This is a genomic window from Actinobacillus genomosp. 2 (assembly GCF_029773605.1).
In the GTDB taxonomy this organism is placed as follows: domain Bacteria; phylum Pseudomonadota; class Gammaproteobacteria; order Enterobacterales; family Pasteurellaceae; genus Actinobacillus.
The window spans coordinates 1267574-1323850 of record NZ_CP103807.1; the positions used below are offsets into that span (position 1 = coordinate 1267574).

The window sequence follows — 56277 nt, forward strand, 5'->3', positions numbered from 1 at the left end:
CTGTACGAGCAAGACGTAAACGTTATTTTAATGCGGAAAAAATTACCACTAAGAAAAAGTCGATTGATTTAGAATACGCTAGCTGGTTACGTTTGTCCAAATATGCCAAAGAGAAAGAAATGACGCTTTCAGAAGCGATTAATTATTTAATGGACGAGTTGGAAAATCAGCAAATCTATCACGAGCAAATGGCGAAGATGAAATCTAGCCTGAAAGACTTATTAAAATAAGCGGCCGAATTTCGCGAAAAAGCTACCAAAATGCCCTTGTATATCACTTACAAGGGCATTTTCCTTTAAGAATTATTGTACGAAACCAACCAATTTATACACTTCTTCAAGTGTTTTTCTCGCACGTACCCGAGCTTTTTCGGCTCCTTCACGGAAGATTTTCTCGAGTAATGCTTCATCTTGACGGAAGTGTTTATAACGTGCTTGAAGATCTGTTAGAAGTGCTGAAACTTGTTCCGCTACTTCGGTTTTTAAATGACCGTACATTTTCCCTTCAAATTCCGCTTCTAATTCGGCAATGGTTTTACCGCTGACCGCAGACAGAATATCTAATAAGTTTGATACGCCGGCTTTATTTTCACGGTCGTAACGCACCACAGGTGGCTCATCGCCATCTGTCATTGCACGTTTGATTTTCTTCGCGACCGCTTTCGGATCTTCTAATAAACCGATAACGTTATTACGGTTATCATCTGATTTCGACATTTTTTTGGTCGGTTCAAGCAATGACATTACTCTTGCACCGGCTTTACCGATAAACACTTCCGGCACTTGGAAAACCGGCTCCAGAACATTACCTTCCGCATCTTTTTTGCCATATAAGGCATTAAAACGGTTGGCAATATCACGGGTAATTTCTAAGTGTTGTTTTTGGTCATCGCCAACCGGCACTTGATTCGCTTGATAAAGTAAAATATCCGCCGCCATTAATACTGGGTAAGTAAATAAGCCGACGTTTACGTTTTCTTCATAACGTGCCGATTTATCTTTAAATTGGGTCATTCGGCTCATTTCACCGAAGTAAGTGTAGCAATTTAACACCCACGCTAATTGAGTATGCTCCGGCACGTGTGATTGGATAAAAATCGTGCTTTTATTCGGATCGATACCACAAGCTAAATAAAGTGCTAACACATCTAAAGAGGCTTTGCGTAACGCCGCTGGATCTTGACGCACAGTAATAGCGTGCAAATCAACGATACAGAAAAGGCAATCATAATCGTCTTGCATTTTCACCCAGTTACGCAGTGCGCCTAAATAGTTCCCAATCGTTAATTCACCCGATGGTTGCACACCACTAAATACAATAGGTTTGGTCATTTTTTATAATCTCTTGTTAAATTAGAAACGAATGGACTTATCTTAGCCTTTATTGCCATTCGATAAAAGCACAAGCGGTCAAATTCCATAAATTTTTTGCAAAAAGTTAAGGGAATTTGACCGCTTGTTATGAGCAGAATTAGCTGACAAACTTCAACACATCAGCAAATTCACCGGTAACAAAAGTTGGTTTTGATTGCTCGATTGGTACGTTGTAGTTATAACCGTAAGTTAAACCGACCACATCACAACCGGCGGCCTTGGCGGCAATCACGTCATTTTCTGAATCACCGACAAATAACATTTCGCTGGGTTGAATAGCAAACTTTTCACAGATATGCAACATCGGATCCGGATGTGGTTTGATTTTTGGTAACGATTGTCCACCTAAATATTCGCTGAATAATTCAAAAATTCCGAATGCACTTAAGACCGGTTCTACTAATTTAGTTGGCTTATTGGTAATCACCACTAATGTATAACCTTGTGCTTTTAAGGTTTCTAAAGTTTGTTTTACATTTGGGTAAAGTACACTTTCTTCACAAATATAAGTCGCATAATATTTATCGAAACTGGTACGTAATTGGACTAATTTTTGAGCATCAAACACTTGCCCGGTATAGGAAATCGCATTTTGGAAGAAAATATCCGCCCCTTTGCCAATCCAAGTTAAGACTTTTTCTTGCGTTGTTGTTGGTAATCCGTGTTCGACGAACATCGAATTAGCCACCAAAGTCAAATCCGGTAGGGTATTTACTAATGTACCGTCAAGATCGAAACCGATTACTTTATATTTTGCAGTCATAATTTTTCCTTATCTAAATTCAGTTACCACTAATTTTAGCAAATAAAAAAACCGTAACAATTGGAAGGTTACGGCTTTTTATATTCTTATGAGTGTTTTGCTGCATAATTTAGCCAGAACACAAATGCTAAGGCAACTAACGTAAATATAGCTAAGGCGATAGTTAAATTCATACTTTTTTCCCCTTAAATGATTTCTTACGACAAATTCTGCCACCTAGTAAAAATAGATAGGTAGCGCATAGTAGCAATACAACAATATTGATTAAACGAAAGTCTAGCCCTTCTTTGCTATATAAGATGACCGGCAACGCCAATAATGCGACTTTCGCAATATCATCACACATTTTTCCCCAAGATTCAAACGACTCTCTTTCGACCGGTTGTTGAAATAGATTCCACATATCAGCTCCTTTTTTTGAAGCGTAGCCTACAAAATCTCGCTGTGGATTCAACTGCTATTTTGTGTATTTTCGATCACGATCGCAAAATTTAGGCAACAAAAAAGCGGTTGAATTTCATCGGAAATTTGCAAAATTTCCACCAAATCCAACCGCTTGTCGTTATGCTTTTTTACGGGAGTATGCCCAAATCATAATCACTAACCCGCCGATAATCATTGGTAATGATAATAATTGGCCTCGGGTAATTAAATCATTTACAGTGTTAACATTCGGGTCGATATCACGTACATATTCAACTAAGAAGCGGAACACTCCGTAACCAATTAAGAACAAGCCGGCGACTGAACCTGCCGGACGAGGCTTTTTGATAAACCAATTAAGGATAAAGAACAATACTACGCCTTCTAAGAAAAACTCATAGAGCTGTGAAGGGTGACGAGGTAAATAGCCACCGCTTGGGAATAATACTGCCCAAGGCACATCGGTGACACGTCCCCAAAGTTCATCATTGATAAAGTTGCCGATACGTCCCATACCAAGCCCGAATGGAATTAGCGGTGCGATAAAATCTGATGTTTGCCAAAAGCTGCGTTTTTGACGAAAGGAAACCCAAATCATTGCCACAATCACACCGATTAAACCACCGTGGAATGACATTCCGCCTTCCCAAATACGGAATAAGAACATTGGATCTTGTAACAAGCGGTCGAAATTATAGAAAAACACGTCGCCGATACGTCCGCCTAATACCACGCCCCAGAAACAGGTATAGATAAGTTGATCCACTTGTTCGGTTGTCCAAACCCCGTTGGAATTTTTTGCTCGACGCATACCTAGCCAATAAGCGAAACCAAAGCCAATTAAATACATCAAACCGTACCAACGCAAGGCGATAGGACCGATACTAAAAATTATCGGATCAATTTGTGGAAATTGAATAAATTGTTCGTTCATAGTGTTCCTTTAAAAAAATTCCCCTCTGAGTGAGGGGAGTAAAACTAAAAGTAAATTATTTTAAAAACATATTAATCGCAATCACGACCAGCAGGACAGCAAAGGCTTTTTTCAAGGTAGCGACCGGCAACACATTTGCTGCATTTGCCCCTAATTTAGACGTAAAGTAAGACGTTAAGGTAATACCGAATAATGCCGGTAAATAAACATAACCGAGTGAATAATCCGGCATTTCAACATGCCAACCGCTTGTGATAAAGCTAATCGTACCGGATAACCCTAAAAATGCCCCACAAAATGATGATGTACCGATAGCCCGTTTCATTTCAACCCCTCGGCTATTGAGAAACGGTACAATGAAAGCACCACCAGCAATCCCCGCCATACTGGATAAAGCACCGATTACACCACCGGCAACAATGGTAGATTGCGTGGTAAGCGGTTTAATTTCAGGCGTTTTTTTCAACGAAAATAACATTCTTGCCGCTAAATACACCACCATGACCGCAAAGATTTTTGACATCAATTTCGCATCTAAGTTGCTTACCACTAAACCGGCAAGGAAAACAGAAGCCATCAAAGCAGGAATAAAATATTTACTTACTTGAACATCTACATTGCCCAATTTATGATGACGTTGTGCCGATGAAAAGGCTGTGACCACAATCGTTGAGAACGATGTACCCAAAGCTGCCGCCATTAGATTTTCCGGTGTTACACCTGCCATTGGGAATAAATAAACCAAACTTGGTACGATAATTAAACCGCCACCAATACCGAATAAGCCGGCTAAAAAGCCAACAACCGTACCTAGTACAAGACAACTCAAAAATACTTCTATCATTGTGATTTCCCTTTTTGTTGCTGATTATTCCACGCACGGTAAGGCTTGCGAAATTCGCGTTTTTGATAGTCACGTTTTTGAAAATCTCGTTTTTCCGTACGTTCTATACGCGGTTTTTCAACCGTTTCTACTTTTTTCGATTCGTTTAATAACACAGCGGCAAATTCTTTCATCACTTTGCGATAAACATCACGTTTAAATGAAACCACCTGACGCACCGGATACCAAAAACTGACCCAACGCCAACCGTCGAACTCCGGACTTTTAGTTGTTTTTAAATCAATCGTATTTTCATCACTGAGAAGTTGGAGCAAAAACCAACGTTGTTTTTGCCCGATACATACTGGCTGAGAACCATCACTACGTACTAAACGTTTCGGTAATTTATATTTCAGCCAATATTTAGACGCCCATAATAATCGCACATCTTTTTTGGTTAAGCCGACTTCTTCATAAAGCTCACGGTACATTGCCGTTTCAATGTTTTCGCCCTCGTTAATTCCGCCTTGCGGAAATTGCCAAGAGTTTTGTCCACACCGTTTTGCCCACAAAACTTGCCCTGCTTTATTGCAAATGACGATACCAACATTTGGGCGGTAGCCATCGAAATCAATCACTGAACCACCTTATTTAGGTAAGAGAAAATAAATGAGATTGTTTCACACTTTACGCCTTTGAACAACCTTTAAAGCCAATTTTGTAGATAACTCTGTGGATAAGTTGTAAACTCACTTGATTTATACTGCATATAACTAAGCTAACTCTTTGTTTTTATTTATAAGAATCTCGATCCTAACCCCCCATAAAAATGATCCTTTTTAATTCAAACAGGATCTTTTTATATACTGCTTTCTATACTTTATATGGATAACTTTCCAGATATTCTCTATTTAGGTATTCTTATTCACATCGCATCTAGTTTTATCCCCATCATTTGTGGATAAATTTGTGATAGTTTTGGATAATGAACGTGAATAACTCTACCTAGAAAATCAATATTAAGAATTTTCTCATATAAAACAATAAGTTATCTTATAAGAAAACGCTGTGTAAAATCCTCACATCTTACTGGTTACTTTTTAACCTAAAAAATAAGGCAGATCTCAATGATCTGCCTATTGCAAAAAACGATACAAATATTACCGTTTGTTCAAACTATTTTTTACTAGTTTGATACACTTTCATTGCTTCCGGTAATAAACGTTGTAAATTCTCTTGGCGATCTTCGTTTGAAGGGTGAGTCGAGAAAATTGAGCTACCTGAACTACCAGCAGCTTTACTCATTTTTACCCATACGTTTGGTGCTGCTGATGGGTTATAACCGGACTGTGCCATTAACATCAATCCGATTTCATCCGCTTCAGTTTCCTGACTACGAGAGAACGGTTTATTTAAACCCAAATCTGCTACCGTACCGACTAAATCCACGCCACCGATATTCGTTTGAATACCTTGTGATTGTAAGGCGATAGAACCTACCTGTGCCGCAATACCTGTGACTGCATTAAAAGTACGGTCAGATTTACCGTGTTCTAATAAAGCGTGTGCCATTTCATGTCCCATTACGGTCGCGATTTCATTATCATTTAAATTCAGCTTATCGACTAGCCCGGTATAGAATGCCATTTTACCGCCCGGCATTGCCCAAGCATTCAGTTCATCTGATTTTAATACGGTAATTTCCCATTGGAATGGAATACCTGTCGTATTTGATCTTTCCGCATACGGCTTCATTTTATTAAATACGGTATGAATACGGCGAGCTGTGGCTGAACTTGTATCTACCACCTTCTCAGCCTGAGCTTGGCTTTTTACTTGAGCATAACTTTGTGCTGCTTCTTGATTAATACTTTGTGTGCTGACACAAGCTGCGATCGCTGAACCTAAAAAGACAGCCGCTCCGATCTTTTTGACTAATTTCATTTTATTCCCCTATAAAATAAATGGCTTATTTATACCCCATAGAAAAAATGCCAAGCACTTTGATGAGTGTTTGGCATTTTGTTCAAAAACAAAAACTATTTTTTAGCACGTTCGAATGATTCTAAGATTTCTTGACGAGCTTCGTTTACATCGCCCCAACCTTCAACTTTCACCCATTTACCTGCTTCTAATGCTTTGTAACTTTCGAAGAAATGTTGAATTTGTGCTTTTAATAAAGCCGGTAAATCATTCACATCTTTAATGTGATCATATTCTTTGCTTAATTTAGTGTGCGGAACCGCAACAACTTTCGCATCACCACCAGCTTCATCAGTCATTTTTAACACGCCAACCGGACGACAACGAATCACAGAACCCGGTTGTAATGGATATGGAGTCGGTACTAATACGTCAACTGGGTCACCGTCAGATGATAATGTGTGATTTACATAACCGTAATTCGCCGGATAGAACATTGCAGTTGACATAAAACGGTCAACGAATAATGTGCCGGTTTCTTTATCCACTTCATATTTGATTGGATCTGAGTTTGCCGGAATTTCGATTACTACATAAATATCGTCTGGTAATTCTTTACCAGCTGGTACGTTTTCTAAGCCCATTTTAGTTTCCTTCTGTTGTAGAGGTAAAAAAACAATGCGATTATAGCGTATCTCATTTTAAATTTGTACATCTATGACAAAATCTCAAGGCTTTCAGTTTAAACAATTTTTTATTGCTCACGATAAATGTGCCATGAAAGTGAATACAGACGGCATCTTACTCGGGGCAATCGCTGATATTCAGCACAAACAGCAAATTCTTGATATGGGTTGTGGAACAGGCTTAATCGCAATTATGTTGGCACAACGCACAGCAGAAAATACGCAAATCACCGCATTGGAATTAGAACCTAACGCTTATCAACAAGCGGTCGAAAATTGCCAAAATTCTGTATTTTCCGACCGCTTACAAGTTTACCAAGGCGATGTGCTAACCTATGACTTTCAGCAAAAATTTGATCTTATTGTGTCGAATCCGCCTTATTTCACCGACAGTTTAGCCACACGCACCCATGAACGAGATTTAGCACGTTCCGCCACACAAAGTCACTTAGATTGGTTATTACAAGCGAAAAACTGGCTATCGGAAAAGGGGGAGATCACATTTATTTTACCATTCGAAGTGGCGGAAAAATTGCGAGAACAGAGCCAAACAAGCGGTCTGTTTTGTACAAAAATTTACCATGTTATTACGAAACAGGGACAATCGCCAAAACGGGCAATCATTAGTTTTTCGCTACATCAGCAATCGATTGATAAGCAGGAATTGGTTATTTATACTGTCGAGAACCAGTATACTGAAGCGTTTAGACAACTCACTCAGGCATTTTATCTCAATATGTGACCCACAAAAAAACCGACCAAACGGTCGGCTTTTTTATCCGCAAAATCTATATATTATTCTTCTAATTCGGCTAAATCCAACTGCTCAGGCGAAAGAATGATACCGGTTAAATCCGCATAGACATAATCTTCGGGGAAGAAGGTCACACCACCAAAATTGACCGGTGTATCAACCTCACCAATTTCCGTATCCTCAGCACCGACAGGAATCGGCGCTAAGGCGTGAATCCCAATCTCTAATGTTTCTAAAATATCTAATTGGCGAACAGCACCGTATACAATAATACCTTCCCAACCGTTATCAACTGCGAGTTGAGCTAATTCCGCATCAATTAACGCACGGCGTACCGCACCGCCACCATCAACCAGTAACACTCTGCCTTGACCGTCTTCTTCCAATACACTGGCAATTAACCCATTGCTTTCAAAACATTTCACCGTGGTAATTTTGCCACAAAAAGCAGATACTCCGCCAAAGCTTGAAAAGATTGGTTCAACCACATCAACTTGATCAGAATACATATCACAAAGAGCTGAGGTATCAATACGCATAAACTGTTCCTTTTTATAAGAGATTTTCTTGTTGGAAAGTATAAACCTAACCATACGATTTGCAAAATTTTTGCCAAAAATGCCCGCTTATTTTGCGAAACGGTTCACATTTTTCAACATATAACCAAAATGCGTGAGATATAACCTCAGATTCTTTCTCTAAATCTTATCGCTCTGTTACATTTCAAACATCTTTCAACAACATTTATTTTACATTATGCACAATAGAGATCTTTACCCACACGAAATCCTACAGGATGTGATTGATAAAAGTTTTGCCAAGTCGCAAAGCAGTTTAAAAATGCTTGCCATTTTAAGTTTCCTTGGTGGCGGTTATGTCAGCTTCGGCTATATTGCTTACCTTAAAGTAGTTAGCGGTATTCCACCTGAATGGAGCGGCTTAGCGAATTTATTGGGTGCTGCGGTTTTCCCAATTTGTTTAATTTGTATTTTGATTGGCGGTGGTGAACTGGCTACCGGTAATATGATGCTGATGGCACTCGGTAAATTCAGTAAAAAAGTCAGCTTACCGAAATTAGTTCGCAACTGGGTGATTGTGAGTTTAGGTAACTTAGTTGGTGCAGTTTCGATGGCATATTTCCTCGGGCATTATGTCGGCTTGGCGGAAGGTGTGTCAGCAGCGAAAACTATTGCAATTGCCGAAGCGAAAGTACATATGGATTTCGGACGAGCATTTATCTCGGCGATAGCTTGTAACTGGATGGTTTGTATGGGCATTTGGTTCTATTTCGGTGCAAAACAAACTTCCGGACGTATTTTAGCCATGTGGTTCCTGGTAATGACCTTCGTCTTAATCGGTTTACAACATTTCGTGGCAAATATGTTTATTATTCCGGCGGGTATTTGGGCAGGTGCTAACGTTACTTGGGGACAATTCTTCTTTAATATGATTCCGGTATTCTTAGGTAATGTAACCGGCGGTGCGGCATTTGTCGGTGCATCTTACCTGTTTGCCTACAAACATTTATTAAAAGACGACTATTCAATCTAAACTAATTTCAAGCGGTTATTTTTCTGCAAAGTTTTGCAAAAAAATGACCGCTTATTTTCTTATTAATGATCACATCATAAATTACGTCACTTCTTCCCTAAAATTGCTTGTATTCAATTAACAAAAAACGCTACGATCCCCTTCATAAAACTTATAAATCATGGAATATAAAATGAATCTGGATAAATACTATCTAAAAATGGAAGAACATTTTCTGTATGTGCCGTACTACAATCATCATCGCCGTATTCGTGTACTGCTCCCCAAAGATTATCATAAAGAAAATTGGCAAACTTATCCGGTGCTATATATGCACGACGGACAAAATGTGTTTTACAGTAAAGAATCCTATTCAGGCTATTCGTGGAAAATTATTCCGACCATTAAAAGTCACCAAGAGTTTCCCAAACTGATTATTGTTGGAATTGATAATGCGACGGTCCACCGTTTAGATGAATATGCTCCTTGGCGTACCGATGTCGGACATACGCCTGAAGCACGTAACGCTGGTGGTATGGGAGTGGAATATGGGCAATGGGTGGTCAATACAGTCAAACCGTTTATTGATACACACTATCGTACCAAGTCACAACGTGAACATACGTTATTAGCCGGCAGTTCAATGGGCGGTATTATTACCGCTTATATGGGGGCGGCTTATCCAGATACATTTGGACATTTAGGCGTGTTTTCTTCTGCATCTTGGTTTAGCGAATCTGCATTTTTAGATTTTGTCCACCGTCATCCGCTTAATAAAGCAAATAAAGTCTTTATTCAGGTAGGTACAAATGAAGGTGATGATATGGATGCACAATATATTTCTAATATGAATCAGGCTTATATCAACAGTTCACTGTATTATTATCAAGCCTTAATTCGTACCGGACACCCGTTGGATAATATTCGTTTGAAAATTATGGCAAATGAAACGCACCACGAAGTCCATTGGGCAAATCACTTTGTAGAGTTTTTAAGTTTTTCTCTGATGGGGAAATAAGCTGATAAGCGGTCAAATTTATTGTTTTTTTAGCAAAATAAGGCGGAGTCATCAGATCACAGATTCCGCCTTATTTTATATGCTAATCATTACACGCTTTGTTTACCAAAACGATTACCTATCAAAAAGGCTAATAAGCCAATCACTAAAGACGGCACAATCGCATGGAAGCTAAAAATGCTGATTTTAAAACTAGTGAAAATCACATAACTGATTAAACCCGCCAACATTGAACTAATTGCACCTGCCGCATTCGCCTTTTTCCAGTAAAGTCCCAACACGATCACCCACAAGAACGTCGCTTCTAAACCACCGAGTGAAAGTAAGTTCAACCAAATTAACATATCCGGTGGATTTAACGCCGCAAACACTAATAACACCGCAAAAGTGAGTATAGTCATGGTTGAGAAGAGTTTTAATTTAGCTTCGTTATCGACTGCCTCCGGCTTCACCGCTAAATATAAATCTTTGATTAAAGTAGAAGATGATTGAATTAATAACGAATCAATTGACGACATAATCGCCGCCATCGGTGCGGCTAAGAAAATACCAGCAACTAATGGCGGTAGCACTTGAATCATTAGAGTTGGAATTACCTGATCCGGAATTTTTAAATCAGGAATGACTGCTCGTCCAAGCACACCGGCAAGGTGCATACCGAACATCAGCAACGATACCACTAATGTGCCGATAACAAGGGCTTTATGTAAAGACGCACTATCTTTATATGCCATACTGCGTACTGCAAGCTGCGGTAAGCCGATTAAACCGAAACAGACCAATACCCAAAATGAAGTCATAAAGGTAAAGTCTAACGGACGTTCGTCAATGCCGTACGGCTGGATGAGTTGTGGGTTAATCGTTTCTAAGGTATTTACCGCATTTTCAATACCGCCTGTGGCATAAATCACCCCACCGAGCAATAAGAAAGTACCGACTAACATCACTAAGCCTTGAATGGTATCGGTCAACACCACCGCTCGAAAACCGCCGATAAAGGTATAAATACCAACCGTAACCGCAAAAATAATCACCGCCGTTTGATACGGCACACCTAAGGTGGTTTCCAATAAACGACCAGCACCGATAAACTGTACCGTCATCATCGCAAAAAACGAAAGCAGCAGGGCAAAGCCGGAAATCCAAACCACAAATTTATTTTGATAGCGAGCAAGCAATAAATCATTGATAGTTACTGCATTATATTTACGAGCGAGTAACGCAAATTTTTTACCTAATGCCCCTAATGCTAGTAATACCGCCGGCACTTGGATCATCGCAAGCAATACCCAACCTAACCCGTATTTATAAGCCGCCCCTGGACCGCCGATAAACGAACTTGCCCCAACATAAGTTGCAGCAGTTGTCATTGCCAACACAAAACCGGACATTGAGCGGCTGCCTACATAATACTCCGATAAAAAGCTACCGCCTTGACGTTTACGATAAGCATAAAATGCCACACCAAAAACAAAGCATAAATAAGCAATTAACGGCAATAACATCTCTTTATTCATTGCTTTGTTCCTTATCTAGATCAATATCTTGATAAACTTTTTTGACCACCCAATGCACAATCGCAGTAAATCCAAGTGGCAGTGCGATGCAAGCCAGTTCAAACCAAATTGGAAAGCCGAAAATGCCTCTTCCTACCGGTGAAAAATAGGCAAAGACAATCCAACCAATTAAATAAAGCAAGGCCAGCCAAACTGCCCAGCGAGCTTCTCTTACAAGTTGTTGATACTGCATAATGTTCCTTTTATATTTTCCCTTATACGATAAAGATTACTCACCCTATCGCGATAAGGATAGATTATATTACCTATCTCTGTGATTAACACAAAAATTCTGTTTGTTTTCAAGCCCAAATTAACGCAAAATTCATTTATCCTGATCAATATATAAATGAGCTTTATTATGACTTCAAATAAAATCGGCGTCTTGCTTGCTAATCTTGGTACGCCTGACGAACCAACGCCACCTGCAGTTAAACGCTATTTAAAACAATTTTTAAGTGACCCTCGAGTCATTGATTTACCCAAATTCAAATGGCAATTCATTTTAAATTATATGATCTTACCGAAAAGATCGCCTAAAGTTGCCAAACTTTATCGTGAAATTTGGACGGAACAAGGTTCACCGTTATTATCTATCTCTCGTCAACAACAACAAGCGTTACAAAGCTATTTTGATCAACAAAATCAAAATATCTTAGTGGAGCTTGGAATGAGCTACGGCAATCCAAGCATTGAAAGTGCGACAGACCGCTTAATTAAAGCTGGCGTAAGCAAAATCATTGTGCTACCGCTTTATCCGCAATACAGCAGTACGACAACTGCATCTGTATTAGATGCGTTTGCTCGAGGTTTAACTCAACAGCGTAATATTGTTCCGTTTGAATTTATCCATAGCTATCACAATTATCCGCTTTATATCCAAGCATTAGCGAATACTATCCAGTTAGCTGAAGATGAAAAATTACTGTTCTCATTCCACGGTATTCCGAAACGTTACCAAACAGAGGGCGATTTTTATCCGGAACATTGCCAACAAACTGCACAATTAGTCGCAGATAAATTATCGCTTACCGATGAACAATGGTTAGTCACTTATCAATCTCGTTTTGGCGATGAAGAATGGTTACAGCCTTATACGGATGAAACCTTGGAAAAATTACCAAGCCAAGGCGTTAAAAAAATTGCGGTTATTTGTGCCGGTTTCTCAGCGGATTGTTTAGAAACCTTAGAAGAAATCGCTGAGGAAAATAAAGAAAACTTCCTCAACGCTGGCGGACAATCTTATCGTTACATTCCGGCACTCAATGCCAATACCGATCACATCAACGCATTAGCGAAGTTGATTGAGGCTAAAATCTAAAAATAAGCGGTCTAATTTTTCGATTTTTTTACCTTTTTAAAGCGTAAAAATACCCGAAAATATGGCCGCTTATCTTTTCCTAGATAACATTTCATTTTTGTGAAATCCATCACAGTAAACTTTGATTATCTATACTATATTCCTCTCGCCTATCATAACTAGATTAAGGAGAGAATATGAGTAATGAAGTCAATACGAAGAAATTGATCGTTGGAACAATTTCATTGCTATGTGCCATTATTTTCTTTGGCGGTTTTGCTAAAGATTTATGGGGAGGGATCTTTGATTACAGTAAACTGACCGGACAATTTCCCGAATGGCTAAAAACATCAGGTGGTACAAGTGCCAAAGGCGGTTTTATTTTCGCTTTAACCTTAGTACCTAGCGTAATGTTAGCTCTTGGTTTTGTCGCGATTTTCGAGCATTTTGGTGCATTGTTAGCCGCTTCTAAATGGCTTAGTCCAATTTTAAAACCGTTGATAGGTATTCCGGGTGTTTGTTCCATTTCTTTAATTGCCAGTACGCAAAGTACCGATGCCGGTAGTTCCACTACTCGCCTCCTACGCAACGAAAATCAAATCAGTCATAAAGAATTACTGATTTTTGCCGCATTCCAATTTAGTGCCGGTGCGTTCTTAACCAATTTCCTCTCGTCTTTCGCCCCGTTATTATTAATTACCGATAAAGCCGGTAGTGTTGCACCGATTTCTATTGCAATGTGCTTAGGCATTATTTTCCTGTTTAAAATATTCGGGGCAAATCTAATGCGTCTGTATGTAAAAAAATTCGTTAAAGATGATGAGGTGGGTGTATGAATAACAGCAACGACAACAAATTAGTCACCGATGTATTTATCGAAGGGGCAAGAAAAGGGTGGAATATTGCGATAACTAGTACCATTCCGAACGTATTAATGGCATTTGTCATTATTTATGTACTCAACGCATCAGGATTACTAAAACTGCTTGGTGAATATATCGGATTTATTATGGCTCCGCTCGGATTACCAGGCGAATCAATCGCAGTATTTTTAGCAGCATTCCTAAGCTGGGGCGGTGCCGCCGGTGTGTTAGTTGCCTTAGTGCAAGAAGGTACATTAAACGCACAGCATATCGCTATCTTATTACCGGGTATGGCGTTGGTCGGTTCAACCGTTCAATATATGGGACGCGTATTGGGCGTATTAGGTGTTCCTGGTAAGCACTATCTTGCTTTATTCGGCATCTGTATTATCAATGCCTATCTAGCCATGTTATTAATGAGATTTATCGTCTAATCAGGAGTAAATTATTATGCAAAATAGTCAGTTAGATAATTTTCTTTATGAGTTAAAAACGATTACGGATATTGAAAGCCCCGCATCTCATCTTAGCGGTGTAAATCAAGTTGCTGACTGGTTTATTCAAAAAGCAGAAAAACTTGGACTTTTTCACAAAAAGCTCCCGATGAATAGTGATAAAGTTGCCGATTGTTTACTCATTAGCAATAATCCTGATGCGGAACAATTCGATATTTTGTTTATCGCTCATATGGATACGGTTTTTCCGGTCGGTACAACAAACGATGTACCGTTTACCAATGACGGAGAAAGAATTAATGCTTTGGGCGTTATTGATGACAAATCCGGTGCATTGCTGAGTTTTTATGTTTTACAGGAACTTGATTTAACTAAATATAATATTGCGGTTTACCTAAATTCTCACGAAGAGATCGGATCTACCTATGCCAAAGACAGTATTCGTGAATATGCTCGTAAAGCCAAATATTGTTTTGTTATGGAGCCAGCTCGAGAAGACGGCTCAATGGTGGCAACCAGAAAAGGAGTAATTACTTATAAAATTGATTTCCATGGTGTTGCCGCACATGCGGGCAATAATCCGGAAAGAGGTCGCTCTGCATTAGTCGAGGCTGCGAATTTTATTGTCGAATTTTCAAAATTAAACGACTTTGAAGTCGGACATACCTTTAACTGCGTCATCAATAACGGAGGCAGTGCGCATAACGTTATTGCGGATTTTGCCTCCTTAACGATTGAAATGCGCTACCGTTTACCGTCTTCCGTTGAATATTTCGAGCGACATTTAAAACGAGTACTGGATAATCCTTTTGTGGCCGGAGTAACCGCAACTAAGGTATTAGTGAACAGCGAAGCACCTATGATTGATGAAGTAAACTTGCCAAAAGTGAAACAGATCTTTGACGAAGTAGGTAAACAGCTTCAATATCCAATCAAATGGGTCGATGCAGGCGGCTTAAGTGACGGCAATATTGCAGCAGCATCAGGTTGTTTAACGATTGATGGCTTAGGACCAACAGGTGGTAATATGCATGCAAAAACCGAATATTTAGAAGTCAATTCGATTGTTCCTAAATGTAATTTGGTCGTTGCCGTAATTAAACGTTTATTTGATGCTCATTAATCAATAAGAAATCGGCCTACAAATTCCTATTTTTGTAGGCTGATACTTTTATCCATTCCCCGTACGCTTACAACAACAATCATTCAGGTGATCATCAACCAATCCCATTGATTGCATAAAAGCGTAACAAGTGGTTTCGCCGACAAATACAAAACCTTTCTTTTTTAATACCTTCGACATTGTGGCTGAAATAGCTGTTTTTGCCGGTACAACGGATAAATCTGGCACATTATTAATTTGTGGCTGACCACCTACAAATGCCCAAATAAATTGACTAAAATCCTCTCCGTTTGCTTGCATAGCAAGATAAGCCTTAGCATTTTTCACAATCGCTTCCAATTTGGCTCGGTGGCGAATTAAACCGGTATTTTGCATAAGTTGGTCAATATCTGACTCTGTCATTTGTGCTATACGCTCCGGATCAAACTGGAAAAATGCTTGGCGATAAGCCTCACGCTTTTTCAAAACTGTAATCCAAGAAAGTCCTGCTTGTTGCCCTTCCAAACACAGTTGCTCAAATAACTTACGGCGGTCAAACTCAGGTTTTCCCCATTCTTGATCATGATAATTGAGATAAATCTCGCTATCGTCCACCCAGTTACAACGTTTTGTCATAATAATTTTCCTTAAAATGATGAAAAAAGACCGCTTGTTCTTCTTAGTGACAAGCGGTCTGTTTTTAACTAAATCTTACAATTATTTTTTTGGTAAATAACGAACTGGGTCAATTGATTTACCTTTATAACGAATTTCAAAGTGAAGTTTGTTACTATTGGTACCGGTACTTCCCATTTTCGCAATCGTTTCACCTGCGCTAACGTTATCTTGCTCATCAACCTTGATACTATCGTTATGTGCATAAGCACTCAAAAAGTCATCATTATGTTTAATGATAATCAAGTTACCGTAGCCTTCTAAAGCATTACCAGCATAAACGACTTTCCCTGCTGCTGCAGCTTTTACGTCTTGACCTTTAGAACCTGCAATATCAATACCTTTGTTTCCGCCTTCCGCAGCAGAGAAACCGGATACGACGCGACCAGCTGTCGGCCATTGCCATTTAATATTCGAAGCTGGTGCAGCCACAGTATTCGATCGGGAAGAAGTTGGTGAATCTGCTGTAGTCGCACGTACTGCAGGTGCTGTTGCAGCAGTAGTTGCCACAACGCCTGTCGCTGCACTTGCTGCAGCAGTATTTCCTACCGAAGCACGAATACCATTATTCGCAACAGGCACAGAAGCATCCCCCATACCAGCTTTCACCGGACCGGTAATATTACCGTCAGAAGCATAAGTTGTACCATTTGCTCCTTGTTGATAAGTAATTTGCGGTTCAACCGGTACTGTCACCTTTTCTTCAACCGTTACCGTTTCAGTTGCTGATTTACCGGTTTTTAGTTTTTGCCCTACAGTTAATTGATAAGGCTCACTCATATTATTTAATGAAGCAATCTCTTTAACATCTTTACCGATAATATAAGCGATTAAGAACATTGTATCGCCTTTACGTACCGTATAAGTCGAACCGTCATAGAAGCCTTTTTGAATCTGGCTGTATACCAGGGCATTATTCGCATCACGCGGAATCTCAAAGTTCTGATTTACCTTTTTCTCTACAGTTTTGGTTTTTTTCACCACTTTGGTCGTTGTTTGCGGTTGACTTGGCTGTTCCGTAATGACCGGATTGGTTACAACAGGTTGAGAAGCTACCGGTGTAGCAATCGGTGCTGATCCCATTGAGCTTGGCATAGATACCGGTTGAATATCAGATTGCCAACCATAAGTTGTCGGTGCTGTACCTGAAACAGGCTGCATTACGCCCGGACTTAATTCTGTACTATCAGTCGCACTCACAACCGGTGCCGGAGCATTTGAACTACACGCCGTTAAAATTAACGCAGCTAAAGGTAATAAAAGAAACGATTTCTTCATTTTGTCATTTGTCCTTTTAAAAATAAGTTACTTAGTCATTGATGACGGCATCGGTGCAGATTCTACTTCAGAAGGCCAACTATAACTACCTTCTGCTGCACCGGATCCGGATACCGGCTGCATCATACCCGGTGCTAATTGTGAATCATCAATTACCGTTGCTTGATTCGAACTACACGCGGTTAAACTAAGTAATAAAGCAGTTAAACATAATACTTTTTTCATTTCACTTTCCTAAATCTATAAACGAATAAAACGACAGCCGCCATTCACGCCTGTCGTTCAATAAATAATAAAATTAGCAGATTATCTCACACGCAATACCTGACCAACTTGTAGTTTAGTCGTGGTACTAATATTATTTAATGCTGCAATTTGTGCCGGTGTTTGACCGGTTAAGTAAGAAATTAAATACATTGTATCGCTTTTTCCTACTGTATAACTACTCTCAGTATAACAACCTTTGGTAATTTGTGCATACATTGGTGCCCCGGTAGCATCTCTTACTACTTGGCAATTACCTACTGTTTCCGATTGAGCATTATAACTTGGTGAGGTTGGTTGCGTACTATAAGAAGTTGGATTTCTGTAAGTACTTTGCCCCATTGTTTGGGTTGGTGCAGAAGACATAGATGTAGGCATATCCACCGACTGAATTGCTTCGGAAGATTGCCAACTCGGAACTGCCGGTGCAGATGAAATACCATTAGAATTAACATCAGCCACCTCAGCACCTTCAGATGAAGAAGACGAACAAGCAGATAATACCAGTGAAGCTGAAACCACTAATGGGAATAAAAGAAATGATTTTTTCATTTTAATATCCTTTATTTAAATAATTGATATGCGATATAAGCTAAGACTGCCAAGGCAATCGTTCCCCAACCAATTAACTCAATAGAACGACGAATTTTTTCCGCATATTTTTCTCCGCCCCACGCTGAAAGTTTTGCAACCAAAGCAAAACGAGCAAAGCGAGAAATGGCTGCGGTAATCACAAATGGGAAAAATGCCATTTGCATTACACCGGCACAGATTGTAAACACTTTATATGGAATTGGCGAGAAACCGGCTAAAAAAACTACCGCAACGCCCCATGTTTCAAACCAAGCCTTTGCTTTATCAAAGTTAGCTTGCATTCCCCAATCGGCAATTAATCCTTGCACCCACTCAAATGCGTATAAACCGATAAAGTAACCAATAATACCGCCAAGTACAGAAGCAATCGTAGTATAAATCGCATAACGCATCGCATTTTGCGGTTTACTCATCGACATCGGGATCAACATCACATCTGGCGGAATTGGGAAGAAAATCGCCTCAATAAAACTCACAAAACTAAGCCAAAAGCCGGCGAAGCGGTGCTTTGACCATTCCATGGTTTTATCATAAATCGGACCGAATAATTTCATTAAAAAATATCCTTTAATGTTTGAATAGAATAATGTGCTGTCATATCCGCTTGAATCGGGGTAATCGAAACATAATCATTTGCCAAAGCATAGAAATCCGTTCCTTCACTCGCATCAACCGGTACACCGTTTGCTCCGAGCCAATAAATGGTCGAACCACGAGGATCTTCTCGCTTTACAATTTCTGCCGCCGGCGAACGATTTCCTAAACGAGTTACCATCACACCTTTTACTTGTTCATAAGGTAAATCCGGTACATTAATATTTAAAATCTGACGTGCAGGTAAAATACCTTTTTGTACTTTCGGTAATAAATCCAATACGACTTGTGCTGCCGTTTCAAAATGATTATTACCGAATAAATGACCTTCGGATTTTTTACCAACTAATGAAACTGCCAAACTCGGAAAAGGTAAATGACGGCCTTCTAACGCTGCGGCAACGGTTCCTGAATAAACGACATCATCACCTAAATTCGCACCGTGGTTAATGCCTGAAACGACTAAATCAAATGGCTGTTCAAAAAAACCGTTTAAGGCTAAGTGTACACAATCCGCCGGCGTGCCGGCAATGACCGTATAATTAAATTCATCAATCTGATGCACTCGAATCGGATCCATTAAAGTTAAGCAACTGGATGCAGCACTACGATTTCTATCCGGCGCAATTACTGTAACCGAATGTCCAACCTCACGTAGCACACGAGCTAATGTTTGAATCCCTTCTGCGTGATAACCGTCATCATTACTGATTAAAATATTCATTATTCTTGTTCCGTTAATTGAATTAATTCACGCACCAACGCAGTTGCATAACTACCTGAATCTAAAAAGAATTTAAGGCGTAATCCTTCAGACTCAAATTGCCATAAAAAGTTTTGCGGTTTACATAACATTGCACGACGAGCATTTGCCATTCGTTCTTTTTTCATCAAATCAAGCAACACAGTATGACGTTCAACGATCATTTTTTCCACTTCACAAGCGGTCAATTCTTGTGATTTTTCACCAATTAACGGTGCAGTTAATAACACATCGCCTGAATCTAAACGCTGTTGTGTTGCCACGATTTCATTTTCATCTACCAGAAAAAAGCTGTTAGAACCGGCTAATTGCAAATAGTCGCCGACTAAAACCGTCTGAGTTAAACCATCTGCAATACGTTGTGAAACCACTAAATTAAACACTTCACTACGTGCAGCCGATAGATAAAAGCTACGTTTTTTACGATCTTTAACGCTAATTTCGCCATTTGCCCAACGCAATGCCTGAGTCAAATTATGACCGTCACGTCCAAAACGTTGTTCGGTAAAATAATTCGGGAATCCGACCGCTTGTAACTGGCTTAAACGTTGCTTTAGTTCATCCGATTCACTTACATCACGTAATAACAATTCAAAATGATTACCGGCTAAACTGCCAACTCGAATCTTACGGTTATGGCGAGTGACTTCTAAAATCTCTACGCCTTCACATTCAAATTGTGAAAAATCGGGTGTTTCTTTACCGGCTAAATGCAAACAAAACCACTGTTCGGTCACCGCGTGGCGATCTTTAAGCCCGGCATAACTCATATTTTTTGCCGAAATACCGACAAACTTCGCTAACTGTTCACCGACAAATAAGGTATTCGCATTGGTTTTACGGATTTTTACCGCAACAAATTCGCCTTCACCACTGAGCGGATAACCAAGTTCTTCTCGCACGATAAAATCAGCAAATTCCGCTTTTAATCTGCCCGCTTGCTGTGGCTGTCCTAAGAGATAATTTAATTGCATTACACGCCCTTTTTAAAGACAAACAAATATTACAACTTGTTGCCATTCTCTTTTCAAAAAGAATTATTTTATCAGTTATCACTCACTTTTAAACCTAGATATTTCAGTTTTCATTCGGAAAAATATAAATATTTAGCCCTCACTCCAGATTATTGATATAAATCGTAATTCTTTCAGAAAAGAATCAAATTCTTTAGCAAAATTTGATATAGTTCATACCGCTTATATTTTTATATTCAAACTCAATAGGAGAAATAAAATGGCACGTCGTCCACTTGTAATGGGTAACTGGAAATTAAACGGTAGTAAAACGTTTACCAAAGAATTAGTTGCAGGCTTAAAAGCGGAATTAGCGGATGTTAAAGGTTGTGATGTTGCAATCGCTCCACCAGTAATGTACTTAGCGGAAGCTGAAGCAGCATTAGCAGGTCAATCAGTAATCGCATTAGGCGCACAAAACGTAGATGTTAATGTACAAGGTGCATTTACCGGTGACATTTCGACTGAAATGTTAAAAGACTTCGGTGCAAAATATATCATTATCGGTCACTCTGAACGCCGTACTTACCACAAAGAAAGTGATGAATTTGTAGCGAAAAAATTCGGTGCATTAAAAGCAGCAGGTTTAGTACCTGTATTATGTATCGGTGAAACCGAAGCAGAAAACGAAGCGGGCCAAACAGAAGCGGTATGTGCAAGACAAATTGATGCAGTAATTAATGCGTTAGGTGTTGAAGCGTTTAACGGTGCAGTAATCGCATACGAACCAATTTGGGCTATCGGTACTGGTAAATCGGCAACTCCGGCACAAGCTCAAGCAGTTCACGCATTTATCCGTGGTCACATCGCAGCGAAATCACAAGCGGTTGCAGATCAAGTGATCATCCAATACGGTGGTTCTGTAAACGATGCGAATGCAGCGGAATTATTCACTCAGCCGGATATCGACGGTGCATTAGTCGGTGGTGCGTCATTAAAAGCACCGGCATTTGCAGTTATCGTAAAAGCAGCAGAAAAAGCGAAAGCGTAATTCATTCATAGATAAACAAAGCGGTCGAACTTGTAAAAAACTTTGCAAATTCGACCGCTTTTTTATGCTTCATTTTGCATCGCCATAAAGGCTAGCCCTCTACGCTCGGCAATACGATGTTTATTTCGCCAAATTTGGAAAATACGGCGTGATTTATTATTACTAAGTAATTTTCTTGGTTTTTTAACTTTACGTCTCATAAGCTATCCTTCAAACTAGAATCAGAGTCTTTTATCTCATTTGGCTGAGTGGGTTCAGCTACTTCTGGTAATTGATTTTGCTGATCTTCTATACGTTGATGATTAATGATACTGCTATAGTAGCGACGAATATTCTCAACATATTGAAACGCCTCAAATCCTCTCGCATATCCATATTTTAAGTTACTATAATGACGTTTTTCTGCAAGAAGCGGTAGATTTTTCTTTACATCCAGCCAATTATCCGGATTACCGCCAAGCTGTTTAGTCAAACGTCTTACATCAAGTAAATGTCCTAGTCCCATATTATATGCGGCTAATCCATACCAAATTCTATCTTCTTTCGGCACAGTTTCTGGCACTTGAGACATGAGCAAATGCAAGTATTCCGCTCCGGCACGAATACTTTGCTCAGCATTGGTTCTATCCGTCACCTTCATACGATCCGCCGTATCTCTGGTTAACATCATCATTCCCCGAACCCCAGTCGGAGAGGTTGCATTCGGATCCCAATGTGACTCTTGGTAAGCAATTGCAGCTAACATCTGCCACTCTAATTCACCACGATATTTCTCAAACAACGCTTGATACTTAGGTAATACCGATTTAATGGCACTTAAATAACTTTGAATATCTACATAATCAAAATGTACCAAATGATTAAAATATTTTTCCTCTATACGAGAAATTAATCCGGTTTCATTGGCATTATCCATAAAGTCCAATACTGCCGCTTGCAGTTCGCTGTAAGAACTGTTTGGTAAATACCATAGCACCGGCATTTCATCGGTAAGGTCAAAACCAACTGCAATATTTGGACGAATATGCTGTGCAGCAGAAATATCAACCGAAACCGCCACCGTATAAGGAATTTTTCCTTCTGCAACTTGTAACAACAGTTCTTCTTGTGTGAATTGGTCAGTAATTTGCCAGTTTAAATTCGGATTTTCTTCTTTTAAATGCTGTAAAATAGGTAATACGGCAGAACCGGCTGGGACTACTAAGCTATCTTTTAATTCTGATAATTTATAGGGACGATTTTCCCCTTTTTTATATACCACTTGCCAAGATGCCGAATAATATGATGCCCCGATCTGGAATTGTTCGCCCATTTCCGGTTGATACAGCATTCCAGCCGTTACTAAATCAACTTTATTCTCTTTTAACGCATTAAATAATCGCTCACTATTATCAAAAGTTTTAATAGCAAGATTAACACCTAAATAATCAGCAAAGGCTTTAGACAGCTCATATTCAATACCAGCAGCACCATCTGGCCCAACAAAATATGATAAAGGATGATTTATCATACCAACTGTAATCACTTTTTTCTGCTGAATCTGGCTATAACGATTTTCTTCTGCTTGCATTAATTGTTGCCATGGGAAAACCATATCCCATGCCCAAAGCAAAAGAGTGATACCGGCAATTAATCTGACAAATAGTCCTTTCAATAGGAAATCCTCAATATACAATTATGGATATAAGTCTAGCGGAATTTATTCGATTACGGAATAACCTACGCAGAGATTTATTTTGGCTGAATAATATGAAAAATAATTAAGAGAAATGTTGTTAATAAATAAAAGAATGATTGAATTTTAAATGGGATATAAAAGAATATTTTTGAAATGGCGCACCCGAGAGGATTCGAACCTCTGACCGCTCGGTTCGTAGCCGAGTACTCTATCCAGCTGAGCTACGGGTGCGTTGTATTTTGAATGGTGAGTTATTTAATTTATCAGCGACCATTTTAATTTGAATAGAGTAAAAATTAAAATGGCGCACCCGAGAGGATTCGAACCTCTGACCGCTCGGTTCGTAGCCGAGTACTCTATCCAGCTGAGCTACGGGTGCGTGATAAAGTAAATGGCGGTGAGAGAGGGATTCGAACCCTCGATAGAGCTTTTGAACCCTATACTCCCTTAGCAGGGGAGCGCCTTCAGCCTGCTCGGCCATCTCACCACTCACTGTGTCTGTGCGGTGCATATTACTAGAATAAAAAAATATGTCAAACGCTTTTTCTTAAAAATCTGAAAAAATCAGGCATTTGTCTATGGAATAAACAGAATGGCTGATTTTTGCAATTCTTATGAATAAATCTCAAACATATCATATAGTTAGCCGATATTTGCTGAATATTATTCGGTTTATGCCCTTAGCAACCGAATAAAAAATAAAGCGGTCATTTTTGCTGACTATTTTGCAATAGTTTGTTCAAAAATGACCGCTTACCTATTTTAAAAACTAAGCAACTTTTTTCGCAATGCTGACTCGATAACGTTTATCAAACATACAGAGTAAGCCACCGAATACCATAAACAATCCGCCAATCCAAATCCAACGGATAAACGGTTTATAGTACAAACGAATACCCCACGAGCCGTCTTCTAATTTTTCGCCTAACGCAGCATAAAGGTCACGGCTGAAGCCCCAATCAATCGCAGCTTCCGTCATTCCCATTTTACTCACATTATAGAAACGTTTTTCCGCATTTAAGGTCGCTTCATACTTTCCTTGGCGAGAAATTTCAATTTCAGCCGTACCGCCTTGGTAATTCGCCCCATCGGTAATTTTAATACCTTTAAAGGTAAAATCATAACCTTGTAGCTGAACCTGATCCCCGACATTCATACGAACATTTTTTTCTACGCTATAGTTTTGGCTAAATGCGATACCGAAAACGGTCATTGCTACCCCAACGTGAGCTAATACCATTCCCCAGTGTGAACGAGAAAGTTTAAACACCCCTGATAGGAACGAATGGCGATGAGTTGCACGCTGATGTAATTCATATAAGCTCAGAATCACAATAAGTGCTGCCATCATTACACCTAATACAGATGTCACCGTAATGCGATCATGCAAGACATAAGGTAAAGCAAAGCCTAATACTACCATCATTGATAAAGCAATTAATACCGGTGTTCTGATTGCAGATATTTGATCTCTACGCCATTTCACTAATGGACCTATCCCTAAAATAAATGAAAACGGTACCATTAAAATCAGGAACATCTGATCAAAGAACGGTGCGCCAATAGAGATCGTCCCTAAACCGATTTGCTTATGGACTAAAGGCAATAACGTACCTAAAAATACCACAGATAAAAACGCCATCAACATAATGTTGTTAATTAACAACATTGATTCTCTCGAATAACGCTCGTAATTATCTAAACTCTTAATTTTCGAACCTTGGAAAGCATACAACAACAATGAGCCACCGATAACCAACACTAAATAAGCCAGAATATATAAGCCACGGGTCGGATCAGACGCAAATGCGTGTACTGAAACCAAAATGCCCGAACGTACCAAGAAAGTCCCTAATAAGCAAAGTGAGAAAGCTAAAATCGCTAATAATACTGTCCACGCTTTAAATGTACCGCGTTTTTCCGTTACCGCTAAAGAATGAATCAATGCCGTTCCAGCAAGCCATGGCATTAATGAAGCATTTTCAACCGGATCCCAAAACCACCAGCCGCCCCAGCCTAATTCATAATATGCCCACCACGAGCCTAATACGATACCGAGTGTTAAGAAGACCCAAGCCGCCATTGTCCAAGGACGTGACCAACGGGCCCAAGCCGTATCTAATCGTCCGGTCATCAATGATGCAATCGCAAATGCAAAAGCAACTGAGAATCCGACATATCCCATATACAATAACGGCGGGTGGAAAATCAAACCGACATCTTGCAACATTGGATTTAATTCTCGTCCATCAGCTGGGAAATCAGGGAAAGTACGATTGAACGGATTTGAGCTAAAAATAAGGAAAATTAAAAAACCGATACTGATTAATCCCATAACACTCAGCACGCGAGCAACCGCCTCTTCCGGCATTTGACGTGATAATGCCGCAACTGCTACAGACCAAAGCGAAAGCAACCAAACCCACAATAACATCGAGCCTTCATGTGAGCCCCAAACTGCCGATAAACGGTATTGAATCGGTAAAGTCGAGTTGGAGTTATTTACCACATACTGTACGCTGAAATCATTAACTGCAAATAAATAAAATAGTGAGCCAAATGAAATTGTTAAGGCTAAAAACATCGCCCATGTCATTGGGCGAGCTAATGCCATCAGCGTACTATTATGTTTTTGCGCACCAACAAGCGGTAAAATTGCCAAGAAAATTGACAAACCGAGGGCAAGTGCTAACGCATAATTGCCTAATTCTGCAACCATTATTTTGATTCCCCTTGTAAGGTTTTCAATGTTTTCTCAATTTCGGCTTTATCACGCTCAGAAGGGCCTTTTAAATCCGATTCTGAAACACCCATCTTATTGTGTTTCTGTTTTAACTTATCGCCTAATTCCGGTGGCATATAATTTTCATCGTGTTTTGCTAACACTTCCGTTGCTCTTAAACGAGTTGGCTCAATCAACACACCTTGTGCCACAATACCTTGCCCTTCACGGAATAAGTCAGGTAAGATACCTTCATATTCAACCGTAATTGACGGTCCTACATCATTTACATCAAACTCAACTTTTAAGGTCTTTTCATCACGTTTTACCGTATCTTCAACCACCATACCACCAACACGGATACGTTGACCGACTTCCGGTTTTTGCTCCGGATCATCATTCTTACCATTTACAATTTCCGATGGCGTATAAAATAAGTCGATATTTTGGCTTAACGCATAGAGTGTTAAACCGGCAGCTACTGCCATACCGAATAGGATTGAAACCACCACTTTCAATCGAGATTTACGTCTTGGATTCATAGTAATCACCTTTCAAAAATGCCAAATATGCATTAAAAATTTAAATTAAAAGACTGTGTGTAGAATAACAAAAAATAAAAAAACTTTCGCCTATTAGTTCAAATACGCCGACATAAGTTTTGCGTTTTCTCAAACACTCTACCTCTAAAGAAGTAAGCGGTCTGATTTTAACAAAATTTTGTTATCATCAGACCGCTTATATTTCTTAAGCATTTAATTGATAGAATAGCAGTCATTTTTTCTCTCTAATTTTCAAGAAATCTGAAAAAACAACCGCTAATTCTCAATTATTTTTATTTAACTGTGCTTCACGAGCCAACTCTTTCTTAGCATTTTGCAAAATTTGTTTTTGCTCTCGGAGAGAAAGCCAAATTAATCCAGCCATTGCTAAGAATGAAATACCATAAGAAAGCCACACATAAAAACCATATTTATCCATCGCTAAAAATTCAGCGAATGAATTAAACTGAAACGTTAATGTCATTGTTTACTCCTATTTTACGTGATTGCTGACTAATGCTTTTACCCACGGACGTTTACGCTCATCATTTAATAAAGCGATGCGATAACGCCAAATACTGAACCACGCCGTAAAAATTAAACTACCAAAAATGGCTAATAATAACGGGATTAACATTTCTACCGCCATTGACGGTTTGTCTAATTTAGTAATTGTTGCCCCTTGATGTAAGGTATTCCACCACTCTACCGAGAAGTGAATAATCGGCAAGTTAATCACACCGACAACAGATAATACTCCGGCAGCTTTCGCACCGGTTTGTTTATCTTGGAATGCAGAGTAAAGCGCCATTACACCAATATAAAGAAAGAAAAGGACTAACGCTGAGGTTAAGCGAGCATCCCATACCCACCAAGTTCCCCACATCGGCTTACCCCAAATCGCACCGGTTGCCAACGAAATAAAGGCAAAAACCAATCCGATTGGTGCCATTGAAATCATTGCCAAATTGGCTTGGCGAATCTGCCACACTAATGCGACTAATGCCGCTACCGCCATTGAGCCGTATACACCCATCGACCAAATTGCTGCCGGCACGTGAATAAAGATAATACGGTAACTCTCACCTTGTTGGTAATCCTTAGGTGCAAACCCGAGTCCCCAAACAAAGGCTACTGTTAACATAATAAAACTTAACCAACCTAATGCAGGTTGAATTTTCCCAAGTAATCGGTATTGTGTTTCCGATTTAGCATAGGGATGAAGCCACTTCCACATAACATCTCCAAATTACAAAAAACTAAAAAATTTAACCGCTTTATTGAAGGCTGATTCTCAACGCCCCTGCAATTGCAAAAGGGGAAAACGTCAGAGTTAACGCTAAAATCGCCCCAATGATTGCTAATTGACCGCTGTATCCCATATTTAACGTTGCTGCTTCCAATACGGCAGCAGCAAAAATCAATACCGGCAGAAATAAAGGTAAAATAAGCAAACTTAATAATGTTCCACCTTTACGCAAACCGACGGTCAAGGCGACACCGATTGCACCTAAACAGCTCAGAATTGGTGTACCGAGTAATAAAGTTAAGACTAACGCCCACCAAACTTGTGTTTCTAAAGACAGTAAAATTGCCGCAATGGGTGAGAGTAAAATTAAAGGTAATCCGGTTAAAAGCCAATGAGCAATGACCTTAGCAAGAGCCACTTGCGGTAAACCGACCGGCAGTAACATTAGCTGCTCTAGGGAACCATCTAAATAATCATCACGAAATAATCGTTCAAATGAAAGCAATGCCGAAAGCAATGCCGCAACCCACGCCACACCGGTGCAATTTTTCCCAATAATTCCGGATTCGGACCCATTAATAAGGGAAATAGAGTAATAACAATCAAAAAAAACCATAACGGATTTAGAATTTCCGCCGGTTTTCTAAAAGCGATAGTTAATTCACGCTGAATAATAGTCAACAAAATCATAGTTTAAATTGATCCAAAGATAAGATTCTCACCCGATCACTTTCAGCCGCTTGGTGGCTAGTAAAAATAACCATTCCACCATGCTCACAATGTTGCTCAATATGAGCAATCAAATCCGCGACACCTTTCTTATCTATCGCCGTAAAAGGCTCATCTAAAATCCAAAGTTTTTGTTTAGTCAGCCATAATTTTGCCAAAGCGACACGGCGTTGCTGACCAGCAGAAAGATGAGAACAAGCTAAATCTTCACGTCCAATTAGTCCTACCTTATCCAACGCATTCCATAGCGAGTCGTCATCTAACGGAAGCCCTTGAATTTTCTGATAAAAACGTAAATTTTCCCAAGGCGAAAGTTCAGGTTTCACACCAGCGTGATGAGCAAGATAAAATAGCTCGGCATAATATTCATCACGTTGTTTTTGAATCGGCACGTTATTCCACAAGACCTCACCTTCAGCCGGTACTGCAAGTCCAGCTAAAATACGTAATAAACTGGTTTTACCTATCCCATTATGCCCTTCAATCTGTACCCATTCCCCAACACTAACAGAAAAATCACAATGCTCGAATAAACGATTCTCGCCTCGTTCACAAGCCAAATTGGAAATAGTCAGTAAATTGCTATGTATCATAACGATGAATAAGAAAGAAAAGATAGGCAGAGTTTAACATAAGAGCGGAATTTAACGTAGTTATATCATTACTACTTTAGAGGTAATAAGCGGTCGAATTTCAGCATTTTTTTGCAAAAATTGATAGGAATCAAACAGCTTTACAAACTGAGAATTTCTTTCACAAAAGGGACGGTTAATTTGCGTTGAGCCTGCAGAGAAGCACGATCTAAACGGTCTAACTCGGTAGATAATGTCTGTAAATCTCGATCTAAACGTTTAAGTAGAAAATTCGCCACCTCATCGGAAAGATCCATACCTTTTTGGTAAGCCCTACGTTGTAAAATCGTGCGTTTTTGTTCATCATTCAAATCATACAAATGATATACCTCGCCCCACGTTAGACGAGAACGAAGATCCGGCAAAGAGACCTTTAGCTGATTCGGAGGACAATCCGCACTAATCAGCAACAATGTTTTATGCCCGTTACCAAATAAACTTTGTTGCTCACGGATTAAATTAAAAAGGTCAAAGATAGCAAGTTCCCATTCCTCATTACCTACAATCGCCTGAATGTCATCTAAACAAATCACATCCAATTGATTTGCATTATCCAACACCATTGGCGAAAAATACTGAGATTTTTCTAAAGGAATATAGCTTGAAGTTTGTTGATTGAGCAGATAATGATTACTAACCGCTTTTAAAAGATGGCTTTTACCGCTACTCTTCCCACCCCAAATATAGAAAAAAGGCTGCTGCACATCGATAAAATTTTGACGTAACGAATCCAACAGCACCAAACTGTTTTCCGCATAAAAATTCTCAAAGGTTTCATCATCAACTTGATGAATCGGTAACGAAAGTTGTAATGACATTCTGCTCACACAAAAATAAAAACCAAACAAGGATAGCGGAAAAGGGAAGAGAGGGCAATAAGGCGTGATGAAAAGAAAAACTGTGATTCATTTGATCACAGTTTATTATTTCTACTGGTTTTAAATTTCTAACTACGTTTTATTTCTTAGATAAATACTCATTAAGCAGTTTGCTTTGTTCAATAAATGCGTAGATCTGCATTAATATGTACTCCTCACTTAAACCGCCCAAAGTATAGAATCTATGGCTCAAAATTACGTCTCCATTCTTGGATATAGCTGTACCCAAATGAGTCTTCGCATTCCATTCATTGATATCTGGAAGAGATTTATTCCTATAGATAGCCGCAAAGTAAATCCTTGTATCAGTTAGTATCATATAAAAATACCGGTCAGATAGATCAATCCTAAACATATTAGGTTCTACTTTTTCCGCTAAATATCCATTCTCTCTAAGAAGAACAGAAATTTCATCTATAGTATAACTGTCTTTTACCTGAACTGTTCGAGGATTAGCCGCTATTTCAGCATAACTAGATATAGGAAATAGAAAGCCAAATAACATTGTTCCCATCAATATTCCATTCATTATTGATTTAGATAATGTTTTCATAAACTTACACCTCTTTTGGTAGTTCTTTAAAACTCGTAATATTGAAAGAAATTTGTTTTTTAAAGCGTAATTGTAATAAACGCAAAATATATTCTTCCGCTAAAATACGAGCAATTTCTTCATTTCTTGCATCAACAAAATGGTAAGAGCGATCAGCATCTTGGCATTCATAATGTGTATTCAATAACAAAAGTTTTCATCAAATAAAATCTCCTATAAGTTGTTTAGCATTGATATTTAGTTTATTCCTACAAGGAATAAACTAATCTGATCACAATTTTGACTATATTTTATTCATTGATACTTATTAAGTATGACTGAAATACAACAAAGCCCTAGCATTTCTGCTAGGGCTTATCTTTATTCTCTCAACACATTCATTTATGGCTTTTATGTATTGATTAGTTTCTCTTTTCCAATTTTCCTTTATCTCAAATAGCAAAAACCCCAGAGCTATCACTAACTCTGGGGTTCCTTTACCTCTTCTTCGCTTTCGCGCTAAATTCAATCTGGCGATGCCCTACTCTCACATGGGGAAACCCCACACTACCATCGGCGTTACTGCGTTTTACTTCTGAGTTCGGAATGGAATCAGGTAGAGCCACAGCACTCTGGTCGCCAGAATATTCTGTTGATGACCTTTATCTTCTTTATTTGTCTTTCTCTTCGTTCTTTATCTGCTTTTTATTCGCACTTTAAATTCGAAACAAGCTGTTTACTGATTTTTTCATCTTCTTTAGTTTTTAGTCTTTTCTAGCTTTTCACTTCGCTCTACGCCCAAAAACACTTGAGCGTTGTATAGTTAAGCCTCTCGGGCAATTAGTATGTGTTAGCTCAACGTATCACTACGCTTACACACCACACCTATCTACGTCGTAGTCTCCAACAACCCTTACAGTCTTATAGACTGGGAGAACTCATCTTAAGGCAAGTTTCGTGCTTAGATGCTTTCAGCACTTATCTCTTCCGCATGTAGCTACCCAGCAGTGCCTCTGGCGAGACAACTGGAACACCAGTGATGCGTCCACTCCGGTCCTCTCGTACTAGGAGCAGCCCCTCTCAATTCTCCAACGCCCACGGCAGATAGGGACCGAACTGTCTCACGACGTTCTAAACCCAGCTCGCGTACCACTTTAAATGGCGAACAGCCATACCCTTGGGACCTACTTCAGCCCCAGGATGTGATGAGCCGACATCGAGGTGCCAAACACCGCCGTCGATATGAACTCTTGGGCGGTATCAGCCTGTTATCCCCGGAGTACCTTTTATCCGTTGAGCGATGGCCCTTCCATTCAGAACCACCGGATCACTATGACCTGCTTTCGCACCTGCTCGACTTGTCTGTCTCGCAGTTAAGCTTGCTTATACCATTGCACTAACCTCACGATGTCCGACCGTGATTAGCAAACCTTCGTGCTCCTCCGTTACTCTTTGGGAGGAGACCGCCCCAGTCAAACTACCCACCAGACACTGTCCGAGACCGCGTTCCGCAATCTTCGTTAGAACATCAAACGTTAAAGGGTGGTATTTCAAGGACGCCTCCACAATCACTGGCGTGACTGCTTCAAAGGCTCCCACCTATCCTACACATCAAAATTCAATGTTCAGTGTCAAGCTATAGTAAAGGTTCACGGGGTCTTTCCGTCTAGCCGCGGGTACACCGCATCTTCACGGCGATTTCAATTTCACTGAGTCTCGGGTGGAGACAGCCTGGCCATCATTATGCCATTCGTGCAGGTCGGAACTTACCCGACAAGGAATTTCGCTACCTTAGGACCGTTATAGTTACGGCCGCCGTTTACTGGGGCTTCGATCAGGAGCTTCTCTTTCGATAACACCATCAATTAACCTTCCAGCACCGGGCAGGCATCACACCCTATACGTCCACTTTCGTGTTTGCAGAGTGCTGTGTTTTTAATAAACAGTTGCAGCCAGCTGGTATCTTCGACCGGTTCAACCTTCAGCGGTAAACGCTTACAATCTACGCCGGCGCACCTTCTCCCGAAGTTACGGTGCTATTTTGCCTAGTTCCTTCACCCGAGTTCTCTCAAGCGCCTGAGTATTCTCTACCTGACCACCTGTGTCGGTTTATAGTACGGTTTAGTATAACCTGAAGCTTAGTGGCTTTTCCTGGAAGCGTGGTATCGGTAACTTCATCTCCGTAGAGACTCGTCATCACTTCTCGGTGTTAACAGAATTCCGGATTTGCCTAAAATTCCCACCTACCGGCTTAAACAGACATCCAACAGTCTGATTACCTAACCTTCTCCGTCCCCACATCGCAATTATACCAAGTACGGGAATATTAACCCGTTTCCCATCGACTACGCTTTTCAGCCTCGCCTTAGGGGCCGACTCACCCTGCCCCGATTAACGTTGGACAGGAACCCTTGGTCTTCCGGCGAACGAGTTTTTCACTCGTTTTATCGTTACTTATGTCAGCATTCGCACTTCTGATACGTCCACCAAACTTCTCAATTCAGCTTCATCCGCTTACAGAACGCTCCCCTACCCAACAATGTTTCCATTGATGCCGCAGCTTCGGTGACTAGTTTTAGCCCCGTTACATCTTCCGCGCAGGCCGACTCGACTAGTGAGCTATTACGCTTTCTTTAAATGATGGCTGCTTCTAAGCCAACATCCTAGCTGTCTAAGCCTTCCCACTTCGTTTCCCACTTAACTAGTACTTTGGGACCTTAGCTGGCGGTCTGGGTTGTTTCCCTCTCCACGATGGACGTTAGCACCCACCGTGTGTCTCCTGAGTATCACTCTTCGGTATTCGCAGTTTGCATCGGGTTGGTAATCCGGGATGGACCCCTAGCCGAAACAGTGCTCTACCCCCGAAGGTGTCCGCTCAAGGCTCTACCTAAATAGATTTCGGGGAGAACCAGCTATCTCCCGGTTTGATTGGCCTTTCACCCCCAGCCACAAGTCATCCGCTAATTTTTCAACATTAGTCGGTTCGGTCCTCCAATTAGTGTTACCCAATCTTCAACCTGCCCATGGCTAGATCACCGGGTTTCGGGTCTATACCTTGCAACTAAACGCCCAGTTAAGACTCGGTTTCCCTTCGGCTCCCTTATTCAGTTAACCTCGCTACAAAATATAAGTCGCTGACCCATTATACAAAAGGTACGCAGTCACCCCATAAAGAGGCTCCCACTGCTTGTACGTACACGGTTTCAGGTTCTATTTCACTCCCCTCACTGGGGTTCTTTTCGCCTTTCCTTCACAGTACTGGTTCACTATCGGTCAATCAGGAGTATTTAGCCTTGGAGGATGGTCCCCCCATCTTCAAACAGGATTTCTCGTGTCCCGCCCTACTTATCTCAAACTTAGTACCACAACCTATTCTTCGAATACGGGACTATCACCCTGTGTCGTTGAGCTTCCCAGCTCATTCTTCTGAATTGATTGCTATCGTTTGAAGGCTCCTCCGCTTTCGCTCGCCGCTACTCACAGAATCTCGGTTGATTTCTTTTCCTCGGGGTACTTAGATGTTTCAGTTCTCCCGGTTTGCCTTATTAAGCTATGTATTCACTTAATAATAGTAGATTCTTCATCTACTGGGTTTCCCCATTCGGATATCTTGGATTAAACGCTTCTTATCAACTCATCCAAGCTTTTCGCAGATTAGCACGTCCTTCTTCGCCTCTGATTGCCAAGGCATCCACCGTGTACGCTTAGTCACTTAACTATACAACCTCAAATGTTTTCAAAACTTATTTAAATTCATTCAATGCGTATTTTATTCAACTAAACACTTGACTGCTTTTGTTCAGTCAAGATTTTTTAACTACTCAGACTTTCTTTCGAAAATCTCTCAGTTTTTCAGCTTGTTTCCAATTTTTTAAAGAACAATTTAGACAACAAAAGTCATCTTTAAATGGCGTCCCCACGGGGATTCGAACCCCGGTTACCGCCGTGAAAGGGCGATGTCCTAGGCCTCTAGACGATGGGGACAGCATTTAAAGATGCTTTCCACTTTGCCATTCAAGAGCCGTAAATTCTATTCAATCTACAACTACTTGTCAATATCTATCAAACAATCTGTGTGAACACTTGCAGTCGCTCAATTCTTGGTAAGGAGGTGATCCAACCGCAGGTTCCCCTACGGTTACCTTGTTACGACTTCACCCCAGTCATGAATCATACCGTGGTAAACGCCCCCCTTGCGGTTAAGCTATCTACTTCTGGTACAACCCACTCCCATGGTGTGACGGGCGGTGTGTACAAGGCCCGGGAACGTATTCACCGCAACATTCTGATTTGCGATTACTAGCGATTCCGACTTCATGGAGTCGAGTTGCAGACTCCAATCCGGACTTAGACGTACTTTGTGAGATTTGCTCCATGTCGCCATATTGCTTCCCTCTGTATACGCCATTGTAGCACGTGTGTAGCCCTACTCGTAAGGGCCATGATGACTTGACGTCATCCCCACCTTCCTCCAGTTTATCACTGGCAGTCTCCTTTGAGTTCCCGGCCGAACCGCTGGCAACAAAGGATAAGGGTTGCGCTCGTTGCGGGACTTAACCCAACATTTCACAACACGAGCTGACGACAGCCATGCAGCACCTGTCTCAGAGCTCCCGAAGGCACTCCCGTATCTCTACAGGATTCTCTGGATGTCAAGAGTAGGTAAGGTTCTTCGCGTTGCATCGAATTAAACCACATGCTCCACCGCTTGTGCGGGCCCCCGTCAATTCATTTGAGTTTTAACCTTGCGGCCGTACTCCCCAGGCGGTCGATTTATCACGTTAGCTTCGGGCACCAAACTTATAGTCCAATCCCCAAATCGACAGCGTTTACAGCGTGGACTACCAGGGTATCTAATCCTGTTTGCTCCCCACGCTTTCGCACATGAGCGTCAGTACATTCCCAAGGGGCTGCCTTCGCCTTCGGTATTCCTCCACATCTCTACGCATTTCACCGCTACACGTGGAATTCTACCCCTCCCTAAAGTACTCTAGTTGACCAGTATGAAATGCAATTCCCAGGTTAAGCCCGGGCTTTCACATCTCACTTAATCAACCGCCTGCGTGCCCTTTACGCCCAGTTATTCCGATTAACGCTCGCACCCTCCGTATTACCGCGGCTGCTGGCACGGAGTTAGCCGGTGCTTCTTCTGTAGTTAACGTCAATTGATAATGCTATTAACATTACCACCTTCCTCGCTACCGAAAGAACTTTACAACCCGAAGGCCTTCTTCATTCACGCGGCATGGCTGCATCAGGGTTCCCCCCATTGTGCAATATTCCCCACTGCTGCCTCCCGTAGGAGTCTGGACCGTGTCTCAGTTCCAGTGTGGCTGGTCATCCTCTCAGACCAGCTAGAGATCGTCGGCTTGGTAGGCCTTTACCCCACCAACTACCTAATCCCACTTGGGCTCATCTCATGGCATGTGGCCTTGCGGTCCCACACTTTAATCCAAAGATATTACGCGGTATTAGCTACAGTTTCCCGTAGTTATCCCCCTCCATAAGCCAGATTCCCAAGCATTACTCACCCGTCCGCCACTCGTCAGCAAATTAGCAAGCTAATCCCTGTTACCGTTCGACTTGCATGTGTTAAGCCTGCCGCCAGCGTTCAATCTGAGCCATGATCAAACTCTTCAATTCAAAAAGTTTAATCGCTCAATAAACTGCTTAGCTAAGTTCACTTCTCTTACCTAACTAAGTTAAGTAAAAGATAAATATGAATTTCTAGTTTAAGCACCTATTAAGACTTCAAGTTTTAAATAATATTTTTAAAATTAAGTCAATCAACAAGTGCCCACACAGATTGTCTGATATATTGTTAAAGAACAAAAAGAAACGACGCACTGGAAATCAATTTTAAATCGTTCACAACAGTGCGTCGTTGTGTGTGGTGCATTATAGAGAAATATGAAATCCTTGCAAGCACTTTTTTGCATTTTTTTATCAAATGTTTTGTTTTTAGCCAGTTTAATAAACTAAATGCTCATAACCAATTGATTTATAAAGATTTTATTTTTGTAAGAAATTTAGTAATTCTAACCGCTTGAAGCCCCATTGTTGCATAATCACTTCTCTTTTAGAGAACTCTGTGTCTATTTTGGTACAAAAGGCGATATTTTCGTTATTTTGTTCCATATTCTTTAGTGGCAACTTACTTAATAGGCTACTAACTCTATTAGCAATACCGTTACCCGGATCAATAAAATATTTTATATTCGGTAATAGTTGCTGTAATTCTTGTTTGACAAGTGGGAAGTGAGTACAACCTAAAATTACCGTATCAAGCGTCGGATGAGCTTGCCATTCAGCAATCACTTCAGCGAGTCGTTTTTGATCAACATTCCTGGTTCGGATCTTTTCTTCTACCAATTCTACTAATGTCGTACTTCCGATCTTTTCAACAATGCAATCTTTGGCATACTTTTCGATAAGCTCCGCAACATAAGGACGTTCCACCGTACCTTTGGTCGCGAGTAATCCAATTGTTTTCGTTTCCGATACAGCTGCAGCCGGTTTAATTGCTGGTACGGTTCCAACAATTGGAAAAGTAAATTTTGCTCTTAGAGCTGGTAACACTACCGTACTTGCGGTATTGCAAGCGACAACGACCATATCAAGCGGGTATTTTTCTGCAATTATTTGCACAATTTTAACCGCTTGTTCAATTAATACATTTTCAGAACGTTCGGAGTAAGGGAAGTAGGCATTATCGAAACAATAAAGATAATGAGCATTCGGTAATGTTTGGCGTATGGCATCATAAATAGTAAGCCCACCCATTCCCGAATCGTATAAAAGAATTGTTGGTTTCATATGATAAAAATAAAGGAAATATTGGAGAGAATCCTACTCTCTTATATTTTGTGATTCAAGTTCTAAAGATAAGGGAAATCCTTAAGGAACAATTCATATATTTCTAGCGAATAGCCCTTTAATACATAACGTGCTTTACGCATATACATTTTACTCTCTTTATCAAATTGCCATTCGAGAGAAATTCTGTGCGGTTGCTGAGGGAAAAGCCATAAACCGATAGCTTGCTTACCAAGCGTAGGAAGATCTTTTGCTACATTATCTATCGTTGCTTTTGGCACTAAAGTTTGAGCAAATATCCATGCTTGATCTTTTTCTTTTAACAATACTTCTCTTAGCCAGTAATCCTTTGAAGAAGCGGTTAAATTTCTTGCTTTTTTTGCAATCCACTTCTGTTGTGTTATTTCAACGTTAAATTGCTGCGTAACCTGTAGTAATTTTTGTGTTAATGATCCTTGATGTAATAGCCATTCTTGTTGAGCGTTACTTAGTGCTCCAGACTCTGAACACCAATTATTATTGGTCAAAATTTTGCGATATTTTTGTAACATAAGTATAAAAAAAGCGGTGAGATTGCAAATTATTTTAACAATCTGACCGCTTGTTATGAATTTTAATCTATTACACTGATTTTGCGAGTTTTCCAGCAGCTTCAACAACAACAGCGATCGCTGTTTGTTCCGTTGCATGGATCGTTGCTTCATTCGGGATTTCTTGTTGCGTACGATTCACAATGACCCCTGACACCATTCCGGCACGTAAACCAAGTGCAGAACACATTGTAAATAATGTACCTGATTCCATTTCAAAGTTCATTACATTTAGATCTTGCCATTGTTTTAATGAACCTTGGAAATGACGATAAACTTTACCGCTATAAGTATCATAACGTTCTTGACCCGGATAGAATGTATCAGATGAAGCGGTAATACCCACATAAGGCGTTACGCCTTGGTTTTTCGCAGCCGCATAAAGCTCATTTGTACATTCAAAATTTGCCACCGCTGGATATTCTAACGGTGCAAAGTGACGGCTTGCCCCATCTAAACGAACCGCACCTGTTGTGACAAGTACATCACCAACATTAATATGCGGTTGGATCGCACCGGTTGTACCGATACGTAAGAATGTACGCACGCCAAGTTGAGCTAATTCTTCAACACAAATGGATACTGACGGACCGCCAATACCAGTTGAACACACAACAATCGGCTCTCCGCCTACATAACCTAACCAAGACGTAAATTCACGCGTTGAAACGAGAAATTCAGGGTTATCCATTTTTTGTGCAATTCGTTCGCTACGTGCAGGATCACCTGGCACGATTGCCACTTTAGCCCCTTTTAACATTGCTTTAGTTAAGCCTAGATGAAATACTTCAGACATACATAATCTCCTTTCTTTGGACACTATAAAATCAAAAACTTGTGCTTATTCAAGCACGAAAATTCAAGATAAGCGATTGTTTTTAATAAAAAATTTGCAAATTTGTGAAGCCGATCAAATGAAAACGTTTGCGTTTTCGCTAAACTAGCGGTTAAATTTGTACGATTTTTAACAACTTCGTTTTTACGGCTTGATCCCTCTTAGAATCGGGTTTTGCATCGAAATCAATGTTTCGGTAGATTGAATCTCGTCGATCAACTGAATTTTCGTTGCTAAAACACGGTGTAGTTCTTCTATCGTATGCGTCATTACCTTAATAAAAATCGAATAATTACCGGTGGTATAGTAAGCCTCGACCACTTCTTCAAACTCATTTAATTTTGCTATAACTTTTTCATAATCTTTTGCCGATTTCAAAATAATGCCGATAAAACAACAAACGTCATAACCTAGCTTGCGTTCATTGATACGGATTTTAGTCCCTTCAATAATACCCGATTGACGCATTTTTTCTACACGAACGTGAATAGTCCCGGCACTTACCCCAAAATTTTTTGCCATTTCCGCATAAGGCGTACGAGCATCTTCTACTAATGCACGTAGAATAAGCTGATCCAACTGATCAATTTGATATTTTGTGTGCAAAATTCATACTCCATTTTTAATTTATTGATGATTTCATAAAATTTAACATAAATAATTAGATAAAATCTAACATAAAAAGATTTTTATTTGATAAATATTGCATTTTTTAGAGATTATATTAAATTACATTCATCTCACTTAATCATGAGAACAAATCATACTATTTATAAGGAATACGATAATGAAAAAAACATTCATTTTACAACAACAAGAAATCAGCTTTGTGAAAAACACATTTACCCAATATTTAATTGACAAACTAGGCATTATTGAGGTGCAAGGTCCGATCCTCAGCCAAGTGGGTAATGGTATGCAAGATAATCTTTCCGGTATCGAAAAAGCGGTTCAAGTTAATGTGAAATGTATTCCGGGTGCAACTTTTGAAGTAGTTCACTCACTCGCAAAATGGAAACGTCACACTTTAGCTCGTTTCGGTTTTAAAGAAGGCGAAGGCTTATTCGTACATATGAAAGCATTACGTCCAGATGAAGATTCACTCGATCCAACACACTCTGTTTATGTAGACCAATGGGACTGGGAAAAAGTGATTCCTGAAGGTCGTCGTAATTTTGATTTCTTAAAAGAAACGGTAAACGAAATCTATAAAGCGATTCGCTTAACTGAATTAGCCGTAGAAGCACGTTTTGATATTCCATCAATCCTACCTAAACACATTACATTCGTACACAGCGAAGAATTAGTACAACGTTACCCGAATATGACTGGTAAAGAACGTGAAAACGCGATCTGTAAAGAACACGGTGCGGTATTCTTAATCGGTATCGGCGGTAAATTATCAGACGGTAAACCACATGATGGTCGTGCACCGGACTACGATGACTGGACAACCCAATCTGAAAACGGTTACAAAGGTTTAAACGGCGATATTTTAGTGTGGAATGAACAACTTGGTTCAGCATTTGAACTTTCATCAATGGGTATCCGTGTTGACGAAAAAGCACTTCGTTTACAAGTTGAATTAACTGGCGACCAAGATCGTTTAGAAATGGATTGGCACAAAGATTTATTAGCAGGTCGCTTACCACTTTCAATCGGTGGTGGTATCGGTCAATCTCGTCTAGTTATGTTCTTATTACGTAAAGCCCATATCGGTGAAGTTCAATCAAGCGTATGGCCGAAAGAAATGCTAGAAAAATATAAACATATTCTGTAATTAAAAAATTAAGAGCTGATTTGCCAATGCAATTCAGCTCTTTTATATCAATTTAAACAAAAATCCCTAGCCTTTTAAGCTAGGGATTTTTTTATGAAATTTGGGCTGAGGTCATCTGAATTGCACCCTCTAAACCATTGCAAATACTAGATTCTTATCATTTGATTTTTGAACCATACTCCTAAATCTACTCCTAAAATCAAAAGTCATCTATAAATTATCCTGTTTTATAGACAATTATTTGGATCGTAAGAATGATTAGCACCGGTATGATAGGGGGTTGTGTTATCGCAACAGTTTAGTTGTGGTCATATGACCACGGTTCACCGGTTAAAATTTCAAGGGTAGTTTACTTTGCCTGTTTTGGGTAAATTATTTTTCCCTTTTTGGGTAAGGTATCAAGGAAATTCATCACGCAAAAAGTGTGATCATCGGATAATTCATACGATAAATTTCACTCTACTAGCTCCCTTTCAATGCCTTGCCCTTGTTTCAATTCCGCCACGCTTTCCAGTAGCCTTTGAGCGTTGGCGGTGTGTTGCCTTATGGTAACGGTTCGCAAAATCCAAAAATGGACGCTGTAGCGGTTGTGTACATTTGCCTACAACTGCTAAAAGTGTGAGGTGTACGGCATTGGCTGATACCCCCTGATCACTTGCTCCCTTTCAAAATTCACTAATTATAAGTCATTGATTTTAAAACAAAGCTCAAAGTTGAGCTTTGTTATCCGTTGGCTATTAGGTTTTATAAGGTTTGCCCGCTGTTGGTGGTTGGATAGCTTGGCGGTGTCATTTGGCGGGTTGTCGTTTTGTCATTTCGGGGCGGTTGGTTGGCTCACTTTTGAGCTAATCTCTTAGCAAAACTTAGTAGCCCGCTTGTTAGTAAATGTTAGTCTTTGACTTGTCAAAACTTGTCATTTAACCGCTCCAGTTTTGGATTGGTTAGGTTTTTGAACAATATAAAAAAGCCCTATTCATCTCTGAATAAGGCTCTTAATATTAGGCTTGAATAAGAATATCCGCTCCTATGCCTAGCTTTTGGTGTAGGTTACGAATCATCTTTAGCTTAAGCGGTCTTGTTCTGTTTAATACTTCATAGACTCTATTAGGCTTACCTATCGTGTCGCCCATATCCTTAACCGTTAGCCCTTGCTGTTCCATTCTGAATTTTATAGCTTCAACAGGATTTGGCGGATCAATAGGGTAATGCTTGCTTTCGTAGTTTTCGATTAGCGTGAGCATAATCTCAAAATAATCTAACTCGCTTTCGCTCAATTCGTCCTCTTTGTCAAAAAAGGGTTCTATTGCTTTGAGAGCGGTTTGATAATCCGCCTCATTTCTGATTGGTTTGATATTCCTTCCCTCCTGTTAATTTTCTACGGTGTGTGCGTCTATTTTATCGTATTCAGAATGTGTACCAATAAATATAAACTGCTCCCATTTTAAACGCTACCGCCACGATTAGGCGGTAATCATTGCCTTTGATATTAAATACCAAAACCACTGTATAAGATTTTCACACTTTCTACCCTCTCTTATATATAAGGAAAAATTCGTAGTCCAATAGTCCAATTAGTCCAAAAACTCACTTTTCTTTTTATATTCAATTGGTTACATAAAATTTTTTGGACTATTTTTTTTCCGTTTTGGACTATTTTAGGTGGCTTTTGGACTAAATGATTTTGAAGATTTTCATTTTTTTAACTTTAGCATTTAGTCCAAAAAGGGGGTATTTTAGTCCAAAAACGGTGATTTTAGTCCAATGATAGTCCAATAATTTTACATCTAACTTATTGATATATAATGATTTCATACCTTAAAAAGGGTATTTTGGACTATTGGACTATTAAAAATATGCTTCCTAATAGAAAGGGGGAATAAATTTATACAGGCTGTATAAAAAGTGCATTTTATAAACAATAAAGCATAACAAAAAAACCGCCAATAATGGCGGTCTGAATGTAGTTTAATGATATGGCTATTCGTCGCTATTCTCATTGAGAATCTCTACAAGATATGCCCTCGTTCTCTTTGGGTTGATCTTGTGCGGCATTCGTTGGAGGTATGCGTAGCCGTTGCCTTCTCCCTTGTGAAGAATCCCCGCTTTTAAAAGCACGGGTAAAGCGACCTCTTTCGTCTGCCCCTGTAAGGCTTCATCTTCAAATACGCTTTTGAATACAAAATAACGGTCATCTTCTACCAGTCGATAACCGGCTTTATTACTGATAGGTTTCTGTGTGCCGTCCGGTGGAAACTCTTCAAAACGAGTATCAGCATTTACCAATAGCCAACCGTTCACTTGTTCAATGATTTGAGTGTGTTTCTTCGAGTGCCAACCATAAGCATTTACCCATTCATTGAAGTTGGCCGTAATAGCGTTTGATATATCTTTTTCCGTCCATTGTAAAATATCCTTGGCCAACAATAAGGCGGTTTCAATGAGGGCGAATCTATCCGCCATCACTCGCTTAATTTGTGGCTCTGAATTATCCGGCAAGCTCTTTAATCGAGATTGTTTTACTTTATCGTATAACGCCTTTAATTCGCTTTTCTCTGCTTGAATCAAGTAAGTAATCCAATCTACGCCCACCGCACCAAAATAGCGAATGACGTTCGCATTTAGCATATCAGCGTGCGTTTTACCGTCCGCTAAGCCGTGAAACTCTGTCGCTCGTTTCATCGGGATATTAAGCAAGCGGACTAATTGCCCGGCATTGACTTTTATCCCTTGTTGCTTGAGATAGCTTTCTAAGCCCTCCTCCTGGTGGAGAGATTCGTCACTAGCCATTTGATCGACTTGCGATTTCCCCCCTCTTTCGCACCTTGTAGCTTGCCTTGTCCGTTAAACAAGCTATAAGCAGTCTGTGCTACGGCTTTCGGACTGGCTTCACTGATTTCATCTAACGGCATAAATAGCCCGTTACGGCTAAAGGCTTCGTTCTGTAAGGCTAACGGTGTCGCATTCCACGCTGTACGGGTTTCTCTTGGGTGTCCGTAAATTGAGGAAGCAATATTTAAAGCGGTTGTTTTGCCGAATGTTGAATCTTCGTAGAGGTGTACGCCGTAGCCGTCCGCTTCTAAAAGTTTCAATAATGGCGCACTTAACGCAACGCCAACTGATAACATCATCGACGGATTGCCTACACAATAACGCCCTACATTATCTACCCAATCCGCTGTTGTTCCACTTACTCTGTACCCGTCAATATTCTGCGTTAAATTGCGGAAAATGGTTGGAGTTAGAGGTTGTCCTAGGGTTTCCCCGTTTGGCAAGATGAAAGCGGTTAAATCGTCATTCCAACCGGTTTTGTCAGTAATGTAATACTGCTTGGCGGTTCGGCTTTTAAATTGCAAATAATCCGCCAATTCCGCACGCAAGGCTTGCTTCGTTGTTACGGTAACATCATTACGCTTCAAATATTGCCAACCATCACGCTCGCCTACATCTTTCAATGGCATAACAAGCGGTCGTTCTTGCTTCTCTTTTTGCAAAATAATGAAATGTTCACTTTCGCCTTTACCTAGCCCAATTACCTCGACAAAATCGGATAACCATTTTTCGCTTTCGACTTTCTCGCCGTCCACAATACGAGTAGTTATGTAGTACAAGCCTTTTAATCCGCCACGCTTACGCATTTCTACACGTGGGGCTGTATCATCTTCTGGGTTAAGTGTGCGTTGCTCTAAAATTTCAGCAGTAGCGTGCTGTCCGTTCTTAATGCGTTGATATTCGCTTGTGAGATTCTCCGCCTCAAAACCTTCATCTACCCATTCTATGGCGGTAAGATTCGGGCAATGTTCTGTGAGATTCATCAATACCCGTGTTCGGAAATCGTCTTTATCTTTCGCCAAAGTGGGGAGTTCCCCCACTTGGAATATTTTAATGAATCGCTGTGCGGTTGGTGCAAGTAACAAGCGGTCTAATTGGCTCAAGTCTTTGCTATCCAACAAGCACGGAATCATATCATTGCCTAGCCTGAAGCTATCACGAATTAACGCCCATCTTTCGCCCTTGCCTGCTTCTGATCTGTTAGCCTCTTTATTCCAACGGTAATAGGCTTTGTGTGCGTCTCTTCCTGCTAGAATAATCCAATCGTTGAGGACATTCGTTTTTGCTAACTGGTCATCATAAAAGCGAATTTTGTTCATATTCCACCTCTTCGATCACTTCCTGTAAGTAAGTGTGAGCTTCGTCTAAGTATTGAAAGGCTTCCGCCAGTATTTCATCTCGGCTCATCAGCGTGCCGTTTTCACGTCGTACCGCACCGTCGCCGGTTAAAGCTATTTCAAAGAACATCTTCGCCATATCTAACGGCTGTTTAATTGTTCGGAGGGTGTCTAAATTATTCATCTTTTGCTACCTCCACCGCTTTTCGTTCACACTCCGCTAATTTGTAAGCGTTCAATGCTTCTGTCTGTGCCTTGTGAGCTTGGATTAATTCGTAAATATGGTCGTCACGTTGGCGGTGTACCTGTTTGACCTGCTCAATAAGGTAATCATTAAGGGCAAGTAAGCCGTCTGCAATATCATCGCTATAAGTAAATCCGCCTTCGCCATCTGTGCTTAGGTTCTCAGAATGATCGACGCTAATCGCACTTGATAAACTATTCGCATAGGTAAGGAGCATATCGAGGTTGTCGGTTTGCTCACGAATATCTGTGATTAATTTATTTGTGTTACGCATAGATCCACCCCCTAAAGATTAATCTCTTCAAAATTAGCGAGAGTGTCGCACATTAATTTCGCCACGCCTTCGAGTGCAATCGCATAATCCATAGGCTCATCGTGCTGTGATTGGCTCATTGTCTTAATGATGGCGAAAACACTCCATAACTGCTTACGTGCCTTTTTAATCTCTTGAATATCTTCAGCCGTTAAGGTTGGATTAGCTTGTGGTTTTACTGCTTGATTACGCATAGACCACCTCCTTAACAGCAAAGAAAGGGCATACCATCGCTTTTGCTTGCTCTAAGCTATCGGCTTTAATACGCACGGTATAGCAAGGGAATGATGAAATCGGTTTTGAAGTGTTGCGTAAGTCTAAACGGCTTACGGCTTTGAATAGGTAGATCATGGCTGATAGCTCCACAAGTAAATTTTTAGAGTCTATCGCTTTGCTTTCCACGGCTTGGCGATAGCGTTTAGCGGGGTGGAAAACTGCGACTTGTGGAACACAGCCAACGATTAAACGTTGCCCACTAAACGCTACCATTGAGAGAAATGTAACAAATCCATTTTTGGATTGGTTATTTTCTTTAGGTGTGTTTAGTCCACGAACAAAAAAAGCACGGTCATTGAAGGGCGTGCTAGTGTTCGCCACAAGTAAATTATTCGAGTTTCCACGCTCGGCTTCCGATTTTGCGAAAGCGAGAATAGCATAAACCTTATTCACTAAACTTGTAAAGCAATTCTTTTTACAAGCGGTCGAAATTTCTTCATTTTTTGCAAATTCCGCCAAGAGTACGGAATGAACCATATCTAAATAACCTTGCGGATTATTGTCGATTGTGTCGCTATTTGTTGTGATGTACTGTAAAATATTCATCGGTTAAATACTTTTTTAGATTTTTGTTCTTGCCCTCTTAGCGTCGCTTTGAGGGCGTTTTTATGGACTCCAAGAATTCTTGTCCTCGCGCACGCGTACTGCTCCCGAAATTCAATATTTGCTCCCTAAAATCACGGGACTTCCCGAGATAGTAGGGATTTAATTCCCGTGATAGTGTGGAACGGATTTTTATTTGCTAATAAAGTCAAGTTTTACTGGGGGAACTTTTGAAAAGTGTCCCGTATTCGCACCGTATCTTTACCGTTCTAGTACCGTTTCCGTCTTCGTTTTGTTGCTCGTGCTAGCTGTTTCAATATTGTTTTAATGCCTCGAATCTCTTGTAATGGATCTACCGGTTGCTGTGTTGGCTTGAGCTTCTCAGTGAGTTCATTCATTAAATCTGTGCGTTCCGTTCGCTTCCTAAATCTTGGTAATCGCTCGCCACGTTCTAGCATTGCAAATTTTTCCTGTTCAATCAGCACTACGGTGCGGTAGTCATTTAACAATGTGCTTGCTTTGGCTCGTAACGTTACCGGTTTCATTCGTCCGGCTCTCTCTGCGCCTAATACCGCCTCAAGTGCTTGGGTTGCATTGCCTCTGTGAGCGTACTCAATAGCGAACCTTTGCCGGATTTGATGGCCGTACATTCTGATTAACTCCTCATTGAAACTTCATAGTAGTGTGTAGTAATTCGTAGTAGTAATAGCTCTACCATTCCGTATAACGCTCCCATTGGGATAGGTTGTTTAAAATTTAGTCGCTCAATTTGAGCCACTAAACCTTACCGCCAACATTTCGCCTAATTTAGCTTTGCGTTGTTGAAAGTCGATAATGCCTAAATCTAAAAGCATTTCGTCCGCTTGTTCTAAGTAGGTGAGCTTCTCTAACTGCTCGGCATTGAATGCTTCTCTCGGCTCTGTAGTAATGCCATGAGCTTGTTTCCATTGCTGAATACTCATACCTACCGCCAATGATGAAAGCATATTGGCTTCATTGGTGAATATGTGGCTTTCTGTAGGCTTCCCTAATCGCTCTCTACAACGTTTCAAGGCTTCGCAAGTACGTTTATAAGGTGTCATCGCCTCATTGCGTTTCTGCTTCCATTCTTGGCGGTATTCCGCCACCGCATTAGGTGCAATCTCTGCCAGCTTCTCTTCGCATTGAATGAAATACTGCCTTGCTAATTTCCCTTGTGCGTTGCGTTCTAGCATTGCAATCTCTTTCGCCATTGAGAGGGTAATCGCATAATCTTTTCTGTTGTGTCCGCCTCGCTTGTCTGAATTGTTCATTTTTTGCTTCATAAATTTATGATGCAAAAAGTAGTCTTTTCCCGATTTGAATAACCCCTCATTAACTGCATTTTTAAACCAATCTGCGAAACGTTGCTTACTCTCTAAAAACTGCCATAAATCACGGGCATTGATTAATTGCTGTGGTAATCCGCCTTTTTGTAATGTTTGAATTACCGGTAATTGATCATTTAATCCTTTCATCTCACTTTCCCTTTCTAATCTGTTCTAATTGTTTAATTCTTTTCGCATATAGCCATATTGAAGTCTGCCGGCTCTCGTTCTGTCGTATTTGTTGCTCCGCTTCTAAAATCTGAATATGCGTAGCAAGGCAAGTAATAAGCTCCTCAAGTGGGTAGGGTTCTTCATCGTTGTATAGGCTCTTAAACGTGAATACGTTCTTATTGCCTACGGTGTAGTGATCAAATGCGTGCTGAATTAATACTGTATTCATCTTGGCTATTTCACACTTCATTTTGGTGTCCTACTTGTGGTTCATCTGTAAAAGTTGCCTTAATGGTGCTGTTTGCCACTTGCTCAATATGTAGGGCGGTTGCTTTCAGGCGTGAAATGAAGAATACCGCCCCACGTTTGAACGCTTTAAATTTGGCTTTTTGCTCTTGGGTAAGCGGTGCGATTTGTTCGATTTCTTGCCATAGGTCAAGCCCTGTTTGTAGCCTTTCCGCTAGGTCTAGGCATTCGCTACGGTGGTTTTCTTTCATATGCCAACAATCAGGGAAATCACGCTTACAACGTTCTACTGCCCCTTTCATTAGCTCAAATTGCCGATCCATTTGGTAAAAGCCTGTAAGCGTTAATTTTCCGCCACTATGCGAACCGTTAGTCGTTGGCGGGGTTGCCTTGCCTTTCGCTTTTGGCGGTACTGTAGGGCTTTTGAGGGCGATTGCCGTTGGTGTTGATGCTTTACCTGCCTTTGGCTTTTTCATCTGCGCAATAGGGTTTATTCTCACTTCTTACACTCCTTTCACTGGTTTACGTACTTTGTGCTGTAATTGCGCCTGTGTTGGCATTGCTAACTGATCAAGTACAGATTCCGCCACCGTTGGCGGATAGGGAATCGCTACGTTACGACTTACTGCTTTCCCATTTAGGAAAGTGATTAATCTCTCCGCCTGTGTCTTATCTGCTAAGAAATAGCGAAAATGCGTACCTCCGTTTTGGTTATGTTCTTGAATACGAATAAATTCAGCCTGTGTAATCGCTTCTAGTTCGTTGATCTCGTTTCGACCGCTGGTGATGCCTAATTCCCTCATTCCGTCCAGTTCAGAAAAACCGTTACGGCTTGTTAATAAATAACTTCCTAGCTTTTCTTTACGTGTAGTATTAGTGTTCATAAACTTCTCCTTTATACGGTTTCAGTTCTGTTGTCTGCTAACGCTTTGATAAATGCGTTTACTTCACTTTCGAGATAACCGACTGAATTAGCTCCTAATTTGATTTTCTTCGGGCAATCAGGGCGATAACGTTTTGATTTAGGGTTTTCCCAGTCTGTTAGGGTAGATTTGCTTACGCCTAAGCGTGATAGATATTCCGGCTTGCGAATAATGCGTTCAGAAATGTTTGTGTCTTGGTAAGTCATTGAGAATCCTCCTCGTAAAGTTGAATAACTTGCCGTAAGCCTTTGTAGGTCTTGGCGGTACGAGGTGGATTTTAGGAAATAGATACGTGTTCAAGTGGATAATGAACAAATGAACTTGTTCAATGAGCAAATGAACCATTCAGACATAAAAAACCGCCACGAGGGCGGTTAAAGGTTAAATTTAAGGGTTTAGGTATTTATTCAGGGTGTTTTTTGATGGTATCCGTTCATTTGGGAATTTGTGTGAAAGCATTGTATATAGTTCGCTATACGTTGGCATTCCACAGTCTTTCATAAATTCGCTTTTTTGAATGATTAGCTTGATAAAGTGGGCTAATTTATCCCTATCCGTTTGAAGTGGAATTTCTCCTTCATAAACATTATCCTTTGCTTGCGCTATTTCAGTTTTTTTAAGCTCTGCAATTTCTGCATTTAATCGCGCTATTTCTTCATCTTTGGCTGTGGGTTGTAGAAGCTGTAATTGTTCAAAATTAGCTATTTCTTCATTTAAAAGAAAGAATAGATACAAGTTTCGTTTTTTTATATGATATTTGTCATAAAAGAATTTTGTACTTTCTTTGTGAGGCGTGGCATAAGCCCCATATTCTTTCAAGAAGTCAATAACCTCTACAATGTATTCTAGCTCGTGAGGAAAATATACTTTCTTATCATTCGCAACCAAATAAAATTCTATATCTTCATTTTCCTGTTCTTCTAGTTTTCCGTAAATATCAATGTGAACATTATCACCATTACTAGATATTATTTTATCTCTTAACACTTGTAAGGCTGTTATCTCGGTTAAGCCAAACTTACTAGCGATCCATCTAACACAATAAGGTAAAGCGATAAATTCATTTTCTCGCCCATAAATTACTCTTTCTACTTTCATAAAACGCCCCTATACGTTGCCCTATTAAGAGAGTGAGCAACAGGAAACTAATAGGGTAGTTTCTTTTCGGCTCGGGTAATTAGTCCGTACCTAGTTGCTCAAATTGACTGCCGATTAAATCGGCTTCGGTTGGTCTGTATAGTATCAGATTGGTGGATAAAATAACAGTTATCTAATGTGTATCTGTTTGTTTATTGTACAATTATGCGAATCGTAAGAATGGTTGGCGGAATGAATCCCGAAAAAGTAGGGAGTTCCCGAAATTATAGGGATTCATCGCACCGGCGTGATAGAGATTACTGTTTCGGTAAATGTTTTACCGTTTCGGTCAATTTATTTTTACTGTTTCGGTAAAAGCATTAGGGGGTGTCCTCAAATTTGAGGCAACCATCTCAATGTTGAGCCGGTTAGACCAATCAAAAAATAAAAAGGGACTGATTTTTTTCTTAAGCAACCATTTTCAAATGATATTGTGGAATCGCCCCTTGCGAACATTCATCGACAAAATCCGCCCACGCTTGAAGCAATTTAAAACGTTGTTCTAACCGCTCTCCCCTATCGTAAGCTGTTTTAATACGGTCATTGTTGAGGTGTGATAGTGCCACCTCGATTAAATCGCTGTCATAGCCCTGCTCATTTAGGTAGGTGGAAGCAATCGACCGCATACCGTGAGCCACCAACTTCCCTTCAAAGCCCATTCGCTTAATAGCCGCGTTGGCGGTTTGGGCATTAATATGCTTTTGTGGGTTTTTCGTGTTTAGGAACAAATAGGACTTACCGCCACTTAGTTTTTTGATTTCACGCAGTAGGGCTAATGCTTGGCGTGATAGCGTTACTTTATGTTCTGTGCCACGTTTCATTTTTTCAGCGGGGATAATCCATAGCTTACGCTCTAAATCAATTTCCGACCATTCAGCACTAGCGGATTCATTTGGACGGGTCATCGTGAGCAATTGCCACAAAATTAAATAACGGGTCTGTAAATGAATTTGGGCGTTATTCAAGGTGTAAAGAAATTCCCCTAAGTCTTCGGGCTTGATCGTCTTAAAGTGTTCAACCGTTGGGCTATCAAACTCTTTTGAAATGTTTGCCGTAGGATTAAAGCTAATCATTTCACGGTGTAAAGCATAGGTCATAATTTCGTTATGCTTTTGAATAGTGCGTTTAAGTTTTTCTAGTGTGCCGGCGTCTTGATACGGTTTGAATGCCTTTAATGCCATTGGTGCTGTAATTTCCGTGATTGGCAAATGACCAAAATGAGGCAAAAGATTTCTTCTGATTAGGCTTTCTACGTCTTTCTGATAATCAACGGAAAAATTTTTCTTGGTCTTGCGGTATTCGAACCACGCCCACGCAACATTTTCATAAGTGTTATTCTGCTCGTTTAGCTTTGCCTGTTCTTGTTGTTGGCGGTGTTCGGCTGGATCTATGCCTTGAGCTAGTAAAGCACGATATTCTTCACGGATTTCCCTTGCTCTTGCTAGGCTAATTTCAGGATAAGCCCCAAGGCTTAAATCATTTCGCTTTTTAGTAATCGGGCGTTCATACCTAAACCGCCACAATTTAGATTTTGCGGTGATGAATAATAGTAGCCCTTTTCCATCTCTGAGGGGGCTATCTTCAGGTTTTGCTTTTCTGATCTGTGTATCGTTTAAAGGTGCTGTTTCCCTTGCCATATCAAGCCCTTTTTATGTTTTAGGAGTATGGTTTTTAGGAGTATTTCAGGCGTACTCCTAAATATACTCCTAAAATCTTCGGATTCCATAGTATCGCATAGGTACGTATAGGGCAATAAAAAAGCCCTGAAACGTTGAATTTCAAGGCTCTTTCGTATTCGGTAGGTTCTCATAGAACCATGATTTGGTGGAGCTGGGGGGATTTGAACCCCCGTCCGAAATTACTCTATCTTCAGCACTACACGTTTAGTCTGGTCTTTAATTTCACTTACCTCCAGCGGACAGACACGCAAGAAATAAGCTAGTTTGATTCAATTTAGTGTTTCGATCCTCAAACAGCGGCGTCCACACGATCTCGTTTTGGGTGACTTATCGTTGCCCTCGTCTTACGAGCGGAAGCTGAGGCGATAAGGCTATGAGCAGGTTATTAAGCTGCTAAAGCGTATTGTTCGTCGTTTGCGACTATTTTTTTGCGGTTTGTTTACGAGGCCTACCGCACCTCGACGTGCACCTTGGACTTCGCTAATCCCGTCGAATCCAGAATCAGCCCCAAAAGTTTTGCAATTCTAATAGAAAGCGGTTGATTTTGCAAAAAATTTTGTAAATTCGCCCGCTTATACAAATAATTTGTGGAGTGCTTCAAAATTTTTGATTTTTTATTTTGACAAATAGACTCCAATCTATTCTAATCCAAACAGTTATTTACTTTTTTATTCAAATTTTTCATTAGGGGGCAATTATGGCTTTCGATTATCAACAAAAAGAGCCAGAAAAGTTCGCAACGTTCTTAAAACGCCAAAAAATGATTTTTATTGTGGCGTTTCTTGGTTATGTCTGTGCTTATTTAGTGCGTAACAATTTTAAATTAATGTCTAAATCCATTATGGTCACAAACGGTTGGGAGAAAGCGGATATTGCAATGTTGCTTTCTTGTTTAACGATTTCCTACGGATTAGCAAAATTCTATATGGGTGCATTGGGTGACCGTGTCGATTTACGTAAACTCTTTGCTATTTGTTTAGGTGCTAGTGCGGTTATCTGTATTACGATTGGTTTCTACCATACTTCAATTTTGACCCTTGCGGTATTGTTAGTACTGTGCGGCGTAGTACAAGGAGCTTTAGCACCGGCATCACAAAATATGATTGCCAATTATTATCCGAATAAAACTCGAGGTGCCGCTATCGCCGGTTGGAATATCTCGCAAAATATGGGGTCAGCGATGTTACCTATGATGATTGCGATGATGACCACAATGGGCTTTATCGTTCCCTCAACCGGTAATGTATTAATGGCGTTCTTAGTGCCGGCAGTATTAGTGTTATTATTTGCCGTCTTCTGTTGGAAATTCGGTGGCGATGCCCCAGAAAAAGAGGGATTAGATTCACTCCGCACAATGTATGGCGATGCCGGTGAATCTAATGTTGCTTCCGAAGAAGAAAAACATAATTTAGGCTATTGGCAACTTATCGGAAAATATGTTTTCCTTAACCCAGCCCTGTTATTAGTTGCTGCAGTAAACGTGGCACTGTATTTTGTTCGCTTCGGGATTGAAGACTGGATGCCAATTTACTTACACGAAGTGGCGAAAATGGGAGATGCGGAAGCTCATATGGCAATTTCAATCTTAGAATGGGTCGCAATTCCGGGATCATTGGTATTCGCATGGCTAGCGATCAAATATCCGAACAAAATGGCAAAAATGGGAGCTATCGGCTTATTTGCTATGGCAGGGATTGTATTTGTGTATGAATACGTTACCGCCAGCGGTGCGCCTAATTACCCATTGTTATTAGTAATTTGTGGTATTCTAGGGGCATTAATTTATGGTCCTCAATTAATCGTTAATATCCTAACTATTAACTTTGTTCCACTAAATGTAGCCGGTACGGCAATCGGTTTTGTCGGTGTAACAGCTTACTTAATCGGTAATATGGGGGCAAACTGGATTATGCCGATTATGGCGGATAACTTTGGTTGGTTCTGGTCTTATGTGGTTATTGCAGCACTCTCTGCTTTCTCTGCGGTAGGTTATTTAATTCTTGCAAAACACGAAGAAAAAACCATTAAAGCCTAAATAAATATCCTACTAAGTCTAAAAGCTGAGTTTTAAATTGAACTCAGCTTTTTTATTTGCGTCCAACCTATTCATAAGAAAAACAGACGAATAAGTGATAACGCTGTTATAATACGAGATTAAATTATTAGCCAGAGAGATAGCATGAAAAAGTTTGACGAACACGAGATTGAAGATGCAGAAATTATTGAGCCGGACGAAGTAGAAATCTTAACCGATGACAATCAGCCGACTGAAGCAATGCATCCGGCATTGGTACAAGGTGGTATACCTGTACCACAAGGCAATCTCGACAGCTATATTCGTATGGCGAACCAATATCCGATTTTAACCGCTGAGCAAGAAAAAGAATTAGCCGAGCGTTATTACTATGATGAAGATGTTGAAGCTGCAAAACAGTTAATTTTATCGCATATGCGTTTTGTAATTCATATCGCTAGAGGTTATTTAGGATACGGTTTACCGCTTGCTGATTTAATCCAAGAAGGCAATATCGGCTTAATGAAAGCAGTAAAACGCTTTGACCCGAATGTTGGTGTGCGACTGGTTTCTTTTGCTGTCCATTGGGTAAAAGCGGAAATTCACGAATACGTATTAAAAAACTGGCGTATCGTAAAAGTGGCGACTACCAAAGCACAACGCAAACTGTTTTTCAATTTACGTAAAAATAAAAACCGCTTGGCTTGGTTCAATGAGGAAGAAATCCAAAAAGTCGCTGAAGATTTAGGTGTTTCTCCTGAAGAAGTACGTGAAATGGAATCTCGTATGACAGGACAAGACTTAGGATTCGATTTGCCGGTTGGTGAAGATGACGATGAAGCCTACACACCGTCAATGTATTTAGAAGATAACAGTTCTAACTTTGCCGATGATTTGGAAGACGACCAATATAACGGTCAAGCCACCGCACAATTAGCCTATGCACTTTCGACACTAGATGAACGTAGCCAAGACATTATCAAAACCCGTTGGTTAGATGAAGAAAAAGCAACGTTACAAGATTTAGCCGACAAATACGGCATCTCCGCCGAACGTGTCCGCCAACTCGAAAACGCAGCCTTGAAGAAAATTAAAGATGCGGTGAGTTTTGAGTAAAGTTATCTAAATAAAAGCGGTTATTTTTACTATATTTATGTAAAAATGACCGCTTGTTTATGGCTACTAATCTAATACCTATTTACTCATCATTAACAACTTCTGACCTAGATATTTCCAAGCGATTATTACGATTACCGTTAAGCCAATCAGAATAGGGGCAAGGGTTATGCCTTTAACCGACCAATAATAATGAATTGCCGCCGCAACAATTGCAATATAAGCAAATTGGTGTATGCTAAACCATTTTTTGCCTAATACCTGCTTGATAAATGGAATAGATGTAACAGACATCACTAATAAAATGATAAATGCGATTACACCTAAAATAAGATAAGGACGCTGAGAAATTTCACTGAAAAATAACGAGAAATCTAATCCCAGTTCTAATACTAAATAGCTGAGCATATGTAATAATGCCCAAACAAATGCCCATAATCCTAATGGACGGCGTAAAATCTGATACTGATTCTTGTGCAAAACTTGTAACATAATGCCTAAGACAAACATAGCACAAAAAATAATAATGGCGGTATAACCGAGAAAATGAATCAGATCTTTGCCGGGATCAGCACCTAATACTTCCGCATTATCCGTCAGTAATACCGTAGTTAACCATAATAATGGCGTTATACACGCCAGATGAATGATTGTTCTCAATAGCAATAACATTAGAAATTTACTCTTAAATCCAAACCTTTATAAAGATGTGCGACTTCTTTCTCATATCCGTTAAACATCAAGGTATCTTGACGTTTAACCGAAAGTAATCCACCGCTGCCGATAACACGCTCTGAGGCTTGCGACCAGCGAGGATGATCTACGTTAGGATTCACGTTAGCATAAAAACCGTATTCGTGCGGTGCAAGTTTTTCCCAAGTGGTGCGAGGACGAGTTTCTGAGAAGGTAATTTTCACAATAGATTTAATGCTCTTAAAGCCATACTTCCACGGCACAACCAAACGAATCGGCGCACCGTTTTGTGGCGGTAGCATTTTTCCATACAACCCGACAGAAAGTAAGGTAAGCGGATTCATCGCTTCTTCCAGAGTTAATGCCTCTACATACGGATAATCAATACCGCCGCCAAAAAATTTATTTTTCTGCCCTGGCATTTGTTCCGGATCGTGCAATGTATGAAATACAACAAACTTCGCTTTAGACGTAGGTTTTGCCATTTCAATTAAACGAGCCAATTCAAACCCGACCCAAGGTACAACCATTGACCACGCTTCAACACAGCGAAAACGGTAAATGCGTTCTTCTAATGGGAAAGTATTAAAGAGTTGGCTATGATTTAGCACAAAAGGCTTTTCAACTTCTCCGCTGATTTCTAATGACCAAGGATCCGTTTTCAAATCTCTCGCAAATTTTGCCGGATCGGATTTATCCGTACCAAATTCATAGAAATTGTTATAACCAATAATTTTATTCTCGGGCGTTAA

General features: G+C 40.2%; 61 protein-coding genes, 4 tRNA genes, 3 rRNA genes, 1 other RNA gene and 1 pseudogene (2 of these 70 only partly in view). 12 read left to right on the forward strand and 58 right to left on the reverse strand.

The features are described from left to right. Nucleotides 1–230 carry the 3' portion of a macrodomain Ter protein MatP gene (matP, locus tag NYR60_RS06210; RefSeq protein ID WP_279466170.1) on the forward strand. Its footprint begins 217 nt before the window's first position, so only the last 230 of its 447 coding nucleotides appear in the window; the start codon falls outside the window, past its left edge; its stop codon occupies nucleotides 228–230. A 72-nt stretch (nucleotides 231–302) separates the two neighbouring features. On the opposite strand, the gene trpS is transcribed toward matP, so the two are convergent. From trpS to ppa, 8 genes are all read right to left on the reverse strand, one after another. Further along, the gene (gene trpS / locus NYR60_RS06215; RefSeq protein ID WP_279466172.1) at nucleotides 303–1331 is read right to left on the reverse strand and encodes a tryptophan--tRNA ligase; all 1029 of its coding nucleotides are present in this window, start codon (nucleotides 1329–1331) and stop codon (nucleotides 303–305) included. A 139-nt stretch (nucleotides 1332–1470) separates the two neighbouring features. Next, a complete protein-coding gene (locus NYR60_RS06220; RefSeq protein ID WP_279466174.1) occupies nucleotides 1471–2136 on the reverse strand; it encodes a phosphoglycolate phosphatase in 666 nt (221 codons plus the stop codon). 169 nt (nucleotides 2137–2305) lie between these two features. Beyond that, nucleotides 2306–2539: a hypothetical protein gene (locus NYR60_RS06225; RefSeq protein ID WP_279466176.1), complete on the reverse strand. Its 234-nt coding sequence runs from the start codon at nucleotides 2537–2539 to the stop codon at nucleotides 2306–2308. Between the two features lie 159 nt (nucleotides 2540–2698). After that, nucleotides 2699–3493 (reverse strand): prolipoprotein diacylglyceryl transferase, encoded by a 795-nt coding sequence (gene lgt / locus NYR60_RS06230; RefSeq protein WP_279466178.1) that lies wholly within the window; start codon nucleotides 3491–3493, stop codon nucleotides 2699–2701. 55 nt (nucleotides 3494–3548) lie between these two features. Continuing rightward, the gene (locus NYR60_RS06235) at nucleotides 3549–4337 is read right to left on the reverse strand and encodes a sulfite exporter TauE/SafE family protein (RefSeq protein ID WP_279466180.1); all 789 of its coding nucleotides are present in this window, start codon (nucleotides 4335–4337) and stop codon (nucleotides 3549–3551) included. Next, the gene (gene rppH, locus NYR60_RS06240) at nucleotides 4334–4954 is read right to left on the reverse strand and encodes an RNA pyrophosphohydrolase (protein ID WP_279466181.1); all 621 of its coding nucleotides are present in this window, start codon (nucleotides 4952–4954) and stop codon (nucleotides 4334–4336) included. Before rppH ends, NYR60_RS06235 begins: the two co-directional genes overlap by 4 nt. 538 nt (nucleotides 4955–5492) lie before the next feature. Further along, on the reverse strand, nucleotides 5493–6260 hold the full coding sequence (locus NYR60_RS06245; protein WP_279466182.1) for a M48 family metallopeptidase: 768 nt from the start codon (nucleotides 6258–6260) through the stop codon (nucleotides 5493–5495). A 95-nt stretch (nucleotides 6261–6355) separates the two neighbouring features. Further along, complete coding sequence (gene ppa / locus NYR60_RS06250) at nucleotides 6356–6883, reverse strand: inorganic diphosphatase (RefSeq protein WP_279445357.1); 528 nt, start codon at nucleotides 6881–6883, stop codon at nucleotides 6356–6358. 73 nt (nucleotides 6884–6956) lie between these two features. Here ppa and NYR60_RS06255 point away from each other — a divergent pair, with 73 nt between their 5' ends. Then, the gene (locus tag NYR60_RS06255) at nucleotides 6957–7667 is read left to right on the forward strand and encodes a tRNA1(Val) (adenine(37)-N6)-methyltransferase (protein WP_279466183.1); all 711 of its coding nucleotides are present in this window, start codon (nucleotides 6957–6959) and stop codon (nucleotides 7665–7667) included. Nucleotides 7668–7720: 53 nt separating this feature from the next. Here NYR60_RS06255 and rraA read toward each other — a convergent pair whose 3' ends face one another. Next, on the reverse strand, nucleotides 7721–8218 hold the full coding sequence (rraA, locus tag NYR60_RS06260) for a ribonuclease E activity regulator RraA (protein ID WP_279466184.1): 498 nt from the start codon (nucleotides 8216–8218) through the stop codon (nucleotides 7721–7723). A gap of 217 nt (nucleotides 8219–8435) precedes the next feature. Between rraA and NYR60_RS06265 the strand changes: the two genes are divergently transcribed. Beyond that, on the forward strand, nucleotides 8436–9230 hold the full coding sequence (locus NYR60_RS06265) for a formate/nitrite transporter family protein (RefSeq protein WP_279466185.1): 795 nt from the start codon (nucleotides 8436–8438) through the stop codon (nucleotides 9228–9230). A 172-nt stretch (nucleotides 9231–9402) separates the two neighbouring features. After that, a complete protein-coding gene (locus NYR60_RS06270; RefSeq protein ID WP_279466187.1) occupies nucleotides 9403–10227 on the forward strand; it encodes an alpha/beta hydrolase in 825 nt (274 codons plus the stop codon). Nucleotides 10228–10316: 89 nt separating this feature from the next. On the opposite strand, the gene panF is transcribed toward NYR60_RS06270, so the two are convergent. Together panF and NYR60_RS06280 are read right to left on the reverse strand one after the other, a co-directional pair. Then, a complete protein-coding gene (gene panF / locus NYR60_RS06275) occupies nucleotides 10317–11744 on the reverse strand; it encodes a sodium/pantothenate symporter (protein ID WP_279466189.1) in 1428 nt (475 codons plus the stop codon). Next, nucleotides 11737–11976 (reverse strand): YhdT family protein, encoded by a 240-nt coding sequence (locus NYR60_RS06280; RefSeq protein ID WP_279466190.1) that lies wholly within the window; start codon nucleotides 11974–11976, stop codon nucleotides 11737–11739. Before NYR60_RS06280 ends, panF begins: the two co-directional genes overlap by 8 nt. Nucleotides 11977–12144: 168 nt before the next feature. Between NYR60_RS06280 and hemH the strand changes: the two genes are divergently transcribed. From hemH to NYR60_RS06300, 4 genes are all read left to right on the forward strand, one after another. Beyond that, entirely contained in the window at nucleotides 12145–13104 is a 960-nt protein-coding gene (gene hemH / locus NYR60_RS06285; protein ID WP_279466191.1) for a ferrochelatase, read from the forward strand. 176 nt (nucleotides 13105–13280) lie between these two features. Further along, nucleotides 13281–13919, forward strand: a complete 639-nt coding sequence (locus tag NYR60_RS06290) for a nucleoside recognition domain-containing protein (RefSeq protein ID WP_279466194.1) — start codon at nucleotides 13281–13283, stop codon at nucleotides 13917–13919. Continuing rightward, nucleotides 13916–14380 (forward strand): YjiG family protein, encoded by a 465-nt coding sequence (locus tag NYR60_RS06295; protein WP_279466195.1) that lies wholly within the window; start codon nucleotides 13916–13918, stop codon nucleotides 14378–14380. Before NYR60_RS06290 ends, NYR60_RS06295 begins: the two co-directional genes overlap by 4 nt. 16 nt (nucleotides 14381–14396) lie before the next feature. Then, nucleotides 14397–15524, forward strand: coding sequence for a M20/M25/M40 family metallo-hydrolase (locus NYR60_RS06300; RefSeq protein ID WP_279466196.1), 1128 nt, complete (start codon nucleotides 14397–14399; stop codon nucleotides 15522–15524). 48 nt (nucleotides 15525–15572) lie between these two features. Here NYR60_RS06300 and NYR60_RS06305 read toward each other — a convergent pair whose 3' ends face one another. From NYR60_RS06305 to truD, 7 genes are all read right to left on the reverse strand, one after another. Beyond that, the gene (locus NYR60_RS06305; RefSeq protein WP_279466197.1) at nucleotides 15573–16139 is read right to left on the reverse strand and encodes a DNA-3-methyladenine glycosylase I; all 567 of its coding nucleotides are present in this window, start codon (nucleotides 16137–16139) and stop codon (nucleotides 15573–15575) included. Between the two features lie 81 nt (nucleotides 16140–16220). Next, nucleotides 16221–17456, reverse strand: a complete 1236-nt coding sequence (nlpD, locus tag NYR60_RS06310) for a murein hydrolase activator NlpD (RefSeq protein WP_279466198.1) — start codon at nucleotides 17454–17456, stop codon at nucleotides 16221–16223. A 27-nt stretch (nucleotides 17457–17483) separates the two neighbouring features. Next, the gene (locus tag NYR60_RS06315) at nucleotides 17484–17681 is read right to left on the reverse strand and encodes a hypothetical protein (RefSeq protein WP_279466199.1); all 198 of its coding nucleotides are present in this window, start codon (nucleotides 17679–17681) and stop codon (nucleotides 17484–17486) included. A gap of 81 nt (nucleotides 17682–17762) precedes the next feature. Then, the gene (locus tag NYR60_RS06320) at nucleotides 17763–18272 is read right to left on the reverse strand and encodes a LysM peptidoglycan-binding domain-containing protein (protein WP_279466200.1); all 510 of its coding nucleotides are present in this window, start codon (nucleotides 18270–18272) and stop codon (nucleotides 17763–17765) included. Between the two features lie 11 nt (nucleotides 18273–18283). Continuing rightward, the gene (locus NYR60_RS06325; RefSeq protein WP_279466201.1) at nucleotides 18284–18868 is read right to left on the reverse strand and encodes a YqaA family protein; all 585 of its coding nucleotides are present in this window, start codon (nucleotides 18866–18868) and stop codon (nucleotides 18284–18286) included. Beyond that, a complete protein-coding gene (surE, locus tag NYR60_RS06330; RefSeq protein WP_279466203.1) occupies nucleotides 18868–19632 on the reverse strand; it encodes a 5'/3'-nucleotidase SurE in 765 nt (254 codons plus the stop codon). Before surE ends, NYR60_RS06325 begins: the two co-directional genes overlap by 1 nt. Beyond that, nucleotides 19632–20645, reverse strand: a complete 1014-nt coding sequence (truD, locus tag NYR60_RS06335) for a tRNA pseudouridine(13) synthase TruD (RefSeq protein WP_279466205.1) — start codon at nucleotides 20643–20645, stop codon at nucleotides 19632–19634. Before truD ends, surE begins: the two co-directional genes overlap by 1 nt. Before the next feature lie 259 nt (nucleotides 20646–20904). Here truD and tpiA point away from each other — a divergent pair, with 259 nt between their 5' ends. Beyond that, nucleotides 20905–21675, forward strand: coding sequence for a triose-phosphate isomerase (tpiA, locus tag NYR60_RS06340; protein ID WP_279466206.1), 771 nt, complete (start codon nucleotides 20905–20907; stop codon nucleotides 21673–21675). A gap of 62 nt (nucleotides 21676–21737) precedes the next feature. On the opposite strand, the gene NYR60_RS06345 is transcribed toward tpiA, so the two are convergent. The 22 genes and pseudogenes from NYR60_RS06345 to asnC form a co-directional block, all read right to left on the reverse strand. Next, on the reverse strand, nucleotides 21738–21875 hold the full coding sequence (locus NYR60_RS06345; RefSeq protein ID WP_279466208.1) for a hypothetical protein: 138 nt from the start codon (nucleotides 21873–21875) through the stop codon (nucleotides 21738–21740). Continuing rightward, a complete protein-coding gene (mltF, locus tag NYR60_RS06350) occupies nucleotides 21872–23329 on the reverse strand; it encodes a membrane-bound lytic murein transglycosylase MltF (protein ID WP_279466213.1) in 1458 nt (485 codons plus the stop codon). Before mltF ends, NYR60_RS06345 begins: the two co-directional genes overlap by 4 nt. A 178-nt stretch (nucleotides 23330–23507) precedes the next feature. Beyond that, nucleotides 23508–23584: transfer RNA gene (locus NYR60_RS06355), tRNA-Arg, on the reverse strand. 71 nt (nucleotides 23585–23655) lie between these two features. After that, nucleotides 23656–23732 (reverse strand) — tRNA-Arg (locus NYR60_RS06360). Nucleotides 23733–23745: 13 nt separating this feature from the next. Further along, a tRNA-Ser gene (locus NYR60_RS06365) sits at nucleotides 23746–23840 on the reverse strand. Between the two features lie 282 nt (nucleotides 23841–24122). Beyond that, nucleotides 24123–26072, reverse strand: coding sequence for a heme lyase CcmF/NrfE family subunit (locus tag NYR60_RS06370; protein WP_279466214.1), 1950 nt, complete (start codon nucleotides 26070–26072; stop codon nucleotides 24123–24125). Then, nucleotides 26072–26617: a cytochrome c maturation protein CcmE gene (gene ccmE, locus NYR60_RS06375; protein WP_279466215.1), complete on the reverse strand. Its 546-nt coding sequence runs from the start codon at nucleotides 26615–26617 to the stop codon at nucleotides 26072–26074. The genes NYR60_RS06370 and ccmE overlap by 1 nt, the downstream gene beginning before the upstream one ends. 283 nt (nucleotides 26618–26900) lie before the next feature. After that, a complete protein-coding gene (gene ccmD / locus NYR60_RS06380; RefSeq protein ID WP_279466216.1) occupies nucleotides 26901–27101 on the reverse strand; it encodes a heme exporter protein CcmD in 201 nt (66 codons plus the stop codon). Between the two features lie 9 nt (nucleotides 27102–27110). Then, a complete protein-coding gene (locus NYR60_RS06385) occupies nucleotides 27111–27854 on the reverse strand; it encodes a heme ABC transporter permease (RefSeq protein ID WP_279466218.1) in 744 nt (247 codons plus the stop codon). A gap of 40 nt (nucleotides 27855–27894) precedes the next feature. Further along, nucleotides 27895–28556 (reverse strand): annotated as a pseudogene (ccmB, locus tag NYR60_RS06390) (heme exporter protein CcmB). Further along, complete coding sequence (gene ccmA, locus NYR60_RS06400) at nucleotides 28553–29188, reverse strand: cytochrome c biogenesis heme-transporting ATPase CcmA (protein ID WP_279466222.1); 636 nt, start codon at nucleotides 29186–29188, stop codon at nucleotides 28553–28555. The pseudogene ccmB and the gene ccmA overlap by 4 nt, the downstream one beginning before the upstream one ends. Nucleotides 29189–29328: 140 nt before the next feature. Continuing rightward, a complete protein-coding gene (hda, locus tag NYR60_RS06405; protein WP_279466225.1) occupies nucleotides 29329–30045 on the reverse strand; it encodes a DnaA regulatory inactivator Hda in 717 nt (238 codons plus the stop codon). A 139-nt stretch (nucleotides 30046–30184) separates the two neighbouring features. Continuing rightward, nucleotides 30185–30658, reverse strand: coding sequence for a hypothetical protein (locus NYR60_RS06410; RefSeq protein ID WP_279466226.1), 474 nt, complete (start codon nucleotides 30656–30658; stop codon nucleotides 30185–30187). A gap of 4 nt (nucleotides 30659–30662) precedes the next feature. Beyond that, nucleotides 30663–30842: a hypothetical protein gene (locus tag NYR60_RS06415; RefSeq protein WP_279466227.1), complete on the reverse strand. Its 180-nt coding sequence runs from the start codon at nucleotides 30840–30842 to the stop codon at nucleotides 30663–30665. Nucleotides 30843–31165: 323 nt separating this feature from the next. Further along, nucleotides 31166–31281, reverse strand: a 5S ribosomal RNA gene (rrf, locus tag NYR60_RS06420). A gap of 175 nt (nucleotides 31282–31456) precedes the next feature. Beyond that, nucleotides 31457–34355 (reverse strand): 23S ribosomal RNA (locus NYR60_RS06425). 190 nt (nucleotides 34356–34545) lie between these two features. Beyond that, nucleotides 34546–34621: transfer RNA gene (locus tag NYR60_RS06430), tRNA-Glu, on the reverse strand. A 120-nt stretch (nucleotides 34622–34741) separates the two neighbouring features. Continuing rightward, nucleotides 34742–36280 (reverse strand): 16S ribosomal RNA (locus tag NYR60_RS06435). The 16S, 23S and 5S rRNA genes sit together here with 1 tRNA gene alongside, the layout of an rRNA operon. A 369-nt stretch (nucleotides 36281–36649) precedes the next feature. Beyond that, complete coding sequence (gene murI / locus NYR60_RS06440; RefSeq protein WP_279466229.1) at nucleotides 36650–37453, reverse strand: glutamate racemase; 804 nt, start codon at nucleotides 37451–37453, stop codon at nucleotides 36650–36652. A 62-nt stretch (nucleotides 37454–37515) separates the two neighbouring features. Next, a complete protein-coding gene (locus NYR60_RS06445; protein ID WP_279467975.1) occupies nucleotides 37516–38010 on the reverse strand; it encodes a chorismate--pyruvate lyase family protein in 495 nt (164 codons plus the stop codon). A 64-nt stretch (nucleotides 38011–38074) separates the two neighbouring features. Further along, entirely contained in the window at nucleotides 38075–38839 is a 765-nt protein-coding gene (udp, locus tag NYR60_RS06450; RefSeq protein WP_279466231.1) for a uridine phosphorylase, read from the reverse strand. Between the two features lie 183 nt (nucleotides 38840–39022). Further along, nucleotides 39023–39484 (reverse strand): transcriptional regulator AsnC, encoded by a 462-nt coding sequence (asnC, locus tag NYR60_RS06455; RefSeq protein WP_215578125.1) that lies wholly within the window; start codon nucleotides 39482–39484, stop codon nucleotides 39023–39025. Between the two features lie 181 nt (nucleotides 39485–39665). Between asnC and asnA the strand changes: the two genes are divergently transcribed. Then, nucleotides 39666–40658, forward strand: a complete 993-nt coding sequence (asnA, locus tag NYR60_RS06460; RefSeq protein ID WP_279466233.1) for an aspartate--ammonia ligase — start codon at nucleotides 39666–39668, stop codon at nucleotides 40656–40658. Between the two features lie 998 nt (nucleotides 40659–41656). On the opposite strand, the gene NYR60_RS06465 is transcribed toward asnA, so the two are convergent. The 16 genes from NYR60_RS06465 to ssrA form a co-directional block, all read right to left on the reverse strand. After that, nucleotides 41657–41932 carry a helix-turn-helix domain-containing protein gene (locus tag NYR60_RS06465; RefSeq protein WP_279466235.1) on the reverse strand — a complete coding sequence of 92 codons (276 nt, stop codon included), beginning with the start codon at nucleotides 41930–41932 and terminating at the stop codon, nucleotides 41657–41659. A 130-nt stretch (nucleotides 41933–42062) separates the two neighbouring features. Further along, nucleotides 42063–42161, reverse strand: coding sequence for a type II toxin-antitoxin system HigB family toxin (locus tag NYR60_RS06470; RefSeq protein WP_279466237.1), 99 nt, complete (start codon nucleotides 42159–42161; stop codon nucleotides 42063–42065). Nucleotides 42162–42635: 474 nt separating this feature from the next. Continuing rightward, entirely contained in the window at nucleotides 42636–43445 is an 810-nt protein-coding gene (locus NYR60_RS06475; protein ID WP_279466239.1) for a hypothetical protein, read from the reverse strand. Further along, nucleotides 43406–44806 (reverse strand): DUF927 domain-containing protein, encoded by a 1401-nt coding sequence (locus NYR60_RS06480; protein WP_279466240.1) that lies wholly within the window; start codon nucleotides 44804–44806, stop codon nucleotides 43406–43408. The genes NYR60_RS06475 and NYR60_RS06480 overlap by 40 nt, the downstream gene beginning before the upstream one ends. Further along, the gene (locus NYR60_RS06485) at nucleotides 44784–45008 is read right to left on the reverse strand and encodes a hypothetical protein (protein WP_279466241.1); all 225 of its coding nucleotides are present in this window, start codon (nucleotides 45006–45008) and stop codon (nucleotides 44784–44786) included. The genes NYR60_RS06480 and NYR60_RS06485 overlap by 23 nt, the downstream gene beginning before the upstream one ends. Next, entirely contained in the window at nucleotides 45001–45342 is a 342-nt protein-coding gene (locus NYR60_RS06490; RefSeq protein ID WP_279466242.1) for a hypothetical protein, read from the reverse strand. The genes NYR60_RS06485 and NYR60_RS06490 overlap by 8 nt, the downstream gene beginning before the upstream one ends. An 11-nt stretch (nucleotides 45343–45353) precedes the next feature. Beyond that, on the reverse strand, nucleotides 45354–45575 hold the full coding sequence (locus NYR60_RS06495) for a hypothetical protein (RefSeq protein WP_279466244.1): 222 nt from the start codon (nucleotides 45573–45575) through the stop codon (nucleotides 45354–45356). Further along, on the reverse strand, nucleotides 45568–46203 hold the full coding sequence (locus NYR60_RS06500) for an ash family protein (RefSeq protein WP_279466246.1): 636 nt from the start codon (nucleotides 46201–46203) through the stop codon (nucleotides 45568–45570). The genes NYR60_RS06495 and NYR60_RS06500 overlap by 8 nt, the downstream gene beginning before the upstream one ends. 266 nt (nucleotides 46204–46469) lie before the next feature. Continuing rightward, nucleotides 46470–46850, reverse strand: a complete 381-nt coding sequence (locus NYR60_RS06505) for a hypothetical protein (protein WP_279466249.1) — start codon at nucleotides 46848–46850, stop codon at nucleotides 46470–46472. Between the two features lie 114 nt (nucleotides 46851–46964). Then, nucleotides 46965–47696 (reverse strand): antA/AntB antirepressor family protein, encoded by a 732-nt coding sequence (locus tag NYR60_RS06510; RefSeq protein ID WP_279466251.1) that lies wholly within the window; start codon nucleotides 47694–47696, stop codon nucleotides 46965–46967. A 260-nt stretch (nucleotides 47697–47956) separates the two neighbouring features. Further along, nucleotides 47957–48439 (reverse strand): hypothetical protein, encoded by a 483-nt coding sequence (locus NYR60_RS06515; protein ID WP_279466252.1) that lies wholly within the window; start codon nucleotides 48437–48439, stop codon nucleotides 47957–47959. A 27-nt stretch (nucleotides 48440–48466) separates the two neighbouring features. Continuing rightward, nucleotides 48467–48847: a hypothetical protein gene (locus NYR60_RS06520; protein ID WP_279466253.1), complete on the reverse strand. Its 381-nt coding sequence runs from the start codon at nucleotides 48845–48847 to the stop codon at nucleotides 48467–48469. 11 nt (nucleotides 48848–48858) lie between these two features. After that, the gene (locus tag NYR60_RS06525) at nucleotides 48859–49092 is read right to left on the reverse strand and encodes a helix-turn-helix transcriptional regulator (protein WP_279466255.1); all 234 of its coding nucleotides are present in this window, start codon (nucleotides 49090–49092) and stop codon (nucleotides 48859–48861) included. A 181-nt stretch (nucleotides 49093–49273) separates the two neighbouring features. Next, complete coding sequence (locus NYR60_RS06530) at nucleotides 49274–49984, reverse strand: hypothetical protein (RefSeq protein ID WP_279466258.1); 711 nt, start codon at nucleotides 49982–49984, stop codon at nucleotides 49274–49276. Nucleotides 49985–50430: 446 nt separating this feature from the next. Continuing rightward, the gene (locus NYR60_RS06535) at nucleotides 50431–51660 is read right to left on the reverse strand and encodes an integrase arm-type DNA-binding domain-containing protein (RefSeq protein ID WP_279466259.1); all 1230 of its coding nucleotides are present in this window, start codon (nucleotides 51658–51660) and stop codon (nucleotides 50431–50433) included. 185 nt (nucleotides 51661–51845) lie between these two features. Then, nucleotides 51846–52211, reverse strand: a transfer-messenger RNA (tmRNA) gene (gene ssrA / locus NYR60_RS06540). 188 nt (nucleotides 52212–52399) lie between these two features. Between ssrA and NYR60_RS06545 the strand changes: the two genes are divergently transcribed. Beyond that, nucleotides 52400–53737 (forward strand): MFS transporter, encoded by a 1338-nt coding sequence (locus NYR60_RS06545; RefSeq protein ID WP_279466260.1) that lies wholly within the window; start codon nucleotides 52400–52402, stop codon nucleotides 53735–53737. Nucleotides 53738–53881: 144 nt separating this feature from the next. After that, nucleotides 53882–54832: an RNA polymerase sigma factor RpoH gene (rpoH, locus tag NYR60_RS06550; RefSeq protein WP_279466261.1), complete on the forward strand. Its 951-nt coding sequence runs from the start codon at nucleotides 53882–53884 to the stop codon at nucleotides 54830–54832. Between the two features lie 78 nt (nucleotides 54833–54910). On the opposite strand, the gene NYR60_RS06555 is transcribed toward rpoH, so the two are convergent. Both NYR60_RS06555 and msrP read right to left on the reverse strand, forming a co-directional pair. Then, entirely contained in the window at nucleotides 54911–55504 is a 594-nt protein-coding gene (locus NYR60_RS06555) for a protein-methionine-sulfoxide reductase heme-binding subunit MsrQ (RefSeq protein WP_279466262.1), read from the reverse strand. Continuing rightward, nucleotides 55504–56277: the 3' portion of a protein-methionine-sulfoxide reductase catalytic subunit MsrP gene (msrP, locus tag NYR60_RS06560; protein ID WP_279466263.1), read on the reverse strand. Its footprint extends 183 nt past the window's final position; only the last 774 of its 957 coding nucleotides appear in the window; its start codon lies off the right edge, out of view; it ends in the stop codon at nucleotides 55504–55506. Before msrP ends, NYR60_RS06555 begins: the two co-directional genes overlap by 1 nt.

What these genes read in the sequence shown, in the direction of transcription:
- NYR60_RS06555 (WP_279466262.1), bottom strand. Translation starts at nt 55,504, where the DNA reads ATGTTATTGCTATTGAGAACAATCATTCATCTGGCGTGTATAACGCCA.
- NYR60_RS06320 (WP_279466200.1), bottom strand. Translation starts at nt 18,272, where the DNA reads ATGAAAAAATCATTTCTTTTATTCCCATTAGTGGTTTCAGCTTCACTG.
- NYR60_RS06305 (WP_279466197.1), bottom strand. Translation starts at nt 16,139, where the DNA reads ATGACAAAACGTTGTAACTGGGTGGACGATAGCGAGATTTATCTCAAT.
- NYR60_RS06345 (WP_279466208.1), bottom strand. Translation starts at nt 21,875, where the DNA reads ATGAGACGTAAAGTTAAAAAACCAAGAAAATTACTTAGTAATAATAAA.
- NYR60_RS06245 (WP_279466182.1), bottom strand. Translation starts at nt 6,260, where the DNA reads ATGAAATTAGTCAAAAAGATCGGAGCGGCTGTCTTTTTAGGTTCAGCG.
- NYR60_RS06315 (WP_279466199.1), bottom strand. Translation starts at nt 17,681, where the DNA reads ATGAAAAAAGTATTATGTTTAACTGCTTTATTACTTAGTTTAACCGCG.
- NYR60_RS06220 (WP_279466174.1), bottom strand. Translation starts at nt 2,136, where the DNA reads ATGACTGCAAAATATAAAGTAATCGGTTTCGATCTTGACGGTACATTA.
- asnA (WP_279466233.1), top strand. Translation starts at nt 39,666, where the DNA reads ATGAAAAAAACATTCATTTTACAACAACAAGAAATCAGCTTTGTGAAA.
- NYR60_RS06385 (WP_279466218.1), bottom strand. Translation starts at nt 27,854, where the DNA reads ATGTGGAAGTGGCTTCATCCCTATGCTAAATCGGAAACACAATACCGA.
- NYR60_RS06525 (WP_279466255.1), bottom strand. Translation starts at nt 49,092, where the DNA reads ATGACTTACCAAGACACAAACATTTCTGAACGCATTATTCGCAAGCCG.
- NYR60_RS06535 (WP_279466259.1), bottom strand. Translation starts at nt 51,660, where the DNA reads ATGGCAAGGGAAACAGCACCTTTAAACGATACACAGATCAGAAAAGCA.
- rraA (WP_279466184.1), bottom strand. Translation starts at nt 8,218, where the DNA reads ATGCGTATTGATACCTCAGCTCTTTGTGATATGTATTCTGATCAAGTT.
- ccmD (WP_279466216.1), bottom strand. Translation starts at nt 27,101, where the DNA reads ATGACATTAACGTTTCAGTTTAATTCATTCGCTGAATTTTTAGCGATG.
- lgt (WP_279466178.1), bottom strand. Translation starts at nt 3,493, where the DNA reads ATGAACGAACAATTTATTCAATTTCCACAAATTGATCCGATAATTTTT.
- NYR60_RS06410 (WP_279466226.1), bottom strand. Translation starts at nt 30,658, where the DNA reads ATGAAAACATTATCTAAATCAATAATGAATGGAATATTGATGGGAACA.
- NYR60_RS06280 (WP_279466190.1), bottom strand. Translation starts at nt 11,976, where the DNA reads ATGCAGTATCAACAACTTGTAAGAGAAGCTCGCTGGGCAGTTTGGCTG.
- tpiA (WP_279466206.1), top strand. Translation starts at nt 20,905, where the DNA reads ATGGCACGTCGTCCACTTGTAATGGGTAACTGGAAATTAAACGGTAGT.
- panF (WP_279466189.1), bottom strand. Translation starts at nt 11,744, where the DNA reads ATGAATAAAGAGATGTTATTGCCGTTAATTGCTTATTTATGCTTTGTT.
- ccmA (WP_279466222.1), bottom strand. Translation starts at nt 29,188, where the DNA reads ATGATACATAGCAATTTACTGACTATTTCCAATTTGGCTTGTGAACGA.
- udp (WP_279466231.1), bottom strand. Translation starts at nt 38,839, where the DNA reads ATGTCTGAAGTATTTCATCTAGGCTTAACTAAAGCAATGTTAAAAGGG.
- NYR60_RS06515 (WP_279466252.1), bottom strand. Translation starts at nt 48,439, where the DNA reads ATGAAAAAGCCAAAGGCAGGTAAAGCATCAACACCAACGGCAATCGCC.
- NYR60_RS06300 (WP_279466196.1), top strand. Translation starts at nt 14,397, where the DNA reads ATGCAAAATAGTCAGTTAGATAATTTTCTTTATGAGTTAAAAACGATT.
- hda (WP_279466225.1), bottom strand. Translation starts at nt 30,045, where the DNA reads ATGTCATTACAACTTTCGTTACCGATTCATCAAGTTGATGATGAAACC.
- surE (WP_279466203.1), bottom strand. Translation starts at nt 19,632, where the DNA reads ATGAATATTTTAATCAGTAATGATGACGGTTATCACGCAGAAGGGATT.
- NYR60_RS06475 (WP_279466239.1), bottom strand. Translation starts at nt 43,445, where the DNA reads ATGGCTAGTGACGAATCTCTCCACCAGGAGGAGGGCTTAGAAAGCTAT.
- NYR60_RS06480 (WP_279466240.1), bottom strand. Translation starts at nt 44,806, where the DNA reads ATGAACAAAATTCGCTTTTATGATGACCAGTTAGCAAAAACGAATGTC.
- NYR60_RS06255 (WP_279466183.1), top strand. Translation starts at nt 6,957, where the DNA reads ATGACAAAATCTCAAGGCTTTCAGTTTAAACAATTTTTTATTGCTCAC.
- NYR60_RS06530 (WP_279466258.1), bottom strand. Translation starts at nt 49,984, where the DNA reads ATGAAAGTAGAAAGAGTAATTTATGGGCGAGAAAATGAATTTATCGCT.
- NYR60_RS06485 (WP_279466241.1), bottom strand. Translation starts at nt 45,008, where the DNA reads ATGAATAATTTAGACACCCTCCGAACAATTAAACAGCCGTTAGATATG.
- ppa (WP_279445357.1), bottom strand. Translation starts at nt 6,883, where the DNA reads ATGGGCTTAGAAAACGTACCAGCTGGTAAAGAATTACCAGACGATATT.
- NYR60_RS06495 (WP_279466244.1), bottom strand. Translation starts at nt 45,575, where the DNA reads ATGCGTAATCAAGCAGTAAAACCACAAGCTAATCCAACCTTAACGGCT.
- NYR60_RS06490 (WP_279466242.1), bottom strand. Translation starts at nt 45,342, where the DNA reads ATGCGTAACACAAATAAATTAATCACAGATATTCGTGAGCAAACCGAC.
- NYR60_RS06545 (WP_279466260.1), top strand. Translation starts at nt 52,400, where the DNA reads ATGGCTTTCGATTATCAACAAAAAGAGCCAGAAAAGTTCGCAACGTTC.
- NYR60_RS06325 (WP_279466201.1), bottom strand. Translation starts at nt 18,868, where the DNA reads ATGAAATTATTCGGTCCGATTTATGATAAAACCATGGAATGGTCAAAG.
- hemH (WP_279466191.1), top strand. Translation starts at nt 12,145, where the DNA reads ATGACTTCAAATAAAATCGGCGTCTTGCTTGCTAATCTTGGTACGCCT.
- NYR60_RS06505 (WP_279466249.1), bottom strand. Translation starts at nt 46,850, where the DNA reads ATGTACGGCCATCAAATCCGGCAAAGGTTCGCTATTGAGTACGCTCAC.
- NYR60_RS06235 (WP_279466180.1), bottom strand. Translation starts at nt 4,337, where the DNA reads ATGATAGAAGTATTTTTGAGTTGTCTTGTACTAGGTACGGTTGTTGGC.
- rpoH (WP_279466261.1), top strand. Translation starts at nt 53,882, where the DNA reads ATGAAAAAGTTTGACGAACACGAGATTGAAGATGCAGAAATTATTGAG.
- NYR60_RS06295 (WP_279466195.1), top strand. Translation starts at nt 13,916, where the DNA reads ATGAATAACAGCAACGACAACAAATTAGTCACCGATGTATTTATCGAA.
- ccmE (WP_279466215.1), bottom strand. Translation starts at nt 26,617, where the DNA reads ATGAATCCAAGACGTAAATCTCGATTGAAAGTGGTGGTTTCAATCCTA.
- truD (WP_279466205.1), bottom strand. Translation starts at nt 20,645, where the DNA reads ATGCAATTAAATTATCTCTTAGGACAGCCACAGCAAGCGGGCAGATTA.
- NYR60_RS06290 (WP_279466194.1), top strand. Translation starts at nt 13,281, where the DNA reads ATGAGTAATGAAGTCAATACGAAGAAATTGATCGTTGGAACAATTTCA.
- NYR60_RS06265 (WP_279466185.1), top strand. Translation starts at nt 8,436, where the DNA reads ATGCACAATAGAGATCTTTACCCACACGAAATCCTACAGGATGTGATT.
- NYR60_RS06510 (WP_279466251.1), bottom strand. Translation starts at nt 47,696, where the DNA reads ATGAAAGGATTAAATGATCAATTACCGGTAATTCAAACATTACAAAAA.
- NYR60_RS06500 (WP_279466246.1), bottom strand. Translation starts at nt 46,203, where the DNA reads ATGAATATTTTACAGTACATCACAACAAATAGCGACACAATCGACAAT.
- nlpD (WP_279466198.1), bottom strand. Translation starts at nt 17,456, where the DNA reads ATGAAGAAATCGTTTCTTTTATTACCTTTAGCTGCGTTAATTTTAACG.
- trpS (WP_279466172.1), bottom strand. Translation starts at nt 1,331, where the DNA reads ATGACCAAACCTATTGTATTTAGTGGTGTGCAACCATCGGGTGAATTA.
- NYR60_RS06520 (WP_279466253.1), bottom strand. Translation starts at nt 48,847, where the DNA reads ATGAACACTAATACTACACGTAAAGAAAAGCTAGGAAGTTATTTATTA.
- NYR60_RS06370 (WP_279466214.1), bottom strand. Translation starts at nt 26,072, where the DNA reads ATGGTTGCAGAATTAGGCAATTATGCGTTAGCACTTGCCCTCGGTTTG.
- NYR60_RS06270 (WP_279466187.1), top strand. Translation starts at nt 9,403, where the DNA reads ATGAATCTGGATAAATACTATCTAAAAATGGAAGAACATTTTCTGTAT.
- NYR60_RS06225 (WP_279466176.1), bottom strand. Translation starts at nt 2,539, where the DNA reads ATGTGGAATCTATTTCAACAACCGGTCGAAAGAGAGTCGTTTGAATCT.
- murI (WP_279466229.1), bottom strand. Translation starts at nt 37,453, where the DNA reads ATGAAACCAACAATTCTTTTATACGATTCGGGAATGGGTGGGCTTACT.